Annotated in this window: 60 protein-coding genes (1 of these 60 running past the window's edge); 31 read left to right on the top strand and 29 right to left on the bottom strand. The window is 70.2% G+C overall.

Annotation, left to right across the window (positions count from 1 at the left end; translation table 11 throughout):
• From VGH85_00550 to VGH85_00515, 8 genes are all read right to left on the bottom strand, one after another.
• Window positions 1-319, bottom strand: partial view of an RNA polymerase sigma factor gene (locus VGH85_00550; GenBank protein HEY2172280.1) — the 5' portion only. 293 nt of this gene lie to the left of the window's left edge; only the first 319 of its 612 coding nucleotides appear in the window; the start codon lies at window positions 317-319; its stop codon lies off the left edge, out of view.
• A 357-nt stretch (window positions 320-676) separates the two neighbouring features.
• Window positions 677-1258, bottom strand: coding sequence for a hypothetical protein (locus VGH85_00545; protein HEY2172279.1), 582 nt, complete (start codon window positions 1256-1258; stop codon window positions 677-679).
• A complete protein-coding gene (locus VGH85_00540) occupies window positions 1258-1794 on the bottom strand; it encodes a DUF6286 domain-containing protein (protein ID HEY2172278.1) in 537 nt (178 codons plus the stop codon). The genes VGH85_00545 and VGH85_00540 overlap by 1 nt, the downstream gene beginning before the upstream one ends.
• Window positions 1794-2171 carry an Asp23/Gls24 family envelope stress response protein gene (locus VGH85_00535; GenBank protein ID HEY2172277.1) on the bottom strand — a complete coding sequence of 126 codons (378 nt, stop codon included), beginning with the start codon at window positions 2169-2171 and terminating at the stop codon, window positions 1794-1796. The genes VGH85_00540 and VGH85_00535 overlap by 1 nt, the downstream gene beginning before the upstream one ends.
• Window positions 2168-2368, bottom strand: a complete 201-nt coding sequence (locus tag VGH85_00530; protein HEY2172276.1) for a hypothetical protein — start codon at window positions 2366-2368, stop codon at window positions 2168-2170. Before VGH85_00530 ends, VGH85_00535 begins: the two co-directional genes overlap by 4 nt.
• A complete protein-coding gene (locus VGH85_00525; GenBank protein HEY2172275.1) occupies window positions 2365-2691 on the bottom strand; it encodes an Asp23/Gls24 family envelope stress response protein in 327 nt (108 codons plus the stop codon). Before VGH85_00525 ends, VGH85_00530 begins: the two co-directional genes overlap by 4 nt.
• A 41-nt stretch (window positions 2692-2732) precedes the next feature.
• Entirely contained in the window at window positions 2733-3140 is a 408-nt protein-coding gene (locus VGH85_00520) for an Asp23/Gls24 family envelope stress response protein (protein ID HEY2172274.1), read from the bottom strand.
• Window positions 3141-3299: 159 nt separating this feature from the next.
• Window positions 3300-3485, bottom strand: coding sequence for a CsbD family protein (locus VGH85_00515; protein HEY2172273.1), 186 nt, complete (start codon window positions 3483-3485; stop codon window positions 3300-3302).
• 212 nt (window positions 3486-3697) lie between these two features.
• Here VGH85_00515 and VGH85_00510 point away from each other — a divergent pair, with 212 nt between their 5' ends.
• On the top strand, window positions 3698-4165 hold the full coding sequence (locus VGH85_00510; GenBank protein ID HEY2172272.1) for a group II truncated hemoglobin: 468 nt from the start codon (window positions 3698-3700) through the stop codon (window positions 4163-4165).
• 9 nt (window positions 4166-4174) lie between these two features.
• Here VGH85_00510 and VGH85_00505 read toward each other — a convergent pair whose 3' ends face one another.
• The 3 genes from VGH85_00505 to larB all read right to left on the bottom strand — a co-directional run bounded on the left by VGH85_00505 (window position 4175) and on the right by larB (window position 6945).
• Window positions 4175-4936: a metallophosphoesterase family protein gene (locus VGH85_00505; protein ID HEY2172271.1), complete on the bottom strand. Its 762-nt coding sequence runs from the start codon at window positions 4934-4936 to the stop codon at window positions 4175-4177.
• Between the two features lie 78 nt (window positions 4937-5014).
• On the bottom strand, window positions 5015-6217 hold the full coding sequence (gene larC / locus VGH85_00500) for a nickel pincer cofactor biosynthesis protein LarC (GenBank protein ID HEY2172270.1): 1203 nt from the start codon (window positions 6215-6217) through the stop codon (window positions 5015-5017).
• A complete protein-coding gene (gene larB / locus VGH85_00495) occupies window positions 6214-6945 on the bottom strand; it encodes a nickel pincer cofactor biosynthesis protein LarB (GenBank protein ID HEY2172269.1) in 732 nt (243 codons plus the stop codon). Before larB ends, larC begins: the two co-directional genes overlap by 4 nt.
• 136 nt (window positions 6946-7081) lie before the next feature.
• Between larB and VGH85_00490 the strand changes: the two genes are divergently transcribed.
• From VGH85_00490 to VGH85_00480, 3 genes are read left to right on the top strand one after another with little or no spacing between them, the layout of a single operon-like run.
• Entirely contained in the window at window positions 7082-8389 is a 1308-nt protein-coding gene (locus tag VGH85_00490; protein ID HEY2172268.1) for a DUF1343 domain-containing protein, read from the top strand.
• Between the two features lie 2 nt (window positions 8390-8391).
• Entirely contained in the window at window positions 8392-10122 is a 1731-nt protein-coding gene (locus VGH85_00485) for a serine hydrolase (protein ID HEY2172267.1), read from the top strand.
• A complete protein-coding gene (locus VGH85_00480; protein HEY2172266.1) occupies window positions 10101-10997 on the top strand; it encodes a MurR/RpiR family transcriptional regulator in 897 nt (298 codons plus the stop codon). The genes VGH85_00485 and VGH85_00480 overlap by 22 nt, the downstream gene beginning before the upstream one ends.
• A 21-nt stretch (window positions 10998-11018) precedes the next feature.
• Here the strand turns inward: VGH85_00480 and VGH85_00475 are convergent, their stop codons facing one another.
• Window positions 11019-11180 carry a hypothetical protein gene (locus VGH85_00475; protein HEY2172265.1) on the bottom strand — a complete coding sequence of 54 codons (162 nt, stop codon included), beginning with the start codon at window positions 11178-11180 and terminating at the stop codon, window positions 11019-11021.
• Window positions 11181-11262: 82 nt separating this feature from the next.
• Between VGH85_00475 and pheA the strand changes: the two genes are divergently transcribed.
• The 3 genes from pheA to VGH85_00460 all read left to right on the top strand — a co-directional run bounded on the left by pheA (window position 11263) and on the right by VGH85_00460 (window position 13923).
• The gene (pheA, locus tag VGH85_00470; GenBank protein ID HEY2172264.1) at window positions 11263-12201 is read left to right on the top strand and encodes a prephenate dehydratase; all 939 of its coding nucleotides are present in this window, start codon (window positions 11263-11265) and stop codon (window positions 12199-12201) included.
• 96 nt (window positions 12202-12297) lie between these two features.
• Complete coding sequence (locus VGH85_00465) at window positions 12298-13011, top strand: Crp/Fnr family transcriptional regulator (GenBank protein HEY2172263.1); 714 nt, start codon at window positions 12298-12300, stop codon at window positions 13009-13011.
• A gap of 198 nt (window positions 13012-13209) precedes the next feature.
• The gene (locus VGH85_00460) at window positions 13210-13923 is read left to right on the top strand and encodes a GAF and ANTAR domain-containing protein (protein HEY2172262.1); all 714 of its coding nucleotides are present in this window, start codon (window positions 13210-13212) and stop codon (window positions 13921-13923) included.
• 340 nt (window positions 13924-14263) lie between these two features.
• Here the strand turns inward: VGH85_00460 and VGH85_00455 are convergent, their stop codons facing one another.
• Entirely contained in the window at window positions 14264-15259 is a 996-nt protein-coding gene (locus tag VGH85_00455) for a cyclic nucleotide-binding domain-containing protein (protein HEY2172261.1), read from the bottom strand.
• Window positions 15260-15436: 177 nt separating this feature from the next.
• Between VGH85_00455 and VGH85_00450 the strand changes: the two genes are divergently transcribed.
• Window positions 15437-18169, top strand: a complete 2733-nt coding sequence (locus VGH85_00450; protein HEY2172260.1) for a tetratricopeptide repeat protein — start codon at window positions 15437-15439, stop codon at window positions 18167-18169.
• Here the strand turns inward: VGH85_00450 and VGH85_00445 are convergent.
• A complete protein-coding gene (locus VGH85_00445) occupies window positions 18135-18605 on the bottom strand; it encodes a hypothetical protein (protein HEY2172259.1) in 471 nt (156 codons plus the stop codon). The genes VGH85_00450 and VGH85_00445 overlap by 35 nt on opposite strands.
• Before the next feature lie 133 nt (window positions 18606-18738).
• On the opposite strand from VGH85_00445, the gene VGH85_00440 reads away from it, so the two are divergent.
• A complete protein-coding gene (locus VGH85_00440) occupies window positions 18739-19731 on the top strand; it encodes a hypothetical protein (GenBank protein ID HEY2172258.1) in 993 nt (330 codons plus the stop codon).
• Here the strand turns inward: VGH85_00440 and VGH85_00435 are convergent.
• Window positions 19728-20741 (bottom strand): DUF4331 family protein, encoded by a 1014-nt coding sequence (locus tag VGH85_00435; GenBank protein HEY2172257.1) that lies wholly within the window; start codon window positions 20739-20741, stop codon window positions 19728-19730. The genes VGH85_00440 and VGH85_00435 overlap by 4 nt on opposite strands.
• Before the next feature lie 268 nt (window positions 20742-21009).
• Between VGH85_00435 and VGH85_00430 the strand changes: the two genes are divergently transcribed.
• The 4 genes from VGH85_00430 (at window position 21010) to VGH85_00415 (ending at window position 23537) form a co-directional block, all read left to right on the top strand.
• Window positions 21010-22173: a hypothetical protein gene (locus tag VGH85_00430; protein HEY2172256.1), complete on the top strand. Its 1164-nt coding sequence runs from the start codon at window positions 21010-21012 to the stop codon at window positions 22171-22173.
• Window positions 22174-22200: 27 nt separating this feature from the next.
• Window positions 22201-22503 carry a TlpA disulfide reductase family protein gene (locus tag VGH85_00425; GenBank protein ID HEY2172255.1) on the top strand — a complete coding sequence of 101 codons (303 nt, stop codon included), beginning with the start codon at window positions 22201-22203 and terminating at the stop codon, window positions 22501-22503.
• 21 nt (window positions 22504-22524) lie between these two features.
• Window positions 22525-23241, top strand: coding sequence for a GAF and ANTAR domain-containing protein (locus VGH85_00420; protein HEY2172254.1), 717 nt, complete (start codon window positions 22525-22527; stop codon window positions 23239-23241).
• 140 nt (window positions 23242-23381) lie between these two features.
• A complete protein-coding gene (locus tag VGH85_00415) occupies window positions 23382-23537 on the top strand; it encodes a hypothetical protein (protein HEY2172253.1) in 156 nt (51 codons plus the stop codon).
• A gap of 184 nt (window positions 23538-23721) precedes the next feature.
• Here the strand turns inward: VGH85_00415 and VGH85_00410 are convergent, their stop codons facing one another.
• Entirely contained in the window at window positions 23722-24276 is a 555-nt protein-coding gene (locus VGH85_00410) for a MarR family transcriptional regulator (protein HEY2172252.1), read from the bottom strand.
• Window positions 24277-24373: 97 nt separating this feature from the next.
• Here VGH85_00410 and VGH85_00405 point away from each other — a divergent pair, with 97 nt between their 5' ends.
• From VGH85_00405 to VGH85_00395, 3 genes are all read left to right on the top strand, one after another.
• Entirely contained in the window at window positions 24374-24802 is a 429-nt protein-coding gene (locus VGH85_00405; protein ID HEY2172251.1) for an SRPBCC domain-containing protein, read from the top strand.
• A 114-nt stretch (window positions 24803-24916) separates the two neighbouring features.
• A complete protein-coding gene (locus VGH85_00400; protein HEY2172250.1) occupies window positions 24917-25678 on the top strand; it encodes an SDR family oxidoreductase in 762 nt (253 codons plus the stop codon).
• Complete coding sequence (locus tag VGH85_00395) at window positions 25675-26319, top strand: TetR/AcrR family transcriptional regulator (protein HEY2172249.1); 645 nt, start codon at window positions 25675-25677, stop codon at window positions 26317-26319. Before VGH85_00400 ends, VGH85_00395 begins: the two co-directional genes overlap by 4 nt.
• A gap of 30 nt (window positions 26320-26349) precedes the next feature.
• On the opposite strand, the gene VGH85_00390 is transcribed toward VGH85_00395, so the two are convergent.
• From VGH85_00390 to VGH85_00375, 4 genes are all read right to left on the bottom strand, one after another.
• Window positions 26350-28398 carry an MFS transporter gene (locus VGH85_00390; GenBank protein HEY2172248.1) on the bottom strand — a complete coding sequence of 683 codons (2049 nt, stop codon included), beginning with the start codon at window positions 28396-28398 and terminating at the stop codon, window positions 26350-26352.
• 67 nt (window positions 28399-28465) lie between these two features.
• Complete coding sequence (locus tag VGH85_00385; protein HEY2172247.1) at window positions 28466-29062, bottom strand: TMEM165/GDT1 family protein; 597 nt, start codon at window positions 29060-29062, stop codon at window positions 28466-28468.
• Window positions 29063-29237: 175 nt separating this feature from the next.
• Window positions 29238-29744 carry a hypothetical protein gene (locus VGH85_00380; GenBank protein HEY2172246.1) on the bottom strand — a complete coding sequence of 169 codons (507 nt, stop codon included), beginning with the start codon at window positions 29742-29744 and terminating at the stop codon, window positions 29238-29240.
• Window positions 29745-29970: 226 nt separating this feature from the next.
• Complete coding sequence (locus VGH85_00375) at window positions 29971-31131, bottom strand: LCP family protein (GenBank protein HEY2172245.1); 1161 nt, start codon at window positions 31129-31131, stop codon at window positions 29971-29973.
• Window positions 31132-31388: 257 nt separating this feature from the next.
• Between VGH85_00375 and VGH85_00370 the strand changes: the two genes are divergently transcribed.
• From VGH85_00370 to VGH85_00335, 8 genes are all read left to right on the top strand, one after another.
• Window positions 31389-32036 (top strand): hypothetical protein, encoded by a 648-nt coding sequence (locus tag VGH85_00370; GenBank protein ID HEY2172244.1) that lies wholly within the window; start codon window positions 31389-31391, stop codon window positions 32034-32036.
• Window positions 32033-33829: an ABC transporter ATP-binding protein gene (locus tag VGH85_00365; protein ID HEY2172243.1), complete on the top strand. Its 1797-nt coding sequence runs from the start codon at window positions 32033-32035 to the stop codon at window positions 33827-33829. Before VGH85_00370 ends, VGH85_00365 begins: the two co-directional genes overlap by 4 nt.
• 216 nt (window positions 33830-34045) lie before the next feature.
• A complete protein-coding gene (locus VGH85_00360) occupies window positions 34046-34972 on the top strand; it encodes a serine/threonine-protein kinase (GenBank protein ID HEY2172242.1) in 927 nt (308 codons plus the stop codon).
• A 23-nt stretch (window positions 34973-34995) separates the two neighbouring features.
• Window positions 34996-36366, top strand: a complete 1371-nt coding sequence (locus VGH85_00355; protein ID HEY2172241.1) for an ATP-binding protein — start codon at window positions 34996-34998, stop codon at window positions 36364-36366.
• Window positions 36363-36992, top strand: a complete 630-nt coding sequence (locus tag VGH85_00350) for a response regulator transcription factor (protein ID HEY2172240.1) — start codon at window positions 36363-36365, stop codon at window positions 36990-36992. The genes VGH85_00355 and VGH85_00350 overlap by 4 nt, the downstream gene beginning before the upstream one ends.
• A gap of 17 nt (window positions 36993-37009) precedes the next feature.
• Window positions 37010-38599: an HD domain-containing phosphohydrolase gene (locus VGH85_00345; GenBank protein HEY2172239.1), complete on the top strand. Its 1590-nt coding sequence runs from the start codon at window positions 37010-37012 to the stop codon at window positions 38597-38599.
• Between the two features lie 103 nt (window positions 38600-38702).
• Complete coding sequence (locus VGH85_00340; GenBank protein HEY2172238.1) at window positions 38703-39320, top strand: class I SAM-dependent methyltransferase; 618 nt, start codon at window positions 38703-38705, stop codon at window positions 39318-39320.
• A 35-nt stretch (window positions 39321-39355) separates the two neighbouring features.
• The gene (locus tag VGH85_00335; protein ID HEY2172237.1) at window positions 39356-39913 is read left to right on the top strand and encodes a DinB family protein; all 558 of its coding nucleotides are present in this window, start codon (window positions 39356-39358) and stop codon (window positions 39911-39913) included.
• Here VGH85_00335 and VGH85_00330 read toward each other — a convergent pair.
• Both VGH85_00330 and VGH85_00325 read right to left on the bottom strand, forming a co-directional pair.
• Window positions 39910-40236: a co-chaperone GroES gene (locus VGH85_00330; protein HEY2172236.1), complete on the bottom strand. Its 327-nt coding sequence runs from the start codon at window positions 40234-40236 to the stop codon at window positions 39910-39912. The two genes, VGH85_00335 and VGH85_00330, sit on opposite strands and share 4 nt — an antisense overlap.
• A gap of 39 nt (window positions 40237-40275) precedes the next feature.
• Window positions 40276-40623, bottom strand: a complete 348-nt coding sequence (locus VGH85_00325) for a metallopeptidase family protein (protein HEY2172235.1) — start codon at window positions 40621-40623, stop codon at window positions 40276-40278.
• 155 nt (window positions 40624-40778) lie between these two features.
• On the opposite strand from VGH85_00325, the gene serS reads away from it, so the two are divergent.
• From serS to VGH85_00310, 3 genes are all read left to right on the top strand, one after another.
• Window positions 40779-42050 (top strand): serine--tRNA ligase, encoded by a 1272-nt coding sequence (gene serS / locus VGH85_00320; protein ID HEY2172234.1) that lies wholly within the window; start codon window positions 40779-40781, stop codon window positions 42048-42050.
• The gene (locus VGH85_00315; protein ID HEY2172233.1) at window positions 42047-42886 is read left to right on the top strand and encodes a Cof-type HAD-IIB family hydrolase; all 840 of its coding nucleotides are present in this window, start codon (window positions 42047-42049) and stop codon (window positions 42884-42886) included. Before serS ends, VGH85_00315 begins: the two co-directional genes overlap by 4 nt.
• Before the next feature lie 135 nt (window positions 42887-43021).
• The gene (locus tag VGH85_00310; protein HEY2172232.1) at window positions 43022-43849 is read left to right on the top strand and encodes a tetratricopeptide repeat protein; all 828 of its coding nucleotides are present in this window, start codon (window positions 43022-43024) and stop codon (window positions 43847-43849) included.
• Between the two features lie 3 nt (window positions 43850-43852).
• Here the strand turns inward: VGH85_00310 and VGH85_00305 are convergent, their stop codons facing one another.
• Genes VGH85_00305 through VGH85_00295 form a run of 3 tightly spaced genes read right to left on the bottom strand, consistent with a single transcriptional unit; the run spans window position 43853 to window position 47395 of the window.
• Window positions 43853-45493, bottom strand: coding sequence for an extracellular solute-binding protein (locus VGH85_00305; protein HEY2172231.1), 1641 nt, complete (start codon window positions 45491-45493; stop codon window positions 43853-43855).
• A gap of 19 nt (window positions 45494-45512) precedes the next feature.
• Window positions 45513-46406 (bottom strand): carbohydrate ABC transporter permease, encoded by an 894-nt coding sequence (locus VGH85_00300; GenBank protein HEY2172230.1) that lies wholly within the window; start codon window positions 46404-46406, stop codon window positions 45513-45515.
• Window positions 46403-47395, bottom strand: coding sequence for an ABC transporter permease subunit (locus VGH85_00295; GenBank protein HEY2172229.1), 993 nt, complete (start codon window positions 47393-47395; stop codon window positions 46403-46405). Before VGH85_00295 ends, VGH85_00300 begins: the two co-directional genes overlap by 4 nt.
• Before the next feature lie 227 nt (window positions 47396-47622).
• Between VGH85_00295 and VGH85_00290 the strand changes: the two genes are divergently transcribed.
• Complete coding sequence (locus tag VGH85_00290; protein HEY2172228.1) at window positions 47623-49539, top strand: heparinase II/III family protein; 1917 nt, start codon at window positions 47623-47625, stop codon at window positions 49537-49539.
• On the opposite strand, the gene VGH85_00285 is transcribed toward VGH85_00290, so the two are convergent.
• A complete protein-coding gene (locus VGH85_00285) occupies window positions 49536-50093 on the bottom strand; it encodes a bacterial proteasome activator family protein (GenBank protein HEY2172227.1) in 558 nt (185 codons plus the stop codon). The genes VGH85_00290 and VGH85_00285 overlap by 4 nt on opposite strands.
• Window positions 50094-50407: 314 nt before the next feature.
• Between VGH85_00285 and VGH85_00280 the strand changes: the two genes are divergently transcribed.
• Window positions 50408-51037, top strand: a complete 630-nt coding sequence (locus tag VGH85_00280; protein HEY2172226.1) for a hypothetical protein — start codon at window positions 50408-50410, stop codon at window positions 51035-51037.
• A gap of 12 nt (window positions 51038-51049) precedes the next feature.
• On the opposite strand, the gene VGH85_00275 is transcribed toward VGH85_00280, so the two are convergent.
• The 3 genes from VGH85_00275 to VGH85_00265 all read right to left on the bottom strand — a co-directional run bounded on the left by VGH85_00275 (window position 51050) and on the right by VGH85_00265 (window position 54277).
• The gene (locus VGH85_00275; protein HEY2172225.1) at window positions 51050-52027 is read right to left on the bottom strand and encodes an NAD(P)H-quinone oxidoreductase; all 978 of its coding nucleotides are present in this window, start codon (window positions 52025-52027) and stop codon (window positions 51050-51052) included.
• Between the two features lie 115 nt (window positions 52028-52142).
• A complete protein-coding gene (locus tag VGH85_00270) occupies window positions 52143-53588 on the bottom strand; it encodes a HAMP domain-containing sensor histidine kinase (protein HEY2172224.1) in 1446 nt (481 codons plus the stop codon).
• 11 nt (window positions 53589-53599) lie between these two features.
• Window positions 53600-54277 carry a response regulator transcription factor gene (locus tag VGH85_00265; protein HEY2172223.1) on the bottom strand — a complete coding sequence of 226 codons (678 nt, stop codon included), beginning with the start codon at window positions 54275-54277 and terminating at the stop codon, window positions 53600-53602.
• Between the two features lie 106 nt (window positions 54278-54383).
• Here VGH85_00265 and VGH85_00260 point away from each other — a divergent pair, with 106 nt between their 5' ends.
• Together VGH85_00260 and VGH85_00255 are read left to right on the top strand one after the other, a co-directional pair.
• Window positions 54384-55490, top strand: a complete 1107-nt coding sequence (locus VGH85_00260; protein ID HEY2172222.1) for a hypothetical protein — start codon at window positions 54384-54386, stop codon at window positions 55488-55490.
• A gap of 23 nt (window positions 55491-55513) precedes the next feature.
• Window positions 55514-56093: ATP-binding cassette domain-containing protein (locus VGH85_00255; protein ID HEY2172221.1), on the top strand; the 580-nt coding region annotated here is incomplete at its 3' end.

Here is a 56093-nt window from a genome sequence, read left to right as displayed (position 1 = left end):
GGTTGATGACGATCCGGTAGAGCCAGGTGGTGAATTGCGCGCCGCCCACGAACCCGGCCAGAGCGGACCAGACTTGCACGAAGGTGTCTTGGGCGACGTCCTCGGCGTCTTCGTGGTTGCCGAGCATGCGGAGCGCGATCCGGTAGACCCGGACGCGGTGGCGGCGCACCAGCGCCTCGTAGGCGGCGGTGTCGCCGTTGCGTGCCTTGCCGACGAGCCAGGCGTCGGCAGCCGGATCGGATGTGAATGTGGGACCGGGCGCACGGCGTGGGGTAGCCGTCGGGGGCTCGCCGGCGGGCGGTTGACTTGGCGAGCTCATCGGGTCAAGGGCCGGCACCAGCGCGCGACGCCCCGACGGGCTTGTTTCGCACCGGATCGGGCACGGGCTGGTCTCCTTGTCATGAACCGCAGGCGTGATCAAGCGGGCCGGCGCTGCGGCCGTCGCCGGGTCGGCAGATCCGACCCACAACGGTAGAGGGCATCCGGCGGCGGGGCGCGCGCCAAGTCCTACCGAGGCTGGAGTGGGCGGCCCGTGCGCGGCGCAGAGCATGCGGTGGCGTGCCGTTCGCTCGGTCATGGCCCCTCCGGTTCGGGCAGCCTCTTGACGCGGCTTGTCGGGTTTTGGTCCTCCGTTCCGGCTTCGTTTCCGTCCCGCCCGAGGCATGTGGCGGGATGATCAAGTGAGGTGTCGCCTGGCGCTGGTGGTGTCGAGGCGGAGGGCGAGCCGGGTGGGTAGGTGCTGCTCTCCCAACGCTTCGCGAAGGTGGGCCACCGCCTCGGTGTTGATCTTCGTACGCAGGCCGGCGAGGTCGGCGCGTTCTTCGACGCCGATGGTCAGGACGAGTTCGAGGGCGTCGGTGCTGCCGGTGAGCCTGCCGCGGGCGTAGGTGACTCCGGGGTATGAGCCGATCTCGGTCTCGAGAGCGTCGGTGGCGATGTGCGCGCCGACGCGGGTTGTGCCGCGCCTGTGGTCGGCTTCCAGGTGAAGTGTGCCGACCCGGTCGCGGCGGGACTGGACGAGGAGCCAGCGCAGGCAGGCGAGTCCGACGACGGCAGCGGCCGCAGCGACGACGGGCCAGAACCAACCGCTCCCGTCCACGTAGCGCGACTCTGCTGGGGTGAATAGCGCGGCATGTGCACGGCCGGTGCCGAAGACACCGAGGCCGACGGTCAACGAGGCGGCTCCACCAGCGGCGAGCAGGAGGCCGACGAAGGCGAGGCCGTAGCGGTTGCCGCGGCCGGTGCGGGCGGTGGTCATCACGCCTTCCGTCGATGAAGTTTGGTGTGCACGGTGCGGGGTCGGATCGGGGCGAGCTGGTCCAGGCGGGCGGTGACCGCGGTGGTGACGGCCTCGCGTTGCCCGGTCGGATCCCGCAGGTAGCTGGTGGCCGTGACCTTGACCCGCCGCCGGCCCACGTCCACGTGGGCCTTGGCGATGCCGTCGACGCGTGCGGCTTCGGTGAGTGTGCGGCTCAGGCTTCGCCGCGTGGCTCCGGCGACGACGTCGGGGTCGCCGGTGGTCAGCGCCTGCAGCTTCTGCCGGCCCGGTGCGGCTGCGGCGATCAGCAGAAGCATGCCGATCAACGCGACTCCAGCGGAGATCATTAGTACGACGGTGGTGTCCCAGGTGTTCTCCCGCAGAAGCTCGCCTATTTGTTCGTACGGCCAGATCAGCGAGCGGCGGATGGTCGCGACGGCGATCACGTCGATCACCACGGTTGCGCCGACGGCGGCACCGACGGCGGCCACGACGATGGCTGGCAGCGTACGGCGGCGGCGGGGAAGGGCGGGCATCAGCGCACCCTCTGGTGTCCAGTTGGGGGGATGAGCCGGGCGATGTCGACGTCCACCTGTTTGACCTGCAGGCCGGTCAGCTCGCCGACCCGGACGATGACACGGCTTCGGGCAGCGTCGGCGGTGCGCCGGATCGGATTCGGGTAGGTGACCGACATCCGCACCGACACGATGGCGATGTCGCCGTCGATTTCGGCGGCGGCCTGCGCCCTGCCCTGTCCGTCATCGTGTCCGAGCCGAACACCGAGCAGGCGGCGGGGAACGCCACTCGCCTCGCCGATCTCGTCGACGGCCTGGGCGGCAATTTTCTCCACAACCCGGGCGGCGACGCTGGTGCGGCCACGTCGTTCCGGGACAGCCAGTGGTTGCGTCCTCACAGCCGCTCACGGTCATGCCGATTCAGCCGGCCGAGCAGGCCGGCCGGGTCGCCTCCGTCGTCGATTGCGCGTCCGGCGACGAGTCCGACGATGCCCATGATCAGCACGATGATGAATGCGGCGAAGCCGCCGAACGCGCCGGCCAGCCCCAATGCGATGCCGAATATGAAGCCAAAGTGGGTTGCGGTGAGGTTCATGGCTGCTCGCTTCCTGAGCGCGACGCAATTGACCGGTCGGCGCGGTTGCCGCTGGGGAGGTCGACGTCGAGGTCGTCGACCGCAACGGTCAGCCGGCGGTCACCGATGAGTGGCCGGGTCAGCGCACCGAGATGAGCGGCGACGTGGTGGAGCGGGTGTCCGCGGTGGGCGACGATGTGGATTTCGACGTCGGCGTCGGTGACCCGGATCCCGCTGACCTTTCGGCCGGGGAGGTAGGTGGCGACCTCTCCGAACATCCCGGCTGACAGGGCGGCGACCGCGGGGCATCCCGCGGCCGCGGCCGCCACCAGGTCGACATCCACCTCGCTACCGGACAGAACCCGATCAGTCCGGTGCCGGGTGCTCACTGGACCCGCGACTCGTTGGACCCGTCGTCGTTGTCGTCCGGGAGGTGTACGTCGTCGACATCGATGTTGACCTCGGTGACCTCCAGCCCCGTCATCCGCTCTATCGAGGTGATGACGTTCCGGCGGATCGACTGCGCGAGGTCGGGGATGGAGACGCCATACTCGACGACGAGGGCCAGGTCGACGGCGGTCTGCCGTTCACCGACCTCCACCGATACGCCCTGGCCGCTGCTCCGCGCTGCGCCGGGAATCCGCTCCCGCAGGGCACCCATGGCCCGGGCCGTGCCGCCACCTAGGTTGTGGACGCCGGCGACGTCGCTCGCGGCGATCCCGGCGATCTTCTGCACCACCACGTCGGCGATCGCGGTCCGCCCCTGCCCGGTGACCAACTCTGCGCTGCTCACTCCGCCGAGCCGGGCCGGGGCACCACCCGCGGGGCGGTCCACCCGAGGCTTCTTGTCCGCCCCTGCCAAACGGTCCGTGTCCTCAGTACTCACAGATATCTGCTCCTTCGATGCGGGCGGCTACGCCCGCAGTCGTATGTCATTTGCCTGCCCGATGAACTACTTGTCGAACGCGCCCTTCACGTTCTCGCCGGCCTGCTTCAGGTCTCCCTTGGCCTGGTCGGCTTGCCCCTCGGCCCGTAGTTGCTCGTCGTCGCTTGCCTTCCCGGCCTTCTTCTTGGCCTTGCCTGCCAGCTCCTGGGCCTTGTTCTTGGCCTTGTTCTTGGCCTTGTCACCGATGCTCATCGCGAGTCCCCTCTCGGCTGCGTGCTCGGACATGGCGCCCCGGACGGGGCGTGTCGCGAGTACTTAGTTGGACACCGGCGAGGCCAGAGGCTCACGCCCGTGTGATCCAGGCCACATGTCGACTGCCCACCGGCAGTGTCTCGCCGCCAGACATAGAACGGTGCGACGGCGATCGTTTCGCCATCTGTGATCGAGCGTGCCATCTTCGAACAATGCAATCGGTCTACGAGTCCGTCCGCGGTGCCGATGGGTTGCTGCGCCTCGCCAACGCATGGCACGCCCGGGTGATGGCCGACGACGTGGTCAGCCACGCGTTCAGCCACGGGTTCCATCCCGAGCACAGCGAGCGCCTCGCCGCCTATTGGGCCGAGGCACTCGGTGGCCCGGCGACCTTCTCCGACTCGTACGGCGACGAGACCTCGGTCGTGCGGATGCACAGCGGCAACGGCCCGCACGAGGACATGGATCGCCGGGCAATAGCCTGCTTCGATCTGGCGCTGGCCGACATCGGCGTCGGCGACGACCGGGTCCGGCAGGTACTGCACGACTACTTCGCCTGGGCGACCACCACCACGATGTCCCGGTACCACGGGTCCGCGGACGACGTTCCGGCCGGACTTCGCATCCCGCACTGGTCCTGGGACGGCCTCGTCGAAGGGACCGGACCGGACGACGGCTGAGCCGTAGGTCTATTCGGTACGGCGACCGTCCCGCGGGCCGAAGGTCTCCAGGGCCTGGACGTCGGACCCGCGGGCGCGGATGAAGAAGTCCGCCCAGGCGGCCGCGTCGTCGTACCCGGAGGCGGCGGCGACCGACGCACATGCGGCGTCGAGGTCGAAGACGCTGCGCTGCAGGCGGACCGCTCCGTCGGCGAGCAGCGCCCAGTGTGCTCCCGACCTCCCGTAAGGCATGCCGACGCTGCCGGGATTGACGACCAGTCGGCCGTGCGCGAGCCGGACGAACGGCATGTGGGTGTGGCCGCAGACCACGGTCGATACGGCCGGCGGGACCGTCGAGAGAGCCTCGGCCCACCGTTCGAGGCGGGTGTCGACGAGCACCACCTCGTCGTCGTCGCGGGGACTGCCGTGGCAGAAGAGCACGTCGCCGAAGCCGTCGACCTCGAGCGTCACCGGGTACGGCAGGCCGGCCAGCAGGTCGACCTGGTCGGGGCGCAGTGCCGCGGCAGCCCACGGTGCGATCGGGTCGGGGATCGAGGTGGCGCCACCGCGGGCCAGGCTGACCAACTCGCGGTCGGCGTTGCCGCGTACCCACACCACCCGCTCACCCAGCCCGGTCAGCCGATCGAGCACCTCGACCGGCTGCGGACCGGCCGCGATGTCCCCGGTCAGCACGATGCGCTCGGCCGCGGCGACCGACGGCTCGGCGAGCACCGCGTCGAGCGCGGGCAGTACGCCGTGGATGTCGGAGAGCACCGCGACGGAGGAGACCACCGGTTTACTCTCGCCGGTCCCCCACCCCGTGATCAAGAGGGGATTCCGGTACGAAACGCCGTACGAATCCCCTCTTGATCACGGGAGGGGGTGGTGGGACCGGACGGTGTCGTGCGCGAGGGCGGTGGCTTCGCGCAGCACCTCGGCGACCGGGAGCCCCGTCGCCTCGGCCGCCCGGCGTACGTCGTCGTACTCGACGCTGACGTTGACGACCCGGCCGTCGTGCCGGGCCGCCTTCACGCCCACGGGCTGGCCGTGCACCTGCACCGAGAACTGCTCCCGGCGCAACGCGACCTTGTCGACGACATGGGAGCGCAGCCCGATCGTCGAGGTATGGGTGAAGACGATCTCGCGCATCCGGTCCGCGCGCGGCGGCGGGCACAGCACGTGCAGGGTGTGCGCCGGCCGGCCCTTCTTCATCAGGATCGGGGTGAGCCAGGCATCGGAGGCGCCCGCGGCGAGCAACTCCTCGAGGACGGCCGGCCACAGCCGCGGGTCGAGGTCGTCGACGTTGGTCTCGAGGACGACCGCCGACTCGGCCTGGTCCGCCGACCGCTCGTCGGCGGGTACGCCGATGACGAGGCGCAGCAGGTTGGGCAACTCGTCGAGGTCGCGACCGCCCGCGCCCATCCCGACCGAGCTGATCCGCATCGGCGGCATCGGTCCCCACGACGACACGGTCGTGGCGAGCAGCGCGGCACCGGTCGGCGTACACATCTCGTACGGCGCCGGCCCGGACCATACCGGCGCCCCGGCGTCGCGCAGCAGCGCCAGCACGGCCGGGCCGGGCACCGGGACCATGCCGTGCTCGCCGCGGGTCATGCCCGAGCCGAGGGTCACCGTGCTCGCGGCGAGGTGGTCGATGTCGAGCGCGGCGAGCCCGGCGGCGGCTCCGACGACGTCGGCGATCGCGTCCAGCCCGCCGACCTCGTGGAAGTGCACCTGCTCGGGGCTGGTGCGGTGCACGTCGGCTTCGGCGCGGGCCAGCCGCTCGAACGCCTCCAGCGCCGTGGCCCGGACCCGGTCCGGGAGTTGCGCGGCCGACAGTTGCTCCCGGATGTTGGCCCAGGTGCGGGTCACCACGGTGTGCGGTGCGACGACGTCGACCTTGGTGGCACCGAGTCCGTGCCGCGTGACGGTGGACAGTTCGAGCTCGATCGGCTCGACGGCCAGCGCCGCGATGGCCGAGCGGATCGCCTCCACCGGTGCGCCCGCGTCGACCAGCGCGCCGAGGAACATGTCGCCGCTGGCGCCGGCGACGCAGTCGAGCCAGCCGATCACGGCGTCTCCGGCGCCGGCGGGCGGGCGCTGCGGCGGGCGACGCGCGACGCGAAAACCCCCGCGCCGAAGCCGTTGTCGATGTTGGTGACGACGACCCCGGGCGCGCAGGAGTTCAGCATCGTGAGCAGGGCGGCCACGCCGCCGAACGATGCGCCGTACCCGACGCTGGTCGGTACGGCGATCAGCGGCACTCCGGTGAGTCCGCCGACGACGCTCGGCAGGGCGCCGTCCATGCCCGCCACGACGACGAGCGCGTCGGCACTCTCCAGCGCGTCGCGGGAGGCGAGCAGCCGATGGATCCCGGCCACCCCGACGTCGGTCACGCGGGTGACACCGGCGCCGAACGCCCGTGCCGTGAACGCCGCCTCCGCGGCCACCGGGAGATCAGAGGTGCCGGCGGTCACCACGCAGACGGTCCCGCGGGTCGGCGGCAGCGCGCCGACGGCGACGGCCCGGGCCTGCGGGTCGACGATCACGGCGTCGGCGTAATGACTGGCGATGACCTCCTGCATCTCTTCGTCGGCCCGGGTGACCAGCGCCGGGCGGTCGGGATGCGCCTGACGCAGGGCGGCGATCAGATCGAGCGTCTGCGCCGGGGTCTTCCCGGCGCCGTAGACCACCTCGGGGTCGCCGGTGCGGGACAGCCGGTCGGTGTCGAGGCGGGCGAACCCGAGGTCGGCGAAACCGGTCTCGCCGGCCGGGTCTGGGGGAGGGGTCTCGCCGGGCACCAGCGAACCCTAACGCCGAGCCATCCGGCGCCGACCGGGTGGGACGTCGTCCGTTGACGCATTGTCCGGATGTGGGTAACTTCCGGCCGCAAGTTGCGGCCCGTTGCGGAATTACCTGCTTCTGCGAGGAGCGACCATGAGACGCCGCCAGTTCCTGTCCGCCTCCGCCGCTGCGGCGGCCACCGTCGCGGTCGGCTCCCGCGCCGCCGACGCCGCTACGCCGCCGACCGTGGCCTCGGCGGGCCGCCCCGGTGTGGTCCGCACCGGGTTCGCCGTCCTGGCCGCCGGGCGCTACCGCCCGCTGGCTGGTCGGAAGGTCGGGATCATCGCCAACCCGACCAGCATCACTACCGACCTGCAGCACGAGGTCGATGTGATGCACGGGTCGTCCGACGTCGACCTGATCGCCGTCTTCGGTCCCGAGCACGGCTTCCGCGGAACCGCGCAGGCCGGCGGCTCGCAGGGCTTCTACACCGACGAGAAGACCGGCCTGCCGGTCTACGACCTCTACGCGAAGACCGTCGACGAGATGGCCGACGCCTTCACGAAGGCGGGCGTCGACACGGTGCTCTTCGACATCCAGGACGTCAGCGCCCGCTTCTATACCTACATCTGGACCATGTACTCGGCGATGAAGGCGGCCGCCACGCTCGGCACCCGTTTCGTCGTCCTCGACCGGCCGAATCCGCTCGGCGGTGCCCGGGCCACCGGGCCGGTGCTGCATCCGCATTGGTCGACCGGCGTCGGGCTCGAGCCGATCGCCCAGCAGCATGCGATGACGGTCGGCGAGCTGGCCGGGCTCTTCGCGGCCGAGTTCATCCCGGCCGAGACCGGCGGTTCGCGGGTCGACCTGACCGTCGTCGCGATGCAGGGCTGGCGACGCGGGATGGATTACGACGCCACCGGCCTGCCGTGGGTGATGCCCTCACCCAACATGCCGACCGTCGACACCGCGTTCGTCTATCCCGGGCTCGGGATGTTCGAGGGCACCAACCTCTCCGAGGGCCGCGGCACGACCCGCCCGTTCGAGCTGATCGGGGCGCCGTACGCCGACTATCACTGGGCCGAGGCACTCACCGTGGCCCGGCTTCCCGGCGTGGAGTGGCGCGAGGCCTACTTCGCCCCGACCTTCTCCAAGTTCGTCAACGAGACCTGCGCCGGCGTACAGGCCTTCGTCACCGACCGGACGGCGTTCGACGCGATCCGGACGGCGGCGGCGATGATCGTCACCGCCAAGCGGTTGTACCCCGCCGACTTCGCCTGGCGCTACGACACCGGCGACGCGCTAGACCCCTACTGGATCGACAAGCTGTCCGGGTCGGACTACCTGCGTACGGCGATCGACGCGGGCAAGGACACCGACGCGGTGGTCGCCGGCTGGCAGGGCGAGCTCCGGGCCTTCTCGGCGATGCGGCAGAAGTACCTCATCTACGGAGGCCACTGACCATGCCCTTGCGCCGACCGGGAATGCTGGTACCCGTGGTGTTCGTCCTCGCAGCCGTGCTGCCGCTCGCTGCCTCGCCGGCCGGCGCGGCGATGTTCGACCGCCCGGCCCGCACCCTGCGCCCCGGAACGCCGCAGCAGGCCGACCTGCTTCCGCAGTACGCCGACAAGATCAGCGACGACGCCGCGGCCGGTCTCGCCCCGGGCACCGGCGTCGACGGGCATCCGCTCTACCCGGGCGAGGTGGTGCTCGCCGCCCGGCACGGGGTGATCGCCGCGGAGTCGGCCGGCGGATACAACCTGCGCTACGCCGACCAGGCCGGCACCGAGCTGCCCCGCGACCAATGGATCCCCACCCGCACCGACACCATCTACGACCTGGCGTCGCTGTCCAAGCTGTTCACCTCGATCGTCGCGATGCAGCAGGTGCAGGCGGGCCGACTCGACCTCGACCGCACCGTGGCGTCCTACCTGCCGGCGTTCGCCGAGGGTGGCAAGGGCGACATCACGGTCCGCCAGCTCATGACCCACACCTCCGGCCTGCCACCGGACCCGAGCCCCGCCCTGTGGACCTATCCGACGTACGACGAGCGGATCGCCGCCATCTACGCGAGCAAGCCCACCGCGGCGCCGGGGACGACGTACATCTACTCCGACCTCAACATGCTGACGTTGCAGTTGCTGGTCGAGCACCTGACGGGCAAGCCGCTCGACGTGGCGGTGCGCGACGGCATCACGGCGCCGCTCGGGATGCACGACACGATGTACGACCCGCCGGCGTCGCTGAAGCCGCGGATCGCCGCGGAGGAGTACGAGCTCACCCCGGACCGCGGGCTGGTGTGGGGTCAGGTGCACGACGAGAACGCGTGGGCACTGAACGGCGTCGCCGGCCACGCCGGTGTCTTCTCCACCGCGCACGACCTGGCGATCCTGTGCCAGACGATCCTCAACGGCGGCGCCTACGGGCACACCCGGATCCTGTCCGCGCAGTCGGTCACGGCCATGATGACCAACCTCAACCAGGCCTTCCCGGGTGACGACCACGGCCTGGGCTTCGAGCTTTACCAGCACTGGTACATGGGCGCACTCGCGACGCCCTACACCGCCGGGCACACCGGGTTCACCGGCACCTCACTGGTGATCGACCCGACCACCGACTCCTTCGTCATCCTGCTCACCAACCACGTGCACCCCAACCGCAACTGGGGATCCACCAACGGGCCGCGCCGCGCGGTCGCCGATGACGTCGCCCGGGCGATCGCGGTGCATCCGGCCCGCGGCCGCGACGCGTGGTACGCCGGGATGGCCGACGACTCGACGGCCACCCTCACCGCGCCGGTCACCCTGCCCGCCGGCCGGCCGGCGACCGTGAACTTCGACCTCTGGTACGACACCGAGCCGGCGTCGGACTTCCTCCATCTGGAGGGCTCGGCCGACGGCGGAGCCACGTGGTCGCCGGTCCCCTTCGCGCTGCACGGGCGTGGTCTCGACACCACGACGGACGGCTCGGTCTCCGGCTACGACGGGCACCAGTGGCTGCGCGCGTCGGCTGATCTCGCCGACTGGTCCGGCCCGGTGCAGCTGCGCTGGCGCTACACGACCGATCCGCTCTACCACGGCCGCGGCGTCTACGTCGACGACGTCCGGGTCGCGGCGGACGGCAGGACGGTGTTCGACGGCGAGAAGGACACGGCGGCGTTCCAGGCGGTCGGATGGACTCCGAGCGCGAACTGACCGCCGGTCCAGACCGGGCGGTCGTGCGGATACGGGCACTGCTGCCGTCCCTGGCGCCCGCCGAGCGCCGGGTCGGGCAGGTCGTGCTCGATGACGCCGCGGCCGCGGCACTCACGATCGGTGAGCTCGCCGGCCGCGCCGGTACGTCGCAGACCACGGTCGTGCGCTTCTGCCGGCAGCTCGGTTTCTCCGGCTACCCGCAGCTGCGGATCGCCCTGGCCACCGAGGCCGGCTGGCTACAGGGCGGCGATCCGGCCCGGGTGGTCGGCAGCGACATCGGGCCGGACGACGACCTCGCCAGCGTCGTCGAGAAGATCGCCTTCGCCGATGCACGGGCCGTCGAGGAGACCGCCGCACAACTCGACGTGACGGTGCTCGGTCAAGTCGTCGACGCGATCGTCGGGGCGTCGCGGATCGACATCTACGGCGTGGGCGCGAGCGGCTTCGTCGCGGCCGACTTCCAGCAGAAGCTGCACCGGATCGGTCGGGTCGCCTTCGCCTGGTCCGACGTACACATCGCCCTCACCAGCGCGGCCGTGCTGCGTGCGGGCGACGTCGCGATCGGCATCTCGCACACCGGCTCGACCCAGGAGACCATCGACGCGCTGGCCGAAGCGGGCCGGCGCGGTGCGGTGACCGTGGGGCTGACCAACGCGCCCCGCTCGCCGCTCGCCCGGCTCGCCGACCTGACCCTGACCACCGCGGCCCGGGAGACGACCTACCGGTCCGGTGCCACGGCGAGCCGGCTGGCGCAGCTCACGGTGGTCGATTGTGTCTTCGTCGGGGTGGCGCAGCAGACGCTCGCCGCCACCCAGGCCGCGCTCGACGCGACCCGGGAGGCGGTGTCGGTACGCCGGGACCGGCGCCGGCGGTGAGCCGGCGGGTGCGCTGACAGCTCAGTCGCGGTCCCGCTCCCGCTTCACCTTGTCGGGCGTGTTCTGCGTGTCGGGATCGATGTGGTCGAGCCGGCTTTCGCCCTCCTGCTGGGGATTCTCGGTCGGCGGCTCGCGGTGCTCGGCTGCGTTGCGGTCGTCGGGACGATCCTCGGGCTCGGTCATCGCTGCTCCTTCGGCTGATCGTGAACGCGTTGTGGCGCCGCCGCGCGGGCGGCATCCGGTCGGGTCCCGCTACGCTCGCCCCATGCCCGGTGTGCCACCGACCCGCTACGCCTACCTCGGACCCGAGGGTACGTTCGCCGAGGCCGCGCTGCGCAGCATCCCCGCCGCGATCAACGGGATCCTGTTGCCGGAGGCCAGCGTCATGGCCGCGATAGACGCGGTCCGCGACGGCACCGCCGACGCGGCCGTCGTCCCGCTGGAGAACTCCGTCGAGGGTTCGGTCCCGGCGACCCTCGACGCCCTGGCGGCGGGTGATCCGCTGGTGGTCGTCCGAGAGGTCTTCGTACCCGTCGGGTTTTCGCTGCTGGCCAGGGCCGGCACGACGTGCGAGCAGGTGGCGTCGGTCGCCACCCACCCGCACGCGGAGGCCCAGTGCCGCGGCTGGCTGCGCGCGCACCTGCCGGCCGCCCATGTCGACCTCGTTTCCTCGACCGCCGACGCGGCCCGGGCCGTCGCCGAGGGGAAGTACGACGCCGCGATCAGCGCACCCATCGCCGGCCAGCACTACCGGCTCATCGAGCTTGCTGCGGACATCGCCGACAACGCCGACGCCGTCACCCGGTTCGTCCTCGTCGCCCGCGCGGGTCCGCCGCCGGAGCCGACCGGCCGCGACAAGACCTCGCTGGTCGCCTTCATCCGGGAAGACCACACCGGGGCGCTGCTCGAGGTGCTGACCGAGTTCGCGGTCCGCGGGGTCAACCTGACCCGCATCGAGTCCCGGCCGACCAAGGAACAGCTCGGCCGCTACTGCTTCTCCATCGACTGCGAGGGGCACATCGCCGAGGCCCGGGTCGGTGACGCGCTGGGCGCACTGCGGCGGATCTGCGCCGACGTCCGCTACCTGGGCTCCTACCCGCGCGCAGACGGCGCACCGAAGCCTCTGCCACCCGGTCGGGAGGACACCGACTTCGCCGACGCCGCGGCATGGCTGACCCGCCTGCGCGAGGGCCGCGCGGACTAGCCGCTGTCACCGCGGTCGGGCGGCTCGGGTAGCGTCGTCGACCGTCCTTAGGCAGTTAGGGGCACACGGGACATGCCGCAGTTCTAAGGACACGTCGTGTGCGTTCCTCCGCCGCCCGATCTGCGCGCCAACCGGCTCCTGCGGGACCTGCCGCCCGCCGAAGACGCCCTCCTCGACCCGCATCTGACGCTGACCTCGTTGGTCCCCCATCAACAGCTCTACGACGCCGGCGAGCCGATCAAGGCGCTGTGGTTTCCGGTCGACTCGATGATTTCGCAGGTCGCCGTGTTCGCCGGCCGGGCCATGGTCGAGGTCAACACGGTCGGCCGGGACGGGCTGGCCGGCCTGCCCGTGGTGCTCGGGGTCGACAGCACCCCGCACGCCGCGCTGTGCCAGGTCGCGGGGCGCGCGATCGAGTTCCCGGCCGACGCCGTCGCCGAGGTGCTTCCTGCGGCGCCGGAGTTGCAGCGTCGGATCGCGCTCTACAGCCACGTCAGCATGGTGCAACTCGGGCAGAACGCCGCCTGTCTCGGCCGCCATCCCGCCCCGAGACGGGCGGCGCGCTGGCTGTTGACCACGGCCGACCGCACCGGCCGGGAACGGGTGGAGCTCACCCAGGACTTCTTCGCCCAGATGTTGGGGGTACGCCGGGCGACGGTCAGCGAGATCGCCCGGGACCTGCAGGATGCCGGCTTGATCAGCTACCGGCGGGGGGTCATCACCACCATCGACCGGGCCGGGCTGGCCGACCGGGCCTGCTCCTGTTACCCGCTGCTGCTGGCGCAGGACCAGTTGATCAATGCTCTATGATTACGCCGACAATCCGTCGCGCGGCTGCCAGGATAGGAGCCATTGCGTCTTCCCGCCGGACCGCCTGAGTCGACAGCGTCGACCCTGACGGTGCGGCAGGGGGCGGTCGGGACCTGTGCCGCCTCCGCCGCGGCGAACGCCGAAGCGTTCGCCCGCGGTGAGTCCGCTGTACTTCGACACTCAGGGTCCCGCCACGCGATGAGCGACACATTCGAACCTCCGAGTACGCCGATCGCGGCGGGGCTCACGGAGTTGGCCGCCGCGATGCTCGCGACCGACAGCCTGCACGAATTCCTGGGCCGCGTCGCGGGTCTGGCCGCGGCCACCCTGCCCATCGCCGGATCATGCGGGATCACCGTCCAGGGCGAGGGTCGCCCGCTGACCGTGGCCAGCAGCGACGGCCTCGCCGAGGAACTCGACGAGGTGCAGTACGGCGTCGACGCCGGGCCGTGCCTCGACGCGCTGCGCAACGACCGGATCAACTCGATCGCCGACCTGAGCATCGAGGACCGGTGGCCGACGTACTGCAAACACGCCCTGTCCAAGGGCGTTCGGGCGTCGCTCTCGATCCCGCTGCGTGCGGGCGACGGCAGTGTCGGAGCGCTGAACCTCTATTCGAAGTCGTCGGCGTTCGACGCGCCGGTGCGCCAGCACGCGTCGGTGTTCGCCGCTCAGGCCGCGGCCGCGATCACGATGACGATGCGCTACGCCGACCAGGTGACCTTGACCGAGCAGCTGCGCACCGCGCTGACCTCCCGGTCGGTCATCGACCAGGCGATGGGCATCATCATGGGCCAGCGCCGCTGTACCGCGGAGGAGGCCTTCGGCGTGCTGCGGGCCGCCTCGCAACGCCGCAACATCAGGCTGCGCGACGTCGCCCGCGAGCTGGTCGACTCCACCGTCGCCAACTAGCGGGCGAGGTTGCGGTGGCCAGGTCGCCGCGAGCGGGATCAACCGTCTCTATCCCGCGGCGCCGTAGCCCAGCCCATTCCGCGTCAACGTGACGTTGATGCGGATAGAGCGCCTGAACGTGACGTTCACGCGGAATGGCGACGGAATGGCGCGCTGGATCGCCAACCAGGACTCGAGGCCGTCGGGCGACCCGGGCCCAACCTCCCCCTTGCCACTGGGACCGGGTCGCCCGAGGCAGCTGTACGTTAGCGTACTCAGGGCGAGCAGACGGTCACTGTTGTCCTCGTTGTCACCGGAAATTCCCACAGTCCGGTTCGCGTAGATCGGCCGGATCGGGGTGCTACCCGCCGGTCTCCTCCCGCCGGTGGCCCCCGGCGACCTGCATCAGCGCGTCGCCGTCGACGGTGGCGGGATCGGTGGCCGCGACCGTGCACGGGCTGACCGCCCGCAGCGTCGCCGTACGACGACCGTCCTCCAGCACGGCCCGCTCGCCCAGGATCGCGCCGGGACCGATGTCGGCGACCGCGGCGCCGTCGACCTCCACCCGGAGCACGCCGTCGAGGAGCAGGTAGAGCTCGTCTGCCGGGGCGCCCTGCTCGGTCAGGATCGCACCGGCCGGCAGCCGGCGGACGTCGACGGCGCCGCCCATGATCTGGGCGGACAGCTGCCGTTCGACCGCCGATTCCACGACGTTGACCAGTGCCGCCGAATCCTGGTCGCCCCACGGCGTATGCCGGCCGAACGCGCGCACGCTCCACGTGTGGTAGTCGATGGTCGACGACTTGCTGTGCAGTTGGCCGGCCGGGTCGTAGATCCAGTGCCGCGGGAACGGGCTTGCGCCGACGAGCTCCCATTCCGAGCGGCCGTCGGCGTGCAGGGTCAGGGCCAACGTCGTCCAGGCGAGGGGCGCGCTCAACTGGAGATACGGCGGGTGGGCGACCCGCCGGGGAGCCGGTACGCCGGTGCGCCCGCCGGCGGTCTGCTCGAACCGGACCGCGGTGTCGCCGATCCGGCGGGCACTGCGCCGGTCGGGGAGGGCGAGGGCGGCGAAGGTGAGCGCCCGATGGGCCACCCGCAGCGTCGTCGCGCCGACGTGCCCGCCGCCGGACTGCTCGTACCCGACGATCACGCCGTCGTCGACGTCGATGGACGCCTCGAGAACGTTGGCGAACCGGCACCGCCCGTCCGCCACGAACGCGGCGAGATCGCTGATCGTGTCCGGCGGCGGCGCGTCGTACTGGGCCATGCCGGCGTCGAACGGCATCTTCAGGACCGCGCCCGTGATCGCCTCACTGGGGATCCACGACACCGTGGTCACCGAACTCGAGTGGCGCATCGTGGCCTCCGTCGTGAGCAGCCGGCGGAACTGTAGCGATCTTCGGAGCTCGCGCGGGCCCGGTCCGCCGAATCGGTCGAGCCGACCGCCGGGCGACGTCCGATGAGTCGATGATTGTCCGGATAGCCTTGCCGAATCGACTGCCGGGGACCGGGGAGGGCAGCACAATCCTTGGGCATGGAGGCGCTCCCGTCCGGGACCGTGACGATGCTGTTCTCGGACATCGAGGGGTCGACGGCACTGCTGCGCCGGCTCGGCAGCCGGTACGCCGACGTGCTGTCGCTCCAGCGGCTGACGCTGCGCGAGGCGTTCCACCGGTGGCACGGGCACGAGATGGGCACCGAGGGAGACAGCTTCTTCGTCGTCTTCGAGCGGGCCGGCGACGGGTTCGCCGCGGCCCTCTCGGCCCAGCGGGCTCTCGCCCGGTGCGAGTGGCCGGACGGCTGCTCGGTGCGGGTGCGGATGGCGGTGCACACCGGCGAGCCGACCCGGCACGAGGACGGCTACGTCGGGCTGGACGTGCACCGGGCGGCCCGGCTCGCCGCCGCGGCGCACGGCGCGCAGGTGCTGGTGTCGGGCCGGACCCGGTCGGAGCTTGTCGATGATCTGCCGGCCGGTGTGACGCTGCACGACCTCGGCTGGCACCGGTTCAAGGACCTGCCCGAACCGATGCGGGTGCACCAGCTGGTCGCGTCCGATCTGGTCGCGGACTTCCCGCCGTTGAAGAGCCTCGGCGCTCCGTCGCGGCTGCCCGATCCGCCGACCCGCCTCGTCGGCCGCGAACGTGAGTTGGCCACCGTGCACGACATACTCGCGGGCGGGGACACGCGCCTGCTCACCCTGACCGGGCCGGGCGGCAGTGGCAAGACCCGTCTCGCGCTGGCCGCAGCGCGCCAACTCGACGACATGTTCAACCAGGGCGTCTACTTCGTCCCGCTCGCCGCCGCCACCGACGCCGCGGTCGCCTGGCAGACCCTCGTCGGCGTGGTCGGTGCGGCGGGAGACGGCGCGCCCGCCGATCTCGTCGCCGCCCAGATCGCCGACCGGCCGGTCCTCGTCGTCCTCGACAACCTCGAGCAGCTCGCCGGTGCCGGCGAGTTGGTGCACGACCTGCTGACCGCCGCGCCCCGGGCGGTCGTCATCGCCACGTCACGGCGAGTGCTACACCTGCCGGGGGAGTACGAGCTGCCGGTGCCGCCGCTGGACCTGCCCCCGGCCCGGGCGAGCTTCGCCGAGATCCGCACCTCCGGCGCGGTTGCGCTTTTCGCGATGCACGCCGCGATGGTGAAGCCGGGTTTCACCGTGACCGAGGACAACGAGGCCGACGTGGTGGCGATCTGCGAGCGGCTGGACGGGCTGCCGCTCGCCATCGAGCTCGCGGCCGCGCGGACCAAACTGCTGTCGCCGCAGTCGCTCCGCGGCCGGCTCGACCGGAGCCTTGGTCTGTCCGGCGGCACGGCGGGCCGGCCGGACCGGCATCAGACGCTGCGGCAGACCATCGGGTGGAGCTACGACCTGCTCGACGACGACCTCCGCCGGGCGTTCCGCGCGCTGTCCGTCTTCGTGCGGGGCTGCGATCTCGACGGCCTCGCCGCGGTCGCGCTGGCGTCGGGCGGTCTGGCCGGAGCCGATCCGCTCGACGTGCTGGCGTCCCTCGTCGACCTCAACCTGTCGACGGTGCGCGAGGGTCCCGACGGTGAGCCGCGCGCCGGGATGCTGGTGACGATCCGGGAGTTCGCCGCGGAGCGGCTGGCCGAGGCCGACGAGGCGGAGGCGGTACGCCGGCGGCACGCCGAGTATTACCTCGACTTCGCCGAGCAGGCGGCCGAGCAGCTCAGCGGCAGTGAACGGCTGCGCTGGCTGGACCGGCTCGAGGCCGAGCACGACAATCTGCGCGCGGCACTGTCGTGGGCCCTATCGCCGGACCTGTCGCCGGACGTGTCGCCGGACCGGACCGGGACCGACGACGACCGGGCCTCGATCGGCCTGCGTCTGGTCGGCCCGCTCACCTGGTTCTGGTACGGCCACGGGCACGCGGCCGAGGGTCGTCGATGGCTGGAGCGCGCGGTCGATCAGAACACCGAGGGCACCGGCCGCGACTACGTCCGTGCCGTCCACGGGCTCGGCGTACTGCTGATCCAGCAGGGCGAGCACGAGGCGGCGCAACGCCTGCTGGAACGCGCGCTGCGGTTGTGGCGCGCGCTCGACGACCCGGAACAGGTCGCCCGGGTGCTCAGCAGTCTCGGCGTGGTGCACCGGATGGTCGGTGAGCTGGATGTCGCTCGCCCACTCCTGGAGGAGAGCATCGCGATCGCTCGGAGGATCGGTGCCGAGGAGCGGCTCACGACGGGCTTGTCCAATCTCGCCGTGGTGGAGGTCGACTCGGGTCGTAACGACCACGCGATCGCGTTGCTCGAGGAGTGTCTCGAGATCGACGAGCGCAACGGCGACCCGTCGGACGTGCTGATCGACAAGACCAACCTGGTCGGCGGCCTGGCCTTCGGCGGGCGCCCGGAAGCGGCGCTCGCCCTGCTCCGGTCGATCCTCGACGGGATCGCCGCTCTCGGCGACGTCGAGCTCACCGCGACCGCCGTGGAACTCGCCGCCGTGATCGCGGCCGCGCTCGGTGCCGCGACGAGCGCGGCCCGGCTCGCCGGTGCGGCGGAGTCGATGCGCGACAAGGCGGAGATGCCCGCACCGCCACCGGACATCGCGCTCCTCGACCGCGCTCTCGGTCCGGTCCGGGAGGTCCTGGGCGACGCTGCCTGGGACCGCGAGCGCGACCTGGGTCGCACGTTCGACCAGGCGGAGGCACTCGCCCTCGCGGCCGTGCCGGAGCCGGCGGCGGTCGCCGAACATATCGGCCAGCAGGCCGTCACGGGGGCCCGCCCGTCCGTGGCAGGCGGCTAGCGAGCCGGTCCAAGCCGGCGACGATCATCGCCGCGTAGCCGTCGACGCCGAGCGCAGGCACCCGTTCCCGACCGCACGTGAGGTGTTTCCTGGCGTTGTCGACGTCGCCGAGCCGGCGGTAGACGTCGCCGAGATTGAGATGCAAGGACGGGTAGAACCCGGCCACTGTCCCGGCGACACCGGCCATGCGGGCGCGGTCGTCGCTGATCGAGTCGGCGGCATCCAGTGCGCGCAGATCCCAGACGAGCTCGTCCTCGGGGAGTTCTTGGACGTCGGCCATCGAGTGCGCAAGGGCACACCGGTGCAAGGGGTCACCGCCGGCTCCGATCCGACTCCAGATGTCGGTGAACAGCGTCCGCGCCGCCTCGCGCTCGCCGCGTTGCTGCAGCTCGATGCCCCGGCCGATCTCGAGCATGACCTGGTCAGGTGAGTTCATGACGCCTCCGCTCCCTGTGCCGGCACCGTAGGCCCGCCTACCGACGAAGGAGGGCGGCGAGACGGCGCGTCTCGCCGGGCCGGTCGTCCCGGCTGGGCCATGATCGGGCCCGCGACGCCGACAAGGAGCGGTCATGAGCGTGCAGGCGAGTGCCGGGAAACCGCCGCTGCATCTGGGGGCGAACGTCTTCGGCATCTCCTTCGGACTGGCCGGCCTCGCGCAGGCCTGGTCGGCCGCATCGATGCTGACGCGGGTGCCGACCTGGCCCGGCGACGTCCTCTGGATCCTGACCGCCGCCGTGTGGTTGGTGACGGTGATCGGCTACTCCGCCAACGTCATCGCCGGTTCCCGGTGGCGGACACAACTGATGGATCCCGTCCACGCGCCGTTCACGGCACTCGCCTTCGTGGTCCCCATGATGCTGGGCGTGACCCTGGCCGGGCAGGCACGGGGATTCGGGGAAGCGGTCTTCGTCGTGGCATTGATCGGGACGGTCCTGATCGGGGGCTGGCTGACCGGGGAGTGGATCGTCGCAGACATGCGCCTGGAACAATGGCACCCCGGCTACTTCCTCCCGACCACAGCGGGCGGACTGATCGCCGCGGCCGGCAGTGCCACCCTCGGCTTCCGGAGCCTGGCCTATCTCATGTTCGGCTACGGCGTGATCTGCTGGTTGCTGTTGGGCTCGATCCTCCTGCTGCGGTTGTTCGTCGAGCCGGCCCTGCCCCTCGCGTTGCTGCCGACGGTCGCCATCGACTTCGCTCCGCCGGTGGTCGCCGGCAACGCGTGGTTCGCGATCAACGGTGGCCACCTCGACGTCGTCGCCCTGCTCCTCGCCGGCTATGCCCTGCTGATGCTGCTCGTGCAGGTACGACTCATTCCGGCGTACCTGCGGGTGCCCTTCGGGCCGGGCATCTGGGCGTTCGCCTTCTCCTACGCCGCTGCGTTCACGATCGCGATCCGGTGGTTGGCGGCCGAGCACGTCCACCGGCAGCAGGACTGGACCTACGTCCTGCTCGCCGTCATCACCGCCGGGATCGGCGCCCTGCTCGTCCGCACCGGGATCGGTCTGGCCACCGACACGTTCCTGCCGCGGCTCCCGTCGGAAGAACCTGCCGTGGCCTAGGGCACGACCGGGTGTGGCGTTCCGAGATAGGGGAACTCCTCGAGCACGTCGGTGTGCGGGCTGAGGCCGTCCGGCGGAATTTCTCCCTTGGAGAGAAAGGCCAGGCGGTGATCGATGACATTGTCGCTGAAGACACGCCCGTTGGGATATTTCGCGGGCCGGGACGGATCAAAATTCAGCGTGTCCGGAAGGATGCGGTGGGCGTCGATCGCGGCGATCGCTTCGTCCCTCGTGTATCCGCCGGTGTGGCCCATCAGGTGGACGAACTGATCCAGCCAGCGAGCGCGGTCGTTGACCGGCTCGCTGGCGTTGAATTCCTCTTTGGTCTCGTCGGTGTTGAAGAAGCTGCTGACCGACGGGTGGCCGGCCCGGTCGACGTGCAGCAGCTTGCCGTCGCGCTGGACGCTGCACCGGCCCCAGATGTGGATCTCCGGGTCGCCGCCGAGCTCGCTCGTGGGTAGCTCGATCACGGTGGAGAACACATTGGCTTCCGTGTTGGAGTCCTTGCCCGTCCACGGCGACTTGCCGCCAAGGTGCGGCGCCGTGAAGTTTCTGCCGCCGGACGTGTCGAAGAGGTTGTCGATTCCGTCGTAGTCGAAGAAGAAAGCATCGCTGCGAGCGCCCGCAAAGAAGGTGTAAGGCCCAGACGTGACGATGTTGGGGGCGGCGTCGAAGGAGACCTCGACGTCGGCGAAGATCGTGTTTCCCGCGGCCTCTTCCGATCGTGCCTCGGCGCCTCTCGCGAGAAAGACGCTCGCGGTCTGCACACCGTCACGTGGTGGGCCAAATACGTAGCTCAACGCAACGTCGGTCCGGTAGTCGCCGTCGTTGTCGATATTCAGCCGGTAGATGGCATCGGGGTCGAGTGCATCGGCATTCGGATTCGCGTTGAGGATGAGCACGGTCCTCGTCGGATCGGCCGGCGACTGGAAGGCGTAGAGATCGCAGAGGTCGAGCCGTTGGTCACCGAGAGGTGGCCCAAGACTGAGGCCGGTGAAGTGATTCGACACCGTTCATCTCCCTCGAGATCGAGAGTGCGCGTAGCGTCTCTGCAGCGGAGCGTAACAAAGGAGAGCGATCGGGAGAGCCCGTTTGACGCGGGATCGCGCGGCTCGGTGGGCGCACCCGGAGCAGTCGCGGGCCGGGTGTCGTCCGGTGACTGCGACCGCGGTGCGGATCGGCTCGCGTGTTAGGTTTTCCGTCTGTGTTCGCCAACTCCTGGGTGCCGGGCGACGTGCCTGAGAGCACAGATCCGTCAGGACGACCGTGGAAGAGGGTATGAGCGACTCCAGCGAACGTCCGGCGGACGCGGGGCTTCGCGACGGGCCGGAATCCTCGGAGTCCGACGTCGACGGTGCCGCGTGCCTCGTCGACGGGCCGCCCGGTGCGGAGCCGTGGCGCATCCTCGGCGAGGTCTGGGTCGGCTACGACCCGGAGGGCGTCGTGGTCGATCGGCGTACCGATCGGGCGTACGTCGCGTGCTCCCGCTCGAACGCGGTCGCGGTCGTCGACCTCGACACCATGACCCGGATCGGCGAGGTCGCCGTCGGCCTCGAGCCGATCGACATCGCCATCGACGACCAGCGCGGCCTGATCTTCACCGCGGACGCCCGCTCGGACCAGCTCTCCGTCGTCGATCCACTGCGCGACGAGGTCGTGGCCGAGATTCCCGTGGGGACCTATCCCGCCGGGCTGGCGATCGACGTCCCGGGCCGCCGCCTCTACGTCGGCAACGCCATGGGTGGCACGATGTCGATCGTCGACCTCGACTCCCTCGCGGTGCTGGACACCGTGACGGCGGAGATCGGCGCCGGAGCGGTCGCGGTCGACCCGCGGTACGGACGGGCCTACTGCGTCAACTTCCTCGCCGCATCGGTCACCGTCGTCGATCTGGACACCCGCGAGTCGGTCGCGCGGCTCGACGTCGGGGCCGGGCCCTGTGCGGTGGCCGTCAACCCGGTGGACGACGAGATCTATGTGATCAACTCCGTCGCCGGGACTGTCTCGCGCATCGACGCCGCCAAGGGCGAGACCACCGGCGACGAGATCCCGACCGGGAGTGCACCCGTCGGACTCGTGGCGGGACCGGACGGGGACCGGCTCTACGTGGGCAACCGCGGCGACGGCACGGTGAGCGTCGTCGGCGTAGACGGTCACGAGTGGACCAGGATCCCCGTCAGCGACGGACCCGGCGGAGTCTCGGTCCACCCCGAACACCGCAACCGAATCCTGGTGGCGAACGCCGGTTCGGGGACCCTCACCGTCGCGGACGATCTCACCACCGGGCCACCCGCGCCCGGCACGTCGGTGCCCGTCGCCCATCCGCTGGTCGGTCAGCGACTGCCCGAGTTCGCGCTCCCCGCGATGCGCAGCGAGACGGTGCGGCACAGCCGGGAGTGGTCCGAGCGCAAGTACATCCTCAACTTCTTCGCCAGCTGGTGAGGACCGTGCAACGCGGCCGCGCCGATCATGGAGCAGTGGCGCCGTCGTACCGCCCGGTCGGGGCTGGAAATCGTCATGGTCAACGTGTGGGAAGGCGCCGGTAGCGACGCCGAGGCAGAGGCCTTCTGCAACCTGTGGGGGATCGACGGCACGGTGCTCGTCGACGAGCCCGGTGACTACGCGCGCCAGGTCGGGGTCCGGGGCGTGCCGACCAACGTCTTCGTCGACGCCGACGGGACGGTAACCGCGGTGGGTGGCGTCATCCCGGCCGAGCTGGAGGCCAACATCCGTGGCCTGCTCGGGCCGGACGCCCCGATCGACCCGAGTTGACCGGCCGGTCAAGATGTGACCATGGCGGTATCGATACCCGACGTGCGGCGAGCTCTCGAGGAGCTCGGCCGGCTGCGCTTCGGGGAGATGAACGTGCAGGACGGAATGCGCGAGATCGTGCGGACCACGCATACCGTCTTCAACGTCGACGGTGCCGCGCTGATGCTGACCGACGACCAGCACCACCTGCGCAACGTCGCGGTGTCCGATGAGCGGCTTGCCCACCTCGAAGACCTTCAGGTCACCCATTTCGAGGGCCCATGCATCGCCGCCTTCGACTCGCGGCAGCTGATCACCGTCGAGGACCTCGCCGCCGACTCGCGGTGGCCGTTGTTCGCCGCCGACGCCGTCGCCCATGGCGTGCACGCGGTCATGGCGAGCCCGATTCCTTACAACCAGCAGCCCGTCGGTGTCGTCGCGGTGGTGTCCGAGGACGCCCATCCGTGGACGCCGGAAGGGGAACTGGCGGTGATGGCATTCACCGACCTGGCCGCGCTGCTCATCGCCAGCATGATGCAGGCGTCGAGCCAGACCGAGTTGGCGGGCCACCTCCAGCGCGCTTTGGATTCCCGCACCCTCATCGAGCAGGCCAAGGGAATCCTGATGGCCCAGGCGGGTGTGGATGCGCGAACTGCGTACCAACGCTTGCGGGCCCAGGCTCGATCGAGCCGCCGCTCCCTGGCCGCCGTTTCGGCAGAGATCGTCGCCGATCCGGCTCGAGTTGCGCCGTCCTCCTGACTCTGCGCATACTCCTGCCTGTCACGTTCGCCGCCCAGAAACCTGCGGCCCTCGGTGCAACGCCTCGGTCCCTGCGCATCGGTTCCTACCGATGCCCCTTCTGACCGGTGCGGTTCCACCCTCACCGCAAGGGAAGCAGCATGATCATTCTCGGCATCATTCTTCTCGCTCTGGGTTTCCTCGCCCATATCGCCATCCTGTGGACGCTCGGCATCGTCGTCCTCGTCGTCGGCGCCGTCCTCTTCGTCGTCGGCTCCACCGGCCGCGAGATCGCCGGACGCCGGCACTACTGGTAGCCGTCCCGCCGGCCGGGCGACGATGGTTCGCCCGGCCCGCCGGAACCTCGGGTCGGCGATGACACCATCGAGCGATGACGTGGTCGCTCGATACCCACGCGCTGCGGGACCGCGTGGCAGTCGTCGCGGGGGGAGCCCGAGGTGCCGGGCGGGGAATCGCCGCGGCGTCAGGAGAAGCCGGCGACTACCGCTGGACCACCGCACCAGCCGCCGGACACCGGCCGGCCGGACGCCCGCACGCGGCGAAGTCGCACATCCGGCACAGCGCACCCCCGCTCGGTCGCTCGCCCGCCGCGCGTCGGTCCAGCCGCTCGCGGGTGAGGTTGGCGACGATGGTCTCGCAGGCCCGTACGAGGTCGTCACGTTGCCGATCGCTCAGGTCGGTCATCGCGTCGGTGATCGCATCCTGGCGTCGGTCCCGCACCCGATTCGCCACCAGCCGGCCTGACCGGGTGAGGCCGATGCTGACCGAACGATCGTCGGCGCCGGGCCTGCGGCGCACATAGCCGGCGTCGACCAGCCGATCCACGAGTCGCACGGCGCCGGAGTGCGTCAGTCCGACGACCTGGCTCAGGGTGTGCACGGAGCCTTTCGGCGAGAAGTCCAGCAACGCGACCAACGCCATCCGCGCCCTGTCGTCGAGGGCCGTGGTGTCGACCGAATCGGCCACCCGGTCGGCCAGTCCGGTAGCGACTGCACCGAGGAGGTTGGCGAGCCGAGCATCGCGGGATGTGCGCATAGATCCACCGTAGGAATTGACCTCGTGCCGGACGTGTGATTCAGTCACACAAGATATGTGATCGAGTCATATGTTTCAAGCGGCTGAGGAGAGGGTCATGGCCAGTCACGTTGCGACGGCGGAGATCGACATTGATGCGGCACCTTCGCAGGTGTGGGTCGCGTTGACGGATCCGGCACTGATCAAGCAGTACTTCTTCGGCACGGACGTCGTCACCGACTGGCAGGTGGGCGGACCGATCCGCTGGACGGGTGAGTACGACGGCAAGACCTATGAGGACAAGGGCGAGGTCGTCGAGTTCGCGCCGAATCGCCGCCTGCAGGTCACCCACTTCAGCCCCATGAGCGGCCAGCCGGACGAACCCGAGAACTACCACACGCTCACGTACGACCTCGAGGAACGCGGGAAGGCCACGCACGTGTCGTTGAGCCAGGACAACAACGGCGACGAAGCCGAGGCGGAGCGGGCGACCGCAAACTGGACGATGCTGCTGACCGGGCTCAAGGGCACCGTCGAGGGCGCCTGAGGGCGTTGGCGGGATGTCCGGCGATAGTCGGCCGAGGGCGCACTTCTGGACTTGCTAGTCCATTATTCGAGACCTACCGTTGAGACCTCGCGATGATGGACGAGGAGAGAACGGATGTCTGAGCGCCTACGGGGCAAGGCCGCCCTGATCACGGGGTCCACCAGCAACATCGGGAAGGCAATCGCAATCCGGTTCGCCGCCGAGGGAGCGCAGGTAGTAGTCACAGGACGCGACGCCGAGCGCGGTGGCGCGGTCGTCGGAGTGGCCCGGGCAGCCGGCGGAGAGGCGACTTTTCTCCCTCACGAGCTCGACGGATCCGTCGAAGCCTCACGTGAGTTGGCGGAGCTGGCGACGAAGGTCTACGGATCGATCGACATTCTCGTCAACAATGCGGGCATCTACCCGCCGGGTGGGACGCTGGCAATCGACGGGGACACCTTCGACCGCATCATGGCCGTGAACGTGAAGGCGCCGTACTTCCTGACAGCCGCACTCGTCCCTGCAATGGCTGACGTCGGTCGGGGTGTCGTACTCAATCTGGGTTCTTGGGGGGCGCGGCTTGGCATTCCCGCGGGCACGGCGTACGCCTCGTCGAAGGGAGCGATGGAAACGCTCACCCGCGCCTGGGCTGCAGAGTTCGGTGCACAGGGGGTGCGCGTCAACGCGATCTCTCCCGGCGTCACTTTCGACAGCGCCAGCCCGGTGGCCGAGGTCGCCGGCCCGATGATGGCGACCGCGCCGCTCGGGCGTCTCGTGGCGCCCGACGCGGTCGCGCGAGCCGCTGTGTTCCTGGCCAGCGACGACGCGACCGACATCCACGGCAGCGTGTTGGACATCGATGGAGGGCGGTCGTCCGTGCTGTTCGCGGCCCGATGACCAAGCTCACCGCAAAGGGTGCGGCGACGAGACAGCGCATTATCGAAGGCGCCGCCGGGGTGATCCGCGAGGTAGGGCTCGGGGACACGACCCTGGACGACATCCGCATGCGCACGGCCACCAGCAAGAGCCAGTTGTTCCACTACTTCCCGTCCGGTCGCGACGAATTGCTGCTTGCGGTAGCGCAGTTCGAGGCCGACCGCGTGCTGCTCGACCAACAACCGCACCTGTCCGACCTCACAACGTGGGATTCGTGGCAGCGATGGAAAGTGGCTCTGCTCCGTCGCTATCGCAAGCAAGGCCCGACGTGCCCGATGGCCGTGCTGATGTCCGAGTTGGGGCGCACCGACCCCGCCGCACAGGCGGTCACTCGAAGCCTGCTGCTGCGCTGGCGTAGCGACCTCGCAACCGGAGTGCGCACCATGCAAGCAAATGGAGCCGCCCCGGCGGCTCTCGATGCGGATCGCTTCGCAGGCGCCATCGTCGCCGGGATACACGGTGGCGTCGCGATCCTCCTCGCGACCGGCAGTAGCGCAGACCTAGAGGCCGTGCTCGACCTGTTACTGGAGCGACTCGGTGCGCCCGACGAGGTGGTCGGCGGCACTCGGAACGCTGGGCGACGGCTGCAGGCTTCACGGTGACGTCAGAGATCGGTCCGGGCGAGCTGTCGATCAGCGCGGCACGCTGGCCACCTGGGCGTCGCGGATCAGTCGGTCGTCGTCGGCGAGGAGTTGGCCGGCGAGGCGTTCGATCAACCGGCGGAGTTCGGCGTTGTCCTCCGGCGACCAGCCCCGCACGTACTCCGCGAGAGCAGCGCGCCGTGCATCGAGCAGGTCGGCGATCGCCGTCTCGCCGGCCGCGGTGACCGCGATCGTGGAGTCGCCGTCGACACCAGGACCGAGACGCAGCAGGCCGGCCTCGGCGAGCACGTGCAGGTGCGCGTCGAGTCGCTCCGGCGGGACGCGGAGCCGGCGACAGAGCTGACCGACCGTGACGTCGGGAGTATCGGCGAGCCGGTAGAGCAGCCAACTGTCCGGCGGTGCGAGCGACAGGCCGGCCCGTTCGGCCAGCCTGCCGTAGAGCTTGCGCCGGTCTTCACGGTGGGCGAGGACCTCCACCGCACGCTCCATCTCCTGCATTGATGTGCGCTCGGAGGGGACGGACGTCGGCGCGTAGGTGTCGGCCGGGTTGGCGGCCGCCGCGGTAGCCCGGAGCGGTATCTCGCGGATCAGCCAGCTGAGGGCGAAACCGACCAGCGCGATCGGCACCGCGACAAGGAAGACGGTGCGGATGCTGGCGGCGTAGGCCTCGATGTAGCCCATGTGTACCGGCGCGGGCAGCCGGTTGAGCGTCGCGGGGTCGGCACCGGACTGTGGTGAGAAGCCCGGCGGAATCCGCACGCCGCGCAGGTGATGGGCGAGGTTCCCGACGAGCACGTTGGCGAAGATGGCGCCGAAGACCGCCGTGCCGAAGCTGCCGCCGATGGAGCGGAAGAACGTGGCTCCGGACGTCGCGGCGCCGAGATTGCGGTAGTCGACGGCGTTCTGTACGGCGATGACCAGGACCTGCATCACCGCACCGATGCCGACCCCGAGCACGAACATCGAGATCGAGGACTGCCAGGTCGGGGTCGACACCGAGAGCCGGGAGAGCAGGAACAACCCCACCGACATGATCAGCGTGCCCATGATCGGGAAGATTCGGTATCTGCCGGTGCGACTGATCAGCTGGCCGGAACCGATCGAGGTCAACAAGAGTCCGGCCATCAACGGCAGCAGGCGAAGCCCCGACGCGGTCGGGCTGACCCCTTGCACGACCTGCATGTACTGCGGCAGATAGGTGATCGCGCCGAACATCGCGAACCCCACCACGAAGCCGACCGCCGATGCGGCCGAGAAGATGCGGTTGCGGAACAGGGTCAGCGGAAGGACCGGCTCGGGAGCGCGGCGCTCGACGAGGATGAAACCGATGATTGCGACGACTGCTGCGACACCGAGGCCGTAGATCTGCACCGACCCCCACCGATAGGTCGTGCCGCCCAGGCTGGTCAGCAGTACCAGGCAGGTCGCCGCGGCGGCGAGCAGGCCCGCACCGAGATAGTCGATGACGTGCTGCACGGTCGTCGAACGCGAGGGAAGCACGATCCCCGTGACCACGAGAGCCACCAGACCGACGGGGATGTTGATGTAGAACACCCAGCGCCAGGACAGGTTGTCGACGAAGAAACCGCCCAGCAGGGGGCCGATCACGCTGGTCACACCGAATACGGCGCCGAAGATGCCCTGGTAGCGACCGCGTTCACGGGGCGCGACGACGTCGCCGATGATGGACTGAGCCCCGACGATCAGCCCACCACCACCGATGCCCTGCAGGGCCCGGAACCCGATCAGTTCGATCATCGACTGCGCGAGCCCGCTGAGGATCGAGCCGATCAGGAAGATCACGATCGCGGCCTGGAAGAACCTCTTCCGGCCGTACATGTCGCCGAGCTTCCCCCACAGCGGGGTGGACGCGGTCGACGCGAGCAGGTAGCCGGTGACTACCCAGGACAGGTGGGACAGGCCGTGCAGGTCGCCGGCGATCGTGGGCAGCGCCGTGGCCACGATCGTCTGGTCCAGCGAGGCCAGCAGCATGCCGAGGAGCAGGCCGATCAGGATCAGCCAGATCCGTTGCCGACTGACCGGTGCCTCGGTGGGCGCTGAGTCGGTCGCCGTGGCCATCGCATCCTCCTCACCCGGCGAGGGAGCACCGGCGAGAAGGATGGTCCCACCCTTCGACCGCCGCGGGCTAACTCGTGATGATCTGCAGGATGCTGTAGGCCGTGAAGCCCAGCAGGATGAGGGCGCCCAGCCGCTGCAGCAAGGCCACCGAGATGTAGCGCAGGAGAGCGCGGCCGGCGGTGATCGCGAGCAGGGCCGCCGTCCACAGGCCGAGTGTGGCGCCGATGGCGACCGCGAGGGGGTCGTCGTAACGTGCGGTCAGGTTCGCGGTCAGGATCTGGGTGATGTCACCCCATTCGCCGATGAAGACCACGCCGAAAGATGTGGCGAAGGCCGCGAGCGCCGAGCCCGATGCCGCGCTGTCGAGGTGTTCCTGGGCGGTCTCCTCGTCGCTGCTCTTCGACGCCGAGATCCACATGTACGCCGCGCCGGCGGCGAAGAGGGTCGCGATGAGGACCTCGAGCGCCCGGTGCGGCAGCAACGACAACAGGTGGCCGGCCACGACGGCCAGGATGACGTGCACCAGGAAGGCGGTGGCCACGCCGAGGAAGACCCAGCGTGGCCGGAACCTGGTGCCCAACACCAGCGACGCGAACATCGACTTGTCGGGGAGTTCGGCGACGAGGACGACGACGAACACAAGAGGAATCAGCAGCGGTTGCACGGGGCGGGCTCCGGTCTCTATCGGGGCCGGGCCGGAGGTCGGGGGCCGACTCTTCGACCCGACACAAGTGTCGAGGTCGAAGGTCTCGCCCGCCCGCCAAACACGGGCCCGATGACCGGGCGCAGGAGCGCGCCAGCATGTCGATCATCGATTCGGGGCTACTCCCCTTCGCCGTTCAGCTTACCCGACGGTGGCGCTCCGCAATCGCGGGTCCGATCTCTTCCTGCAGTTCGGTGATGGCCAGGGCCACCTGGGCCTGGACCCCGGCATCGTCGATGTCCTCGGCCCGCGAGAAGGCCAGGATCCAGCTCACCTGGTCGGTGCCCGGCCTACGCCGGGCGATGACCTGGGCGCAGGCGCGGTCGCGGTGCCAGACCAGGGTGCCCCCCAGCAGGGTCGAGGCCACCCGTTCGCGGGCCAGCTCCACGAGCGGCGCGTGGCCGGACAGCGGGAGGACCAGGCGCGAGGAGCCGCTGCAGGGGAGCGCGGTCAGGGTCAGGATGCCCGACCCCTCCGCCCAGGCGACCCGGCCGACGTCCTCCCAACCCAGGCGGAGCCAGGCCTGTCCCGGCCCGGCCTGGGGTTGGTGGTAGAGAGCCCAGCCGGTTGCGACGACGGCTGCGCCGGTGACGTCCCGTCCGGCGAACAGCACTCGCTCGTGCGCCCCGATCGGCGCGCCCACGGCCGCTGCTGCGCGAACATGTCCCGACCTGTCGACTTGCCGCGAATGGGCGCGCTGCCAGGCTCGCATCCTGGTCGGACGTCCCGGAGGGCTGGCTTGCATCGCGCGACTCCCATTCCGCCGGAGGCAGCCGGCCGGTCAGGAGCTCTGGGATGCCGGGCGGCCCGTACCCTCACACCACGTCGACGGGACGGTGAACGTTCAACGGTGAGCGTTCATGCGGCGGTCAGTACACGCAGCTCTTGCTCGCCGCGGTCCGGGCCGGCCGGTTGGCCGACGACGATTTGTGCGACGTCGATCGGTGCGTGGGGTGGCCGCTGACGATGGTGGAGAAGAAGCCCGGGAGCTTCGCCTTGTCCAGCTCGATGGCGTCGGGTATTCCGCCGGCGGAGTAGCTGAGACTCGCGATCGGAACGGTCTTGAAGACCACGTTGCCGGCGGCGATGTCACGCATCTGACCGGCCAGCCTCAGCAGGTCCAGTCCGTCGTTGTCGGTGGTGAGCGACTTCGACACCGCGTCGAGTAACTGGTTGAGCCGGATCGGGTTGAGCAGTGTGCCGGCACTGAGGATCTGGTGCGCCACGGCGCCGAGGAAGGCCTGCTGGCGCTTGATCCGGCCCAGGTCACCGCCGGGGATGCCGTGCCGTTGCCGCACGAAAGCCAGCGCCTGGGTGCCCTCGATCTTCTGTCTGCCGGCCGGCAGGTCGATCCCGGAGTAGTGGTCTTTCGCGGGCGCCTTCAGGCAGATCTCGACGCCGTTGAGCACCTTGCTGATCTGGTAGAAGCCGAGCAGCCCGACCTCGACGTAATGGTCGATGTGCAGGCCGGTCAGTGCGCTCACGGTTTTGACCAGCTCCCTGGCTCCTGCTGTCTTCTCCGCCCCGGTCAGGGTGCCGCCGCACTGTGACTGGGTCGCTCCGGGGGGAAGGCAGGCGCCGTCGGCGTACGCCGCGTTGATCTTGTTGCTGCGATAACCCGGGATGGTCACGTAGGAGTCGCGGGGGAAGGACACCACGGTCGCCTTCCGGCCGTCGGCGGGGATGTGAACGAGCAGGATCGTGTCGGTGTTGAAGCCCGCGTTGACCTGCGTCCCCAGCTCCCGGAGCTGGCGGTTGGTCAGGCCGCCGCGGCTGTCGTTACCGACCAGCAGAATGTTCTGGTCGACCCCGTCGACGTCGTGGCCCCCGCCCTGCTTCGGGGACTCGATGACCCCACGACCCAGATGCGTGACCTGGCCGTTGAAGCGCGTGTAGAGGGCCCACGCCGTACCGCTGGCCACCAGGACCACCAGCGACACCACGGCGGCGATCACCTTGCCCGCGAACGCCGCCCGATGTCGTCCGGAGCCCCCGGGCGACTTCGGCAATGGGGCTTGGGGATCGGACACGGCAGGTGCCTCTCCTCGCAAGCATGGTGTTCGGTGCGCTCGCGGCCCAGCCGCGGAGAACCCTTCAATGCTCAGGCTACCGGCGGCCACCGGACGGGTGGAGGTTTGGTCGGATCTGGCCACTGCTACCGCCGGTCGGAGGGCGACCGGTGCGCAGGTACTACGACCAAGGTGCGATGGACGACCCGACCTGAGTGACGTCACGGTGAACTCGATGCACCGCACGGTGCACAGCGACACGGCACCCAGGAGATCTGATGCGGGCTACGCGGGACGGGCGATCGGGTTGGTGGGTGTGGGCGCTCGTCGCCGTGCTCATCGCCGGCCCGGTGCTGCTGATCCCGTCGGTCGCCGCCGCCGACCACGGCCCTGGTTCGGGCGGCCCTGGTTCGGGCGGCTCGGTCTCCAGCGCGGACCAGGGGCGCGGCGACGAGCATCATGGCGGCGGACCCGGTCAGGGCGCCCCGGGTCGGAGCGGGCCCGGGCACGACGACGCGCACCCTGCGCCGGCGCCGACGGCGATCACCCCACAACCCGCGGCGACACCTCCCGTCACGCCCACCAAACCGGCGACCACGCTGCCCGCCCGGACGCCGGCGCCCCCCGCAACCGCCACGGCTACGACACCGTCTGCGCACCGCGCGACTACACCGGCCGCCCGGACGTCTGCTCGGACGTCTGCCCATCGGCCCGCTGCGACGACCAGTCCCGCCGCGGCCGTTCCCTCCGTCGCAGCGACCCGGTCGGCCGCTGCCGGGGCGGTGACGTCGGCCGGCGACGGCGGGCCGGGCGGATCGTCGGCGTTGTTCGCGGCGGCCGTCGGCGCCGGTGTCCTGGTCTTCGTCCTCGGGCTGCTCGCCGCGGGCGCCCGCACGCTGGCCCGGATGAAGTCGGTCGAGCAGTGACGACCGCAGTGGTGAGCCGGTCGGTCGCCGAGTTCCGGCGGCCCTACCGGGGCTCGCTCTCCGCCGCAACCGCGCTGACCGTCGCCGAGGCGGTGCTCGATCTCGCCCGGCCGTGGCCACTCGCGATCGCGGTCGACCAGGGACTGCAGCATCAGGCCATGCCGAGTTGGCTGGCACCGCTCGACTCGTTGTCCACGGTGCAATTGGCCGCCGTTGCCGCGGCCGCCTCCGTCTTCCTTACGTTGCTCGGCGCGGCCTGCGGATACATCGCCGAGATGCTGGTCGGCGTCGCCGCCGAGCGGATCGGTGCCGACCTCCGCAATGCACTCATGACCCGACTGCTCGGGCTCTCGCTGCGGTTCCACGACCGACACCGCAGCACCGAACTCGTGTCGCGGCTCACCACCGACGTACGGCGCACCGAGGACTCGCTCGTGGTCTGGTACGAGAGCGTGATCCCCGGTTCGCTCGAGCTCGTCGGCATGCTGCTCGTGCTGCTGCTGGTGGATCCGCCGCTGGCGGGGGTCGCGCTCGCGGTCACGCCGGTACTCGCGATCGTGGCGATTCGCCGGCGTGCCCGGGTGCGGACCTCGCATGCCACCGCACGGGCTGCACAAGGCCGGCTCGCCGCCCGCGCCGGTGACCTCCTGCGCAACGTCCGGGTGATCCAGGCATTCGACCAGAACGACCGCGCACAGCACGAGTTCGCCGTCGCCGGTCGTTCCTCGACGCGTTCGGAGATCGATGCGCTGGGCGTGGAACGCCGGCTGGGGCCGGTCGCCGATCTGGTACTCGCGATCGGTGCGGGCCTGGTCCTGTGTGCCGGCGTCATCCGGGTGACCGACGGCGCCGTCTCCATCGGCACCCTGCTCGTCGTGCTGTCCTACGTCGCCAGCCTCTACGGCCCGGTGCGTTCCCTCACCCGGCTGTCGTCGACCCTGTCGCGGGGCGCCGCGAGCCGCGCCCGCATCGTCGAACTGCTGGACAGTGACGAACACCAACCCCGCGACGACGAGGTCGGGTCCGCCCCGGCGCTGACCACCGAGGTCGCCCTGACCGGCGTGCGGTTCGGCTACTCACCGGACCTTCCTGTGCTGCGCGGAGTCGACCTGACGGTCCGCATCGACGAGACCGTCGCGATCATGGGCAGCTCGGGCGAGGGCAAGTCCACGCTGCTCAACCTCCTGCTCCGGCTCTACGACCCCGACAGCGGTGTCATCACCTTCGACGGCGTCGACGTACGGAACTGCTCGGTCGCCTCGGTCCGCCGCCAGATCGCCCTCGTGCCGCAGGATCCGTGGCTGCTCGACGGTTCGATCCGCGACAACATCGCCTTCGGGCGGCCCGCGGTCACCGACCTCGACATCCGGCTCGCGGCCCGGACCGCGTTGCTCGAGCCCTTCGTCCGCGACCTGCCCGACGGGTACGACGCGGTGGTGGGGGAGGGCGGCGTGCGCCTCTCCGGCGGCCAGCGGCGCCGCCTCGCACTCGCCCGGGCCGTGGTCCGCGACGCCCCGGTCCTGCTCCTCGATGAACCGACCTCGGGCCTCGACGCCCAATCGGCCACGGCGGTGATGTCCGCGCTGCGCCGGGCCTCGACCGGTCGCGCGACCCTGCTCGTCACCCACGATCCGGCGGTCGCCGCCCTCGCCGACCGCGTGGTCGTGCTCGACGGCGGTCGGATCGAAAACCACGGCGCCGCCCGGCGCCGCAACGGGCGCCCGGCGTCCCTCGAATCCTCCACGGTGAGCACCACGCTTCCCGTGTTCACCACGAGCACCGAGAGGGGGTGAACCTTATGTCCAAGACGAGTCAAGGCCGCATTCGCGGTGCCGTTGTTTCGCACCCGTCGCACCACGGTCGGCGCCACAGCCGGTCGCGTAGCCGTTCCCGCTCGCGCTCGCGCGACTGAACGGTGAGGTGAAATCCGGACGGGGCCGGCGATCAATGCGCCGGCCCCGTCCGACCTCGACCATCTCAGACCCACCTCCCTCCAGGACAGGCGCACCGTGACCCTCTCCGAGACGACACCCGCCGCGACGGCCGACAGCTGGTCCGCGGGCCCGGGAGATCTCCTGCTGCCGGGGCTGCTCGCCTGGGAGTTGCTGGGCGACGGCGTACGGCGGGAGATGTGGCTGGCCTGGTCGATCGATCGGTGGGCGCCCGTCGCCGTCAAGCTGCCCCGTCCGTCGTACGCCGCGGAGCCGCGATCCGCCGCGACGTTGCGGGCCGAGGCCGTACTGCTGGGGCAGATCCGGCACACCGGCTTCCAACGCCTGCTCCACGACGGTTCGGATGAACCGCTGCCCCACCTCGTCCTCGAGTACGTCGAGGGACCGAGCCTCGACACCGTCATCGACGACGGCCCGCTCGGGCCCGCCGACCTCGTACTTTTGGGGATGCATCTCGCCGGCGCGCTGCACTACCTGCACGGCCGGGGTTTCGTGCACCGCGACCTGAAGCCGGAGAACGTCGTCATCCGCGAGGGCCGGCCGGTGCTGCTCGATCTCGGTCTCGCCTGCCCGATCGGGACCGCCGGCCGGGCGGACGCACCCCAGGGCAGCGACGGCTACCGCGCGCCCGAGCAGGAGCGCGGTGCCGCGGCTGAGCCCGCGGCCGACCTCTACGCGCTCGGCACGATCCTCGCCGAGGCCGCTGTCGGGGACGTCGATTGGCTGCCGGAAGATCTCGGGGCGCTGCCGATCGAGCTGGCGACGGTGCTGACCCGGCTGCGGGACCCCGATCCGGCGGCCCGACCCGCCGACGCGGCCCATCTCCTCACCGAGCTCGCGGCGGCCCTCCCCGCGGGATCGGCCCCCACCTGGCCGGAATGGGCGACCGCGGCGCTCCCGAGCGGTGGTCCGGCCCGGCTCCCCGCTCCGGCTCCCCGCTCCGCGCCCCTGCGCCGCCCGGGTCAAGGCAGACTGAGCCCTTGACCGTACGAGCGAGGGCAGGGCCGATGACGGACGTCGACGCGAAACCGATAGCCGACGTCCCCGTGCGTCCGGCCGGGGGACGAACCCCCCCGCCCCGCACGAACTACACCCGCCGCGCCGTACGCCAGTTCGCGGCCGCCGGAGTCGTCGCCCTTGTCATCGTCGCCGTCGTCGGCGGGCTGGTGAGCCGCGGGATCGCGCGGGACGAGGCCATTGCCGACGCCCGCCTCGTGACGGCCGCATTCGGCCGTGCGGTGATCCAGCCCGCCTTGACCGATGGTCTCGTTGCGGGCGATCCGGCAGCCCTGCGCCGAATGAACGCCGCGGCGGGCGGCATCGTCAACGGCCGCACCGTCATCCGGGTCAAACTCTGGACTCCCTCCGGCCGGGTCGTCTACTCCGACGAGCCACGGCTGATCGGCAAGGTCTACCCGCTGGACTCGGAGGAACTCGACGCTCTGCGCCAGAACCACGCGGACGCTGCCGTCAGCGAACTGTCCCAGCCGGAGAACAGTTTCGAGCGCGGTCACGGCCAGCTGCTCGAGGTCTACCAGCCGGTCCGCACACCGTCCGGTCAGCGGCTGTTGTTCGAGACCTACTCCTCCTATCGCGCGGTGACCGATCGGGAGCACCGGATCTGGGTGGAGTTCGCGCCGATCACCCTGGGAATGCTGGTCGCGCTGCAACTGGTGCAGATCCCGCTCGCCCGGCGCATGGCCCGCCGGTTGGACGCGAGCCAGCAGGAACGCGAGCGGCTGATGCACGATGCACTCGCGGCATCCGACACCGCCCGGAGGCGCATCGCCGGTGACCTGCACGACGGCGTCGTGCAGGATCTGGTCGCGGCGTCGTACTCGCTGTCCGGCTCGGCGGAGCGAGCCAACAGGTCCGGCCGCCCGGACGACTCGCACGTCCTGCGCAGCGCCGCCGACACGGTGCACCGGGGGATCCGGTCGTTGCGGTCGCTCCTCGTCGAGATCTATCCGCCCAGCCTGCATACCTCGGGACTGTCGGCGGTGCTGGCCGACCTGGCGTCGACGGTTTCCGACCGCGGCGTCGACGTCCATCTTTCGGTTCCGGACGAGATCGACGCGGCGCCGGAGGCCGAGGAGCTCGTGTTCCGGGTGGCGCAGGAGGCGCTGCGCAACGTGGTGTCACATGCGCAGGCGACGCAGGTCGACGTCGAGTTGCGCCGGGTCGGCGACCTGCTGGTGCTGACCATGGCCGACGACGGCGTGGGATTCGACCCGGCGGTTCCGAGCCAGACCGGCGATCGGGGCCATTTCGGTCTGCGGCTGCTGCGCGATCTCGCCACCGACGCCGATGCCTCCCTCGAGGTCGACTCCGCGGCGGGCCGGGGTACGCGCATCCGGCTGGAGGTGCCCGCGACGTGATCCGCGTGCTCCTGGTCGACGACCATCGGCTGTTGCGAGCCGGACTGGAGTCGTTGCTCACCGCCGTCGGTGACATCTCCGTCGTCGCGTCGGCCTCCGACGGTGCGGAAGCGGTCGCCGCCGCCGCCGACCTGCGCCCGGACGTGATCCTCATGGACCTGTCCATGCCCGGGATGGGTGGTGTCGAGGCCACCCGGGCGATCGTCGCGGCGGATCCGTCCGTGGCGGTCGTCGTACTCACCTCCTTCAGCGACCGCGAGCTGGTGCTCGACGCGGTGGACGCCGGCGCAGTCGGTTATCTGCTCAAGGACGCCAAACCGGAGGAGTTGATCCGCGGGGTCCGCGCCGCCGCCGACGGCGAGTCGCCGATCGACTCGAAGGTGGCGCGCACCTTGTTGTCGCGGCGTACCGCGCGGTCGGACGACGAGCTCACCGACCGGGAGCGTGAGGTGCTGAGACTCGTCGTACGAGGCCTGGCCAACAAGCAAATCGGCCGGGCACTCGGTATCTCCGAGCGCACGGTCAAGGCTCATCTGACCCGGGTCTTCGCCAGCATCGGCGTCGCGGATCGCACGCAAGCGGCATTGTGGGCGCAGCGGCACGGACTCGGCTCGACCGGTTCCTGAGGGCCTACGCTGTAGTCATGGCCGGTGGGCCGGGCACGGGGAGCATCAGGATCGCGGAACTCGTGGCGACCCTGTCCTACGCCGCCGACCTCGGCCTCGGGCAACCCATGGCGCACTGCATGCGCCAGACGGTGGTGGCGCTCCGGCTGGCCGACCTCGCCGGCGCGAGCGACGCCGAGCGTGAGGCCACCTACTACCTCGGGCTGATGATGAACGTCTACTGCCACGCCGACGCGGCTGAGCAGGCGAAATGGTTCGGGGACGACATCGCCCTCAAGGGCGACGGATTCGAGACGCTCGACATGAGCACGGCGCAAACCATCTCCTTCATCCTCCGGCGGGTGGGCTCGCACGGCACCGGGCCGGCCCGTGCCAAGCGGCTGGCCACCTTCGCATTCTCGGGGCAGAAGGAGGTGCTCGCGTTCATGGCGACCCACTCCACGTTGGCCGCCCAGTTCGCCGGCCGGATCGGGCTGAACGACGAGGTCTGCGCGGCGCTGCGTCAGGGTTACGAGCAGTGGGACGGCAAGGGCTATCCCGACCATCGCGTGGGCGACGAGATCTGCCTGCCCGCCAGACTGGTGCATTTCGCCAGCCCGATCGAGATCTTCAGCCGGCGGCGCGGCATCGACGCCGCACGGACGATCGCCCGGAGAAACCGCAGTGCAGACTTCGACCCGACCGTCGTCGACCTGTTCTTCGACCATGCGCCGGATGTCCTCGACGGTCTCGACGAGGCGGCTGACTGGGACGCGATCCTGGCCGCCGAGCCGGAGCTGTCCCGCCGGGTCAGCGGCACCGAACTCGACGATGTCCTGATGGCGATGGCCGACCTCGTAGATCTCAAATCTCCTTACCTGGCAGGGCATTCGCGAGGCGTCGCGAACCTCGTCGGCGAAGCGGCCCGGCTGTCCGGACACTCCGACCACGACGTCGTGACGTTGCGCCGGGCCGGTTACGTGCACGACCTCGGCCGACTCGGAGTGTCGAACGCGATCTGGGACAAGCCCGGTCCGTTGACCAAGGCCGAGTTCGAACGCGTCCGCCTGCATCCGTATCTGACCGACCGCATGCTCGCCCGGCTGACCGGATTGGATGCCAGTCGGGTGATCGCGACCCGTCACCACGAGCGATTGGACGGGTCCGGCTATCCTGGCGGATTGACCGCCGCCGCGCTGACTCCCGCGGACCGGCTGCTCGCCGCGGCGGACAGCTATCACGCCAGGACCGAACCCCGTCCGTACCGGCCCGCGCTGCCTCCAGACCGGATCGTGCGGGAGTTGCGCGCCGAGGTCACCGCCGGGCGCCTGGACGGCGCCGCGGTCGATGCGGTGTTGGCCGCGGCGGGCCATCGGGCGCCCGCCCTGCGCGCCTGGCCCGCGGGGCTTACGGCCCGCGAGGTGGAGGTACTGGGACTGCTGGCGCGTGGCCGTTCGAACCGGCAGATCGCCGCCGAACTCGTGGTCTCGCCGAAGACCGTCGCCAACCACGTGGAACACATCTACAGCAAACTCGGGGTCTCCAGCCGGGCCAGCGCGACGCTGTATGCCACGCAGCACGGGCTCGTGGGCAGCTTCGAGCCCGCAGCCGGCGCCGCCCACCCCTGAGGAAGATGGGGCGAATCGCTCATGCCCGCGCGGCCGGGTGCTCCTAGCGTCGGTGCATGACGGCAGGCGTCGGTCCTGCCGATCGGCGAAGGGTGTGGGAGCGATGAGTTACTACGACGAACGGGTCGTCCCGCGGCTGTTGAACAAGCTGGGTGGAATGGAGGCACTTCGGCCGCTGAGGGAGCGGGTCTGCGCGGGCCTGACCGGTCATGTGGTGGAGATCGGGTTCGGGTCCGGGCTCAATATCGACTTCTATCCGGCGACCGTGAGTCGGGTGACCGCCGTCGAGCCCTCAGACCTCGCATGGAAGCTCGCTGCAGAGCGGGTCGGTACGACCGAGATACCGGTGGAGCGGGCCGGACTCGACGGACAGTCCATGCCGTTCCCCGACGACACGTTCGACTCGGCGTTGTCCACATGGACGATGTGCACGATCCCCGATGCGATGGCAGCCCTGGGCGAGCTGCGCCGGGTCCTCAAGCCGGGCGGGACACTGCATTTCCTCGAGCACGGGCTGGCCCCGGACGAGCGGGTCCAGCGCTGGCAGCGACGCCTCGACCCGATCGAGCGGCGGCTGTTCGCCGGGTGCACCTTCAGCCGCCCCATCGTTCGCCTGCTGACCGATGCCGGCCTCACCATCGCCGACCTCGACGTCTTCTACGAGAAGGGCGGCCCGAAGTTCGCCGGTGCCGACTCGCTCGGCGTCGCGCTGGCCGCCTAGCAGATTTGTCGGAGGTCGTTGTTAGCGTGACCGGCATGTCCGCTGAACCCGGTGCCCCCACCCGTGCCGTCGGTCCGCTGTTGCTCGGAGGCTTCGACTACATCTGGTCCCGCTTCCGGGGCCGCCTCGAGGGTCTGAGTCAGGACGAATACCTGTTCGAGCCCGTTGCCGGCTGCTGGTCCGTGCGTGCCGGCGACGACGGCGTGTGGCGCGTGGAGCGGGTCATCCCTGCCCCGGATCCGGCACCGGTCACGACGATCGCCTGGCGGCTGTGGCACATCGGCTCGGAGTGCCTGTCCGGCTACACCGCCGAAGGATTGGGCGAGTGGCCGCTCGACGTCACCGACCGCGACTGGTACGAGCACGTCGACGACGCGCTGGTCGCGCTGGACAAGGGCTGGGCGGCGTTCCGGTCCGGGCTGGACGGGCTCGGTGAGGATGGGATGTGGCGCGCTCTCGGTCCGGATTGGGGCCCCTACGCGGCCGACCCCTGGGCGGGCCTGGTGCTGCACGCCATCGACGAGGTCGCCCACCACGGGGCCGAGGTGGCGCTGCTGCGCGACCTCTACGCCCACGGCGGCCGATCGGTCTAGAGGTAGAGCCCGGTCGACGGCTCCACCCGCTCCGCGGCGATGGCGTGGATGTCGCGTTCCCGCAGGATGATGTAGTCCTGCCCGTGCACCTCGACCTCGTACTGGTCATCGGGGCTGAAGAGCACCCGGTCGCCCGACTTCACGGCGCGGACGTGGTTGCCGACCGCGAGCACTTCGCCCCAGGACAGCCGCTTGGCCACCTGCGCGGTCGCGGGGATCACGATGCCGCCGGACGAGCGTCGCTCGCCGTCCTCCCGGGAGTACTTCGCCAGTACCCGGTCGTGCAGCATCTTGATCGGTAGGCCGGTGTCGGGCTCGGTCACGTCGGTGGACGCTACCTCGGTCCTTGGGTCCACCACCGGTCAGCCCCAACCCAGTTCGTGCAGCCGGGCCTCGTCGATCCCGAAGTGATGGGCGATCTCGTGGACCACGGTGGTCGCGACCTCGTCCACCACGTCGTCGTCGTCGAAGCAGATCGAGAGGATCGGCAGCCGGAAGATCGTGATCCGGTCCGGCAGGGTGCCGCCGTAGTCGTGGCCGCGTTCGGTGAGCGCGATGCCTTCGTAGAGCCCGAGCAGCCGGGCGTCCTGCGGGTCGGCGTCCTCGACCAGGACCACGACGTTGTCCATCAGCCGGGTCAGCGCCGGGGGCACCTCGTCGAGGGCCGTGGCGACGAGCTCCTCGAACCGGTCCGTGCTCATCTCGACCATGACCACCTCCCCCTCGCCCCCGAACCTCCCATGATCAGGAGGGGATTCGTACGGCGTGTTGCACCCGAATCCCCTCCTGATCATGGCCCGGTGGGGCTGGGTGACCACGATAAGCAGGACGGACCCGCCCGCGCTCCCCGGTAGGCTGGATCATCGTGATCGACCTCCGCCTGGTCCGTGACGACCCGGACCGTGTCCGGGCGTCCCAGCGTGCCCGCCGCGAGGACCCGGCCACGGTCGACGCGCTGCTCGAGGCGGACGAACGTCGGCGCGCCGCCGTCGCCACCGCGGACGACCTGCGGGCCGAGCAGAAGGCGCTGGGCCGCAAGGTCGGCAAGGCCGCGCCCGACGACCGTCACACGCTGCTCGAGCACGCCAAGCACCTCGCCGACGAGGTGAAGGCTGCCGAGGCCGAGCAGGCCCAGGCCGACGAGGCGTTGCGGGCGGCCCACCGGGCGGTCTCCAACGTGGTGATCGACGGCGTACCGCCGGGTGGCGAGGACGACTTCGAGCTGCTGGAGACCGTGGGCGAGGCCCCGGCCTACGACTTCGAGGTCCGCGACCACGTCGAGATCGGGACCCGGGTCGGGGCGTTCGACACCGAACGCGGCGCGAAGGTCTCCGGTGCCCGGTTCTACTTCCTGACCGGCCCCGGCGCGCTGCTGGAGATCGCCCTGCTCAACCTCGCGATCGAACAGGCGGTCGGGGCCGGGTTCACCCCGATGGTCGCGCCGGCGCTCGTGCGGCCGGAGGCGATGGAGGGCACCGGCTTCCTCGGGGCGCACGCCGAGGAGGTCTATCGCATCGAGCGCGACGACCTCTACCTCGTCGGTACGTCCGAGGTGCCGCTCGCCGCCTATCACTCCAACGAGATCCTCGACCTGTCGGCCGGACCACGTCGCTACGCCGGCTACTCGGCCTGCTTCCGGCGCGAGGCCGGCTCCTACGGCAAGGACACCCGCGGCATCTTCCGGGTGCACTGGTTCGACAAGGTGGAGATGTTCACCTTCACCCGGCCCGAGGAGGCCGAGGACGAGCACGCGCGCCTGCTGGCCTGGGAGAAGGAGTTCCTCGACAAACTGGAGCTCAGCTACCGCGTCATCGACGTCGCCGCGGGCGACCTCGGGTCCAGCGCGGCCCGCAAGTACGACTGCGAGGCGTGGTTCCCCGCGGAGGGGCGCTACCGCGAACTGACGTCGGCCTCCAACTGTACGACCTTCCAGGCCCGCCGGCTCGGTGTGCGCTACCGCGACGCCGGCGGCAAGCCGCAACCGGCCGCCACCCTCAACGGCACGCTGTGCGCGATCGCCCGCACCATCGCCTGCCTGCTCGAGGTGCACCAGCGGGCGGACGGATCGGTCTACGTGCCGAAGGCGCTCCGCCCGCACCTGGGCGGGCGGGACCGCATCGAGCCGCTGACTCCGTGAGCGCCGACAACCCGGCGGTCGCCGACGACGTGACCGAGCCGCCCGTGAAGCTCGTCGCGACCGACCTCGACGGCACGCTCGTCCGCACCGACGGCACTATCTCCGAGCGCAGCAGGCGCGCCCTGCAGGCGACCGAGGCCAGCGGCCGATCGGTCGTCTTCGTCACCGGGCGGCCGCCGCGGTGGATGCACGAGGTCGCCGAGGCGACCGGTCACACCGGCCTGGCGATCTGTTCCAACGGCGCGCTGCGCTACGACCTGCACACCGAGCAGGTCGTCGGCGGCTCGCCGCTGGATCCGGCCACGATGGCCAAGGTCGCGGCCCGGCTGCGCGCCGCGATCCCCGGTCTGGCCTTCGCGGTGGAGTACGGCGACGCCTTCGCCCACGAGCCTGACTATCGCCACACCTACGACCTCGGCGTCGACGCGGTCGTCGGGCAGGTGGACCAGATCGTCGAACTCGAGGCGGCGAAGATGCTGGCCCGGCACAGCGAGCTGCACCCCGACGACCTGCTCGCCCAGGCGGTCGAGGCGGCGGGCGATCTCGCCACCTTCACCCACTCCGCGTCGGCCGCGGACGGCCTGCTGGAGATCTCGGCGTTCGGCGTCACCAAGGCCTCCGGGCTGGCCGAGCTCGCCGGTGAGCTCGGGATCGGACCTGAGGAGGTGGTGGCGTTCGGCGACATGCCCAACGACCTCGCGATGCTCGAATGGGCCGGCCACTCGGTCGCGGTGGCCAACGCCCACCCGAGCGTGCGGGCGGCGGCCGACGAGATCACGGTGAGCAACGACGACGACGGCGTCGCCGTCGTACTCGAACGGCTGTTGGCCAGATGACCGGGACCGCCGGGATCCGCCATCGGGGTCGGAGTCGGACAAGCCGGTCCAGAACCGTGCGCGAAGGGGCAGGACCACGGTCGCGATCTTGGCGACTGGCCGCGCCGACGCGGTCCTTCAAGGCAGGATTGCCGAATGGCCGACCGAGCCGGTAAGGGGACTGGTCGCGACCAGGGACGGTCGTGGGCCGTGCTGGCTGCCCTCATCATCACCGGGCTCTTCCTCGCGCTGGTCGCCCGCTTCGCCGGGGCTCCCGCCTGGGTGCAGATCGCCCTTATTGTCCTCGGCGTACTTGCCGGCGTGGGGCTCAACGAGTGGCTGGTCCGCCACGGGGGCGAGGAGAACAAGAACACCCGCGGGCTGCTGCTCGTGGACCGGGGCGACGAGCAGTCGGTGCGGGAGGCCGAACGCTGGTTCCGGGAGGCGGCCGCGAGCGGCCATCCCGGCGCGATGAACAACCTCGGCGTACTGCTCAATCGCAACGGTGACCGGCGGTCGCTGCACGAGGCGGAGGACTGGTATCGGCGGGCGGCGGCGGGCGACCATCTCAACGCGATGAACAACCTCGGTCTGCTGCTCGTCCGGCGCTGGGACCTCAACGACCGGCGAGAGGCCGAGGACTGGTTCCGGAAGGCGGCCGACGCCGACCACACCGACGCCATGGACAACCTCGGGCTGCTGCTCTACGACCGCGGCGACCGGGGCTCGGTGCAGGAGGCCGAGCAGTGGTTCCGGCGGGCCGCCAACGCCGATCACGTCAACGCGATGAACAACCTCGGCATCCTGCTCTACGACCGCGGCGACCGGGATTCCCGGACCGAGGCCGAGGAGTGGTTCCGCCGCGCGGCCGCCCGGGACCACTCCGACGCGATGCACAACCTCGCCGTGCTCCTCAAGCACCGCGGCGACCGTCAGGCCCGCCGCGAGGCAGAGGACTGGATGCGGGCCAGCCGCGAGGCCTGAGGCTCAGGACGTCTTCTGCAACGCGTCCTGGTACTCCTTGCGGATCGTGTCGCCACCCGCACTGCGCCACGTCTTGACCGCGTCGTCCCACGACGACAGTGGCTCCCGGCCCTGCAGGATGGCACTCTGAGCGTCGGTCATCTTCAGGTTGATGTCGGAGCCCTTGGTCGAGTTGGTGTTGGAGTACAGGCCCAGCGTCGGGTTTGCGACGGCCATCGGCAGGAACTTGCGCTGGAACTCGTAGCCGTCCTTGGTCGCCTCGGGGAATCCGGGGAAGTAGAGCACGGTCGGCGCGTTGGCGATGTAGCCGATCGACAGGCCGGGAACCTCCGCCTCGCCGGTCGACGTGACCACGGGGTCGCCGTTCTTGACCTCGTAGTCGCGGCCGGCGATCCCATAGGTGCGGAAGAGGTACTCCTCGGTGCCGAACGGCGCGGACAGCCAGTTGCAGACCTCCAGCAGCATCTTGATCCGCTTCTTGTCGCCCTTCTTGATGGCGGTGAAGCTGAGGTCCGGGTTGCCCTGCCAGGTCACCGGCTTGGAGCCGCTGTCGTACGCCGGCGGCAGCATCCCGGCGATCTTGAACGACGGTCCCGCGACGTTCTGCACGTAGAACTGCGGCCAGGCCGTGTAATTGTCGTAGTCCAGCGCCGCGTTTCCGGCATTGAACCACTGTTTGAAGTCGGTGGTCAGCGTCGGGTCGTAGCTGTCCGGGTGGACGGTTCCGGCCTTCGCCAGCTGTGCCACCGCAGCGATCGCCTGCTTGGTCTCCTCCAACTCGTACGCGTTGGTGAGCTTGCCGCCGTCGTTCTTCCAGGAGTTCGCGACGCCGAGCATCTGCTGGACGAAGTTGACGGCACCGGTCGGGTTGGCGATCGCCCACTTGTTCTGGCGCGGCTCGGTCAGAGCCATGCACAGCTTCTTGAAGTCGGCGAAGCTGGCGGGCGCCGGGTCAAGGCCCTTCGCGGACAGGATGTCCGACCGCAGGTAGAAGACCGCGCCCATCTTGGAGCGCGGGATCGGCACGCCGTAGATCCCGCCGTTGTAGACGCACGAGGTCTTCCAGTAGATCTCCGGGATGTTGGCCAGGAACGGGTAGTCCTTTACCGCGTCCCCGCCCAGATACGGCGTCAGGTCTTCGTACTTGGCCGCGAGCATCTGCGGGAGCTGCGGAACCAGACCGGCGAGCTGCAGCAGATCGGGCAGGTCACCGCCGGCCGTGGTCGTAGCCAGCTTGTCGGCGTAGTCACTCGACGTGATGACGGTCATCTTGAGATTGAGGCCGACACGCTTGTTGATCTGCTGCCAGTACTGGTTCTGGGACAGGCCCGGAGGGATCGGGCTGTACGTCTCGACGAAGACATTCACCGTGCTGCCGTCGCCGGGCGGGGCCTTGGCGACGCGCTTCGGGTTCGCCGGATACTTCAGGAACCCGTCGAGGACCCCCTCCGACGTACCGCGCAGATCCGGCTGCGGACCCTGATACGGCGCGTACGACGGAAGCTTCACCTTTGCGTTGACCGCGTTGGTGTTGCTCTTGCCACCGTCGCCGCAGCCGCTGAGCAGTGCCGGGCCGGCCGTCAGGGCCGCGGTGCCGAGCGCGCCGCGCAGAAATAGCCGCCGATCGAAGGTGCGATGGGTCATGGCGCTGGGCTCCTTGGGGTCAGCCTTTGACGGCGCCGGTCAGGACGCCCTTGGCGAAGTGCCGCTGCAGGAATGGGTAGACGAGCAGGATCGGGACGATCGAGATCACCAGGATCGCCATCTGGATCGACTGTTGCGGGGGGAGCGCCTCGCCGCTTCCCGCGAGCTGGTTGACGCCGATCGGGGCGTTGTTGACCACATAGGTACGCAGGACGAGCTGTAGTGGCCACTTGGTCGTGTCGTTCATGTAGAGAAGCGCGTTGAAGAACGCGTTCCAGTAGCTAACGGCGTAGAAGAGGCCGATCACCGCCAGTACGGCGCGGGAGAGCGGCAGCACGAGCCGACGGAGGATGGTCAGCTCGCCCGCTCCGTCGATGCGCGCGCTCTCGAGCAGCTCATGCGGGAGGCCCATGAAGAAGGCGCGCATGACGATGACATTGAAGGCGTTGATCGCGGTCGGAAGGACGAGCGACCAGTAGCTGTTGAGCAGCCCCAGCTGCTTGACGACGAGATAGGCCGGGATGATCCCCGGGGCGAAGAGCAGCGTGAACAGCACGACCATCAGCATGGGTTTGTGGCCGAATGACCCGGGCCTGCTGAGTGAGTAGGCGAGCAGCGCCGTGCAGGTCAGGCTCAGCAACGTGCCGACGACGGTGATCGCGACGCTGACCACGAGCGCCCGGGTGACGACACCGCCGGCGAAGATCGCACGGTAGGCGCTCAGGCTCGCCGAGTCCGGGAGAAGGACGAACCCGCCGGCCTTGGTGATCTGCGCGCGGCCGGCGATGCTGGTGGAGAGGATCCCGACGAAGGGCAGGACGACAACCGCGCAGATCGCGATGAGGACGACGGCCTTCAGGCCGCGGCTCACCGGCGACGGTGCGGTTGTCCCGGCGACTGCAGATCGACTCATGACTGGTAGATCCCCTGTTCTCCGAACAGGTGGGCGACCTTGTTGGCCACGACGACCAGCGCGACGCCGACCACGCCCTTGACCAGGCCGACCGCCGCGGCGACGCCCCAGTCGCCGTGCAGGATTCCGTTGTTGTAGACGTAGGTGTCTAAGACCTCGCTGGCTGGTATGCCGACCGGAGCCTGCTGCAGCACGATCTGCTCGAAGCCGACGGTGAGGATGTTCCCCAGCCGCAGGATGAAGAGCAGGATGATGATGCTCCGTAGGCCGGGCAGCGTCACATGCCACATCTGCCGCCACCGGCTTGCACCGTCCACGCTCGACGCCTCGTAGAGAGCCGCGTCGATCTGGGAGAGCGCGGCGAGGAAGAGGATCGTCGCCCAGCCGGTGTCCTTCCAGATCACCTGGCTGGTGAGCAGTTCCTTGAAGAGCCCGGCGTTGCCGATGAAGTTGAACGTGCCGTGTCCGTGCGAGCGGAGGTAGTCGTTGAGCAGACCGCTCCCGCCGAGCATCTGCTGGAAGATCGCCACCACGATCACCCAGGACAGGAAGTGCGGCAGGTAGAGGATGCTCTGCACGACTCGCTTGAGGCGTTCGGAGAGCAGGCTGTTGAGCATCAGAGCGAGGACCACCGGTGCCGGGAATACAAAGACGACCTGCAGCACCGTGACGATCAGCGTGTTCTTGAGTGCGTTGAGAAACTCCGGATCGCCGTTGAAGATGACGTCGAAGTTGGTCACGCCGTTCCACGGACTGTGCATGATGCCCAGATAGGGCTGGTAGTCCTGGAAGGCGATGATGTTGCCGAGCAGCGGCAGGTAGTGGAAGAGCAGCAACAGGGTGATCCCGGGGACACCCAGCAGGACGAGGAGTCGATCCCGGCGCAGACGTCGTCGCCACGTCCCTGTCGGCCGATGCTTCGGCGCGGGTGACAGCTCCGAAGTTGCAAGGTCAGACCGCGCGTCGACCTCGGCGTTGGTCGCCAACATTCCTCCTGGAAATGGTTTACCCGACGGAGCCTTGAACGCCGGTGTGCGGTCTGGTACGAGGGTTGGACGACATCGGCCTACACGTCGCTGCTTTTGTGTGCCGAGCAGTCTGTGCACCGCGCGAATCATTGTCAAGACCTGGTTGACGGTTGTCCGCCGTACCGCAACGATTGGCCGGGCGAACAGGGCAAACGCTTTCCTTTTGGTCGACTCAGGAGGCTTAAATCGTGGCGACCGACCAGGTCCCGTCGGGAGTGTCCCCGGCCGGTTCCCGACTCGTCGAGATGCTCGGTGGTTCGGCGCTGGCGAAGCTTCCGGCACCCGGCTCGTGGCATCCGCTGCCCTCGGTGTCGGACCGACCTGCCTGGTCGTTCGTGGACGACACGACCACGCGGGCGATCGTCGATCGGGCCGAGGAGTTGTCGGCCGCCGAGTGGTCGGTGCTTCCGGCGGCCCAGTGGCTGGCGTTCCTCCGGACCGGCAACCGGTCGGAATACGAGACCCGATACTTTGCCCGGCGGCACCGAATCTCGGCGGCACTGCAGGCGGCCTGCGTCACCGGTGACGCGCGGTGGATCGACGACGTACTCGACGGCGTGTGGCTGGTGTGCGAGGAGACGTCATGGTCGGTGCCGGCTCACGACCGGTTCGCCCACTCCGATGGCGGGCTGCCCGACCCGGCCCGGCCCTTCGTCGACCTCTTCGCGGCCGAGACGGCGGCGCTCATGGCCTGGGTGCACGAGGTACTCGGCGAGGAGCTCGCAGCTCGCGCCCCGGAGTCGGTGCGCCGGCTGCGGGACGAGGTGCGCACACGGGTCCTGGTGCCGTTCCGGGCGACGGACTGGCACTGGTCCGGCCGGGGTCGCCCCGGGCACCCGGTGAACAACTGGAACCCGTGGATCCACTCCAACGTGCTGGCCTGCTCGCTGCTGCTCGACGATGAGGACGACCGGCGTACCACGGTGCAGCGCGCGCTCGAAGGCCTCGACGTCTTTCTCGACAGCTACTCCGAGGACGGTGGCTGCGACGAGGGGCAGAGCTACTGGTGGCGCGCCGGAGCGTCGCTGTTCGACTGCCTGGAACTGCTGCTGCAGAGCAGCGGTGGAGCGCTCGACGGGTTCGAACTGCCGCTCGTCCGGGAGATCGGCCGCTACCCGCACCGCATCCACATCGGCGAGAGCTGGTATGTCAACGTCGCCGACGGATCAGCCCGCTCCGACGGTTCCAACGAGCCGCAACTGCTCTACGCCTACGGCGGTCGGGTCGGCGACCCGGAGATGCGCGCGCATGCGCGGTCCATGCGCGGCGCCGGACCGGCCGTCAGCATGGGCGGTGTGCTCTCGCCGATGCGCCAGCTCCGGGCGTTGACCGACCGGCAATGGGCGACCGAACCGAACCAGCCGCCACCGCTGGTCCGCGCGGCCTGGTGGCCGCAGACCGAGCTCTGGGTGGCCCGGGAGCGCGCCGGCGACACGGCCGGACTCTTCGTCGCGGTGAAGGGCGGCCACAACGCCGAGTGCCACAACCACAACGACGTCGGCAGCTTCCTCGTGGCGGTCGACGGTCAGCCGGCACTGGTCGACGTCGGGGTCGGGGAATACACCCGGGCGACCTTCGGCCCGGACCGATACAGCATTTGGACGATGCGCAGCAGCTACCACAACCTGCCCGAGGTGGACGGCGTCGATCAGGCGCCGGGCCGCGACCATCGCGCTTCCGACGTGTTCCAGTCCGGGGACGGCGACAGCGCGTCGATCAGGCAGGACATCGCCGGCGCCTATCCCGCGGAGGCCGGTATCACCTCATGGGTCAGGGAGGTGGCGCTCGACCGTGCCGACTCGCGCATCACGGTGCAGGAGCGCTGGCAACTCGACCATGATCCCGAGTCGGTGGTCCTGCATCTGATGTGCTCCGGGCCCGTGGATACGTCGACCGCCGGCCGGATCGTCGTACGTCCGCCGGGGAGCGGTCGCCCGCTGGCCGTCGACTACGACAAGGACGCGGTCTCCGTCACGGTCGAGCCGATCGCCGTCGACGACCGGCGACTGACTCCGGTGTGGGGCTCGACGCTGTACCGCGCGGTCCTCGCCGCCCGCAACCCGGGCAGGGACGGGTCGTGGCGGCTGTCGATGTCGGCGGGCTAGAGGTACTGCCCGGTCGAGCCGGGCTGCGACGGCATCGAGCCGCCGGGCTGCGAGCCGCCGGGCAGCGCGCGTCGGCGCATCTCCTCGAGCTGCACGCGCGCCGCCATCTGCTGCGCGAACAACGCGGTCTGAATGCCGTGGAACAAACCCTCGAGCCAGCCGACCAGCTGCGCCTGGGCGATGCGCAGTTCCGAATCCGACGGCGTCTTGTCGTCGGAGAAGGGCAGCGAAAGGCGCTCGAGCTCTTCGCGCAGCTCGGGGGCGAGACCCTGTTCGAGTTCGCGGACGGACGATGCGTGGATCTCCTTGAGTCGTTGCCGACTGGCTTCGTCGAGGGGAGCCGCACGCACCTCCTCGAGCAACTGCTTGATCATCGTGCCGATCCGCATCACCTTGGCCGGCTGCTCCACCAGATCGCTGACCTCGGGATGATCGCCCTCGGCCATCGCCGCCACGTCGCCCGCCGCTCCGGTGCCTTGGCCGAACGGCATCTGACCCATCGGTTGCCCGTCCGGTCCGACCACCACTACACGTTGTCCCTGCTGTTCGCTCATGCCTCCATCCTCACCCACCCGTTCCGGGGCCGCACACCACCCCACAGGTTCGCCGTAGCTGATCGAAGACCGTGGACAAAACCCACTACTAGTGGGTTGTGGACATCGCGTACGGCGTGTCGTGGACCAAAACCCACTAGTAGTGGGTTTTGGGCAAGGGCCGGGCAGCGGTCGGGGCGGCGGGCAGTTCGGGCATCTCCCTGACGCGCAAGTAAAGCGCGGGTAGTGTCCAATTTGTCGTTGTAGGGGCTCAGCGAACCCTCGTTTCGCCGTCTGGCGATGCAGGACCTCCCTGTGCGGCACCGGAGGTACGCATGTCCCGGAAACCTCTTCTCGCGCTGGCCGTTCTCGGTGCGTTGATCGCTGCCGGATGCAGCAGCGGAACGACCGCGTCGGCTAATTCCGGCGAAGCGTCGAAGTCTGCGTCGACCATCCTGTCCGACGCCAAGCAGGCGGCCCAGTCGGCATCGTCGGTGCGGGTCAAGGGAAGCGTCGGCAAGTCCGGTCAGACGGTGACCCTTAACCTGCAACTGAACAAGCAGGGCGACGCGACCGGAAGTGTGCAGGCGCAGGGCCGGACGATCAACGTCGTCAAGGTCGGCAGCCAGCTCTACGTCAAGCAGGGCGGCTCGCCGTACGTCAAGTTGCCGATCGGCAGCAGCAGTGCCAGTCAGCTCGCCGGCATCGTCGACAAGAACACGCTGATCAACCAGGCGCTCAAGCCGAAGGGCACCATCAAGAAGGCGGGGACTGCCACCGTCAACGGTCAGGATGCCGTTCAGCTCAAGGACAGCAGCGGCCAGGGCACGCTGTTCGTCGCGAACAACACGGCACATCCGTACCCGTTGAAGATCAGCGCGAGCAAGTCGAGCGGGAGCAGCGGATCGATCGTGTTCACCGACTGGAACCAGACCGTCGTGGTGAAGGCGCCGACCGGCGGGTGATCCGCGCTGCGGTCAGACCGTGAGCAGCACCTTGCCCACGTGACCACCGGACTCGATGATGCGGTGCGCTTCCGCCGCGTCCTTCACGGGCAGCTTCCGGTCGATCACGGGGTGAACCTCGCCCGCCTCGATCGCCGGCCAGACGTTCGCGAGCACCGCGGCGACGATCTCCGCCTTGCTCTCCCGTGACCGGGCGCGCAGACCGGTCGCGGTGACCATGGCGCGCTTGGCCATGAGCGCGCCAAGGTCGAGCTCGCCGGTACGGCCGCCCTGCATGCCGAGCACCACGAGGCGGCCGTCGGCGGCGAGCGCCTTCATGTTGCGGGGCAGGTACGACGCCCCCATGTTGTCCAGGATCACGTCGGCGCCATGACCACCGGTCTCGTCGGCGATCCGCTCGACGAAGTCCTCCTCGCGGTAGTCGATCGCCACCTCGGCGCCCAACTCGCGGCAGCGGGCCCGCTTCTCCGGCGTACCGGCGGTGCAGAACACCCGGGCACCGTGGCGAGCGGCGAGCTGGATCGCCATGGTCCCGATGCCGCTCGACCCGCCGTGCACGCAGAAGACCTCGCCGGGCTGCAGCCGGGCGACCATGAAGACGTTCGACCACACCGTGCAGGTCACCTCGGGCAGCGCGGCGGCGTCGACGACGGACACGCCGGCCGGCACCGGAAGCAGCTGCCCGGCCGGCGCGGCGACCTTTTCGGCGTACCCGCCACCGGCGAGCAGGGCGCACACCTCGTCGCCGACCTCCCACCCGGTGACGCCGTCGCCCAGGGCGGCGATCCGTCCGCTGCACTCCAGCCCCGGGTACGGCGGCGCGCCGGGCGGCGGCGGGTAGTGACCCTGTCGCTGCATGATGTCGGCCCGATTGACCGCGGTCGCGGCGACGTCGATCAGTACCTCGCCGGTGTCGGGCTTCGGGTCGGGTACCTCGGCCCAGGTCAGCGCCTCGGGGCCGCCGAAGGACGGCAGCGTGATCGCATGCATGCCGCCAGCCTAGGAGCACCGCGCCCGACCACCGCCGGCCCTCCCGCTTAGCCCTCGCTCCCCCCATGATCAAGAGGGGGTTCCGACACGAAACGCCGTACGAATCCCCTCTTGATCACGGGAGGGGGCGTCGGCGGTGGACGGGCGGCGGGAGGTGTACGACGGCTCGCAGGCCGGGGCCGGCGTCGGCGAGGTCGATCCGCCCGCCGTGCGCCTGCACCAGTTCGCGGACGATGGCCAGACCCAGCCCGGTGCCGCCGGCGTCGCGGCTGCGGGCGTCGTCCAGCCGGGTGAATCGGTCGAAGACCCGATCGCGGTCGGCGACCGGGATCCCGGGCCCGTCGTCGGCGACGGTGATGGTGACGCCGTCGTCCGTCAGTGCGACGGAGACCGTCACCCGCGAGGTCGCGTGCCGTACGGCGTTGTCCAGCAGGTTGACCACGACCCGGCGCATTGCGTCGGGGTCGGCGTCGGAGATCGCCGGCGCGGTCGACGCCATCTCGACCGGCACCCGCGCGCCCGCGTAGCCCGTGGCGCAGTCGGCGACCAGTGCCGTCACGTCGACCGGCGTACGACGCAACTGTTGCGCGGATCCGCCGCCGTCCATCCGGGCCAGGAGCAGCAGGTCGTCGATGAGCCGGGACAGCCGGGCGACGTCGACGAGCGCGCCGTCCGCGGTGCGCGGCCAGTCGGCCCGGTCACCGAGGTGGTGGGCCACCTCGAGCTGGGTGCGCAGGCTGGCCAGCGGGCTGCGCAACTCGTGCGCGGCGTCGGCGACGAACGCCCGCTGTTGCGCGCTCGCCGCGTCCAGCCGCCCGAGCATGTCGTTGAGGGTCAGCGCGAGCCGATGCACCTCGTCGTCGCTGGCGGCGACCGGGAGCTGCCGGGCCCCGCCCGCCCCGGTGATCTCCTCGGCTCCGCGCCGCAGCTCCTCGACCGGCCGCAGCGCCCGGCCGACGACGTACCACGACAGCAGTGCCAGCAGCACCAACAGAATCGGTACGCCGATGAACAGCGCCGTCCGCAGCACCCGCACGCTCTCGCCGGTCTGGCTCGCGTCGACGGCCACCACCACCGTCCGGCGGTCGCCACGCGGTCCGGCGGCCACTCCGAGCACCCGCAGCGAGCCGGTCACCCCGGCCTGGTCGCCGGACACCTGCAGGATCTTTCCCGCCCGGATCTCGGCCAACGCCGGAGGGGGAAGCAGCGGCACCAGGTGGTCGGCACCCGCGGATGCGGCGTCGACGCGTCCCGCGGAGTCGATCACCTGCACGACGACGGTGTTGCCGTCACCGACCGGCAGCGGCTCGGGCAGCGCCTCGCCGTTGTTCACCAGGACCGCCACGTCCTGGGCGGTACGTCGGGCGCTCGCATCCAGCGCGGTGGTCAGGCTGTGGCCGAGCGAGACGACGAGCAGCAGGGCTCCGGCGCCGAGGCCGATAGCCAGCACCGAGGTGGCGAGCACGGTGAGCCGGGCACGCAGGCTGCGGGTCTGCCACCACGCCGGCCGCCCGACCGATCGCTGCCCGAGCGACCGCTCCGCGGCGGAGCTCTCAGCCATCGTCGCGCCGGTCAGCCACCGTCGACCGCCAGCCGGTAGCCGGCGCCCCGCACCGTCTGCAGGCCGCGCCGGCCGAAGGGCGTGTCGAGCTTGCGGCGCAGGTAGCCGATGTAGACCTCGACGATGTTGGGGTCGCCGTCGTAGTGGGCGTCCCAGACGTGGGTGAGGATGTCCGTCTTCGACACCACGTCGCCGGCGTGCCGGAGCAGATACTCCAGCAGCGCGAACTCCTTCGGGGTCAGCGGTACGTCGGCCCCGGCGCGCGACACCTGCCGGCTCGCCGGGTCGAGCGTGAGGTCGCCCGCGGCGAGGACGGCCGGGCGCGGCGGCGCCGCGCGGCGCAGCAGGGCGCGCAGCCGGGCGATGAGGACGACGAAGGAGAACGGCTTGGTCAGGTAGTCGTCGGCGCCGACGTCGAGCCCGTCGGCTTCGTCGTACTCGCCGTCCTTCGCGGTGAGCATGAGCACCGGCACCCAGTTGTCCTCGGCGCGCAGCGCGCGGGCGATCCGGTAGCCGGAGAGGCCGGGCAGCATCACGTCGAGAACGATCGCGTCGTAGGTGTGCTCTCGTGCCAGGTGCAGCCCGTCCGGGCCGGTGTGGGCCACGTCGACGACGAAGCCCTCCGCCTCCAGGCCGCGCCGGAGCGCGTCGGCCAGGCGGACCTCGTCGTCGACGACCAACAGGCGCACCGTTTCTCCTCTTAGGATCGACCTCTCAGGCTCCTCACAGCATGCAACGGGCAGCATGACGTCACGAACACCGAATAGGCGAATCTCACGAAGAGGGGTGGTTTGGGTGCTGTCAGCCCGAGCTCGTCGATGGACCGCGCCGGTCGCGGTGGCGGTCGTCATCGGCGCGGGCGTCGGTATCGGCGACGCGCTCTCGGCCAACGCCTCGCCGCCGCTGCCGCACAAGACCGCGGCAGCGCTGCTGGCTGAGGTACAGACCGCGCACGTAACCGGCATTTCGGGAACGGTGGTTCAGAACGCCGATCTCGGCCTGCCGTCGCTGCCGTCGACGAACGGTGGGCAGGGCAGCTCCAACCTGTCCTCGCTGATCACCGGCTCGCACACCCTGCGGGTCTGGTACGCCGGCCCGGACAAGGTGCGCATCGCGCTGCTCGGGACGCTCGGCGAATCCGACGTGATCCGCTCCGGGCGCGACCTGTGGCAATGGTCGAGCACCTCCAACTCGGCCAGCCACACGCTGCTGCCGGCGCGGATGAGCGGCCACCACGCCGACGCCATGCCCTCCCAGCAGGGGGCCATGACTCCGCAGCAGGCCGCCAACAGGGCACTTGCGGCGATCAGCCCGTCCACCAAGGTCTCGACCGCCGGTACGGCGACCGTCGCCGGGCGGCCGTCGTACGAGATGACGCTCGCTCCGCGCGACGCCCGGTCGCTGATCGGCTCGGTGCGGATCGCGATCGACTCCGCGACCCACGTGCCGCTGCGGGTGCAGGTCTACTCCAAGGGCTCCACGGTCAAGCCGGCCTTCGAGGTGGGCTTCACCCATGTCAGTTTCGCGAAGCCGGACGCCAGCGAGTTCCGGTTCACCCCGCCCGCGGGCGCGACGGTGCATTCGTCCACGCCGGGCGCCCACAAGCGGGCACCGGGTGCGCGGCCCGAGGCCAGGCACGGTGCGGGCCACGCGAAGCCGGAGGTCGTCGGCAAGGGCTGGACGCAGGTCGCGATCCTGCACAACGTCAAGCTCCCGGCCAAGATCCACGGCGATGGTGAACTGGCCACCGTGATGGGCTCGCTGCCGCGGGTCAGCGGTTCCTGGGGCAGCGGCATGCTGCTCAAGTCGTCGCTGGTCAGCGCGCTGTTCACCAACGACGGACGGCTGATCGTCGGCGCGGTCGCGCCCGACCAGCTCTACGCCGCTGCGGCACATCGGTGAGCACGATCAGCCAGGTGGCTGCGATGCCGGGGGGCGGTCTCGACGACCGCTCCCCGGGCGCGGTCCCGCCGGCGGTCACCAGCATCGGGCTGACCAAGCAGTTCCGGGGCGGGCAGGTCGCGGTCGACCACATCGATCTCGTCGTACCTCAGGGCAGTGTCTATGGCTTCCTCGGCCCGAACGGGTCGGGCAAGACCACCACGATCCGGATGCTGCTCGGCCTGATCGCGCCAACCGCCGGCACGCACCGGCTCTTCGACCTGGCGATGCCGCGGCACGCCGCCGACGTGCTGCCTCGGATCGGCGCGCTCGTGGAGGGGCCGGCGTTCCATCTGCACCTGTCCGGTCACGCCAACCTCGAGCGGCTCGACGCCGCCGACCGGACCGCCGACCCGGCCACCGCCCGCACCCGCATCGGTGAGGCGTTGGACACGGTCGGCCTCGCGGCCGCGGCGGGCAAGCGGGTGCGCGCCTACTCACTCGGCATGAAACAGCGGCTCGGCATCGCCGCAGCGCTCCTGCAGCCGCGGGACCTGCTGGTGCTCGACGAGCCGACCAACGGGCTCGACCCGCAGGGCACCAGGGAAGTGCGCTCGCTGGTCG

This window comes from Mycobacteriales bacterium (assembly GCA_036497565.1).
Classification (GTDB): domain Bacteria; phylum Actinomycetota; class Actinomycetes; order Mycobacteriales; family QHCD01; genus DASXJE01.
The sequence above is the reverse complement of the archived record's forward strand: the minus strand, read 5'-3'. Positions and strand labels throughout refer to the sequence as shown.

Coding starts and splice junctions, on each gene's coding strand:
- pheA (HEY2172264.1), top strand. CDS start 11,263: ATGCCCGGTGTGCCACCGACCCGCTACGCCTACCTCGGACCCGAGGGT.
- VGH85_00540 (HEY2172278.1), bottom strand. CDS start 1,794: ATGCCCGCCCTTCCCCGCCGCCGCCGTACGCTGCCAGCCATCGTCGTG.
- VGH85_00490 (HEY2172268.1), top strand. CDS start 7,082: ATGAGACGCCGCCAGTTCCTGTCCGCCTCCGCCGCTGCGGCGGCCACC.
- VGH85_00405 (HEY2172251.1), top strand. CDS start 24,374: ATGGCCAGTCACGTTGCGACGGCGGAGATCGACATTGATGCGGCACCT.
- VGH85_00460 (HEY2172262.1), top strand. CDS start 13,210: ATGAGCGACACATTCGAACCTCCGAGTACGCCGATCGCGGCGGGGCTC.
- VGH85_00340 (HEY2172238.1), top strand. CDS start 38,703: ATGAGTTACTACGACGAACGGGTCGTCCCGCGGCTGTTGAACAAGCTG.
- VGH85_00325 (HEY2172235.1), bottom strand. CDS start 40,623: ATGGTCGAGATGAGCACGGACCGGTTCGAGGAGCTCGTCGCCACGGCC.
- VGH85_00285 (HEY2172227.1), bottom strand. CDS start 50,093: ATGAGCGAACAGCAGGGACAACGTGTAGTGGTGGTCGGACCGGACGGG.
- VGH85_00295 (HEY2172229.1), bottom strand. CDS start 47,395: ATGTTGGCGACCAACGCCGAGGTCGACGCGCGGTCTGACCTTGCAACT.
- VGH85_00300 (HEY2172230.1), bottom strand. CDS start 46,406: ATGAGTCGATCTGCAGTCGCCGGGACAACCGCACCGTCGCCGGTGAGC.
- VGH85_00430 (HEY2172256.1), top strand. CDS start 21,010: ATGAGCGACTCCAGCGAACGTCCGGCGGACGCGGGGCTTCGCGACGGG.
- VGH85_00530 (HEY2172276.1), bottom strand. CDS start 2,368: ATGAACCTCACCGCAACCCACTTTGGCTTCATATTCGGCATCGCATTG.
- VGH85_00415 (HEY2172253.1), top strand. CDS start 23,382: ATGATCATTCTCGGCATCATTCTTCTCGCTCTGGGTTTCCTCGCCCAT.
- VGH85_00345 (HEY2172239.1), top strand. CDS start 37,010: ATGGCCGGTGGGCCGGGCACGGGGAGCATCAGGATCGCGGAACTCGTG.
- VGH85_00445 (HEY2172259.1), bottom strand. CDS start 18,605: ATGAACTCACCTGACCAGGTCATGCTCGAGATCGGCCGGGGCATCGAG.
- VGH85_00420 (HEY2172254.1), top strand. CDS start 22,525: ATGGCGGTATCGATACCCGACGTGCGGCGAGCTCTCGAGGAGCTCGGC.
- VGH85_00410 (HEY2172252.1), bottom strand. CDS start 24,276: ATGCGCACATCCCGCGATGCTCGGCTCGCCAACCTCCTCGGTGCAGTC.
- VGH85_00280 (HEY2172226.1), top strand. CDS start 50,408: ATGTCCCGGAAACCTCTTCTCGCGCTGGCCGTTCTCGGTGCGTTGATC.
- VGH85_00425 (HEY2172255.1), top strand. CDS start 22,201: ATGGAGCAGTGGCGCCGTCGTACCGCCCGGTCGGGGCTGGAAATCGTC.
- VGH85_00475 (HEY2172265.1), bottom strand. CDS start 11,180: ATGACCGAGCCCGAGGATCGTCCCGACGACCGCAACGCAGCCGAGCAC.
- VGH85_00395 (HEY2172249.1), top strand. CDS start 25,675: ATGACCAAGCTCACCGCAAAGGGTGCGGCGACGAGACAGCGCATTATC.
- VGH85_00335 (HEY2172237.1), top strand. CDS start 39,356: ATGTCCGCTGAACCCGGTGCCCCCACCCGTGCCGTCGGTCCGCTGTTG.
- VGH85_00305 (HEY2172231.1), bottom strand. CDS start 45,493: ATGACCCATCGCACCTTCGATCGGCGGCTATTTCTGCGCGGCGCGCTC.
- VGH85_00270 (HEY2172224.1), bottom strand. CDS start 53,588: ATGGCTGAGAGCTCCGCCGCGGAGCGGTCGCTCGGGCAGCGATCGGTC.
- VGH85_00275 (HEY2172225.1), bottom strand. CDS start 52,027: ATGCATGCGATCACGCTGCCGTCCTTCGGCGGCCCCGAGGCGCTGACC.
- VGH85_00450 (HEY2172260.1), top strand. CDS start 15,437: ATGGAGGCGCTCCCGTCCGGGACCGTGACGATGCTGTTCTCGGACATC.
- VGH85_00545 (HEY2172279.1), bottom strand. CDS start 1,258: ATGACCACCGCCCGCACCGGCCGCGGCAACCGCTACGGCCTCGCCTTC.
- VGH85_00440 (HEY2172258.1), top strand. CDS start 18,739: ATGAGCGTGCAGGCGAGTGCCGGGAAACCGCCGCTGCATCTGGGGGCG.
- VGH85_00370 (HEY2172244.1), top strand. CDS start 31,389: ATGCGGGCTACGCGGGACGGGCGATCGGGTTGGTGGGTGTGGGCGCTC.
- VGH85_00510 (HEY2172272.1), top strand. CDS start 3,698: ATGCAATCGGTCTACGAGTCCGTCCGCGGTGCCGATGGGTTGCTGCGC.
- VGH85_00485 (HEY2172267.1), top strand. CDS start 8,392: ATGCCCTTGCGCCGACCGGGAATGCTGGTACCCGTGGTGTTCGTCCTC.
- VGH85_00400 (HEY2172250.1), top strand. CDS start 24,917: ATGTCTGAGCGCCTACGGGGCAAGGCCGCCCTGATCACGGGGTCCACC.
- VGH85_00355 (HEY2172241.1), top strand. CDS start 34,996: ATGACGGACGTCGACGCGAAACCGATAGCCGACGTCCCCGTGCGTCCG.
- VGH85_00390 (HEY2172248.1), bottom strand. CDS start 28,398: ATGGCCACGGCGACCGACTCAGCGCCCACCGAGGCACCGGTCAGTCGG.
- VGH85_00455 (HEY2172261.1), bottom strand. CDS start 15,259: ATGCGCCACTCGAGTTCGGTGACCACGGTGTCGTGGATCCCCAGTGAG.
- VGH85_00515 (HEY2172273.1), bottom strand. CDS start 3,485: ATGAGCATCGGTGACAAGGCCAAGAACAAGGCCAAGAACAAGGCCCAG.
- VGH85_00480 (HEY2172266.1), top strand. CDS start 10,101: ATGGACTCCGAGCGCGAACTGACCGCCGGTCCAGACCGGGCGGTCGTG.
- VGH85_00310 (HEY2172232.1), top strand. CDS start 43,022: ATGGCCGACCGAGCCGGTAAGGGGACTGGTCGCGACCAGGGACGGTCG.